Genomic DNA, 57241 nt, shown 5'->3' on the forward strand with positions numbered 1-57241 from the left:
GACCGGCTTTAATAAGGTGGATTGCAGCGATAACAAAACAATCAAAGGCATCTATACCTACGAAGCCGCCAACGACGGATCGGTGGCGCATACCGCGCTATTGGTGCGGGGCACGCTCGACGGCCAGCCCTATAGTAAACGGATCGACCTGATGCAAGACGGTGAGATTATCCCGCTGGTACGCAACACCCGTTACCTGATCACCCTCACCCCGACACCCGACGGCAGTGGCATCGATTGGTCGTTTACGATCGACGACTGGTCGGAAGGCACCCTGATTCCGGTGAACCCCACCTATCAGAAACCGGTGACCAGTAATATGACCTTCGAAGATGCTTCAGGTAAGGCGATACCCGCCAATAGCTGGAATGACGCCACGAAAGCCTGCCTCTTGGGTGCGATCAGTGCCGGCGATAAGATCAAGTTCACGGTCGAGAACCTGCAAGACACCCGCGCGGTTCTCTCCTTTGTCAATGGCGATTGGGAAGACCTGGGCATCACTACCGAAGAGGGCAAGGAAGCTTTTATTCAAAAGACCGACTCCACCGTTGCCACTCGCGCGATGATCCGGGAGCAATACGAAATCACCTTCCCGGCCATGCCTACCACCCACTTTGATATGGAGGTACGTATCGAAAACAGAACCAAACCGGGTTATTACGAAAGCTTCCACCTGATCTTCCTGCCCGAGTTCGACTGTATGGTGGAAGAACCGAAGATGATCAATGCCTCGGGCACCCATATTGTGGCAGGCTGGAGTCAATCAACCAAATCGTTCCTGTTGGAACACCAGCAGGCGAATACCAAGATCACCTTTAAGGTCAAAACCTTCCATAGCTCGCAGGCCACCTTAACCGCCGTGACCGGTAGCCTGGCCGACCTGGGCATTACCGAAAAGGATATCAAAAAGACCGACAGCGTTCCGGAAGGCAATTATGTGGTTGAAACCTATGAGGTGCTCTTCCCAACCATGATTGTTAAAAACGGGAAAGCCAAGGTAACCATTGCCAATACCATTAAACCCGAAAAGGGAGATGAGTTCTACCTGGATGGCATGGGTATATATCCCGGCGTGAATATACGTGCCGTGCGCATCGGTAATCTCCTTTGGGCACCGGTTAATGTAGGTGCCAGCAGTGTGGATAATACCAACCCGACTACCGCTTCGACCGGTTACTATTACCAATGGGGACGGAATACCAAGTTTACACAGAATCCGGCGCCGAGTAAAGCACAAGGGGGACAGCATGGAAATATAGCCTTAAGTACCGCGGATGGGAATTCGATTTTTTACTATGAAGGGGGCTCTGATCAGCCATATTACGACTGGTTACGGAATAATGCCTCCGAGCAGGCTACCCGCAATGCCCGTTGGAGTACCCCGGCCAATACCCCTTGTCCCACCGGCTGGCGCCTGCCGACCAAAGCGGAAGCCGATCAGTTTAAAACGGCAAGGAACGGCTTTGCCGTTCGGGAAGAGAAACAAAAACGCTGGAAGATCACTGGGGATGATGGGCAAGCCTTATACTTTCCACAGACAGGGGATATTGGTTTTAGTGGCGGATCTGTCTCGGCAGCCGCTTCTAATGCGAATTGTTATCTATGGATCTCGGATAATTATGTGCATGCCTCCCACGGTTACGCCTATATGATTCAGATCAACGGTAGCAATGCTGTATCGAGCACCAGTAACTGGAGGGCTTACGGTTATCCTATTCGGTGTGTCAAATCAATCTAAATTAATTGTTAATTATTAATGGTTAATTATTAATTGAAATAACTATCTAAAGATCCCCTTCTTAGCAAAGAAGGGGAGCCAAGATAGTTAAGTAGTATAATACAATAAAGAAACAGTAAACAACAATAAAGCAAAATGAAACATTTCATAACATTTACCACCCTCCTGAGCCTGGTGTTCACGCTGTTTTCATGCAGTGAAGTGATTGACGGGCCGGATGTGATCAAGCCGGCGGGTGAAGGCACCGCCTTACTGACGATGCACGTGGGCGATATCCGCACCCGTGCGGACGGCGACTTTACCGCCGAAGACTCAGAGAAAGAGATTAAGAGCTTAGCCTGCTTTGTGCAGACCTACGGCGTGGGCAATCCCGATGCGCCGGAGTATAAACCGGGTGCGTTTGGCAAATACTTCTCCACCGAGGAGTTGCGATCGCCGATGGGTATGGAGGAGGAATTGAAGGCAGTGGGCAACGGCAGCTATAATGTGACCGTGCGCGTACGTAGCGAAGGCTTTAATACCGAAAAAGGATCGGATGTGATCTTTATCGCCAACTACCAACACAGCGATCCGGCGATCGACCTGACCGACGAGCTCAAAGCGCTCGAGAGCTGGGAGGCGTTGGAGGCGATGTTGACCAAGAAGGTGACGCAGTCGCCGGGCGCCCCTCTGTTGATGTTCGCCCGGAAAAATATCGTATTGACCGAAGGCAAGACGCAGATCTCCACCGCGGAGATGAAACGTATGGCGGTGCGCCTCGATGTGGAATACATCGAAAAATTGTTGGATCCGGACGATACGAAGAAGTTCAACCTCACCTCGGTGCAGTTGATCCACCCGAAAGGCTACTCCTACCTCTTGCCGCATGACGAAGAGGAGGTGGACCAGATCGAGGTGGTCGAATCGTTCCCTGTCGTGGCGCCTGCCACGGCTACGCCCGACGAGATCAAAAAGATCTATCTCTATCCCGCATCGAACCGGGAAGATAGCGAGCCGACGCGCATCCGCATCAAAGGAACCTATTACAATACGAACCTGCCGATCGACAAAACGATCGACTTCGTCGCGCCCGACGGCAGCACGCTGCCATTGGTGAACAACACACGCTACTCCCTGCAGCTCTTCCCGCCCGACGATAATATGGAGCTGACCTGGAAGTTTACCGTGGCCGACTGGAGCGACGGTAGCGTGATCGAGGTAGGCGCGGCACAGGATCCAGTGGAGATCAAAGAGATCGAATTCACACCGGCGCAGACCACGCGCTGGGACGCCGCCAAACGCGCGTTCGACATCACCGGCCTGGAAGCGGGCGCGGAGATGAAGTTCAGTGTCGAAGGCAATAGCCCGACGACCTACGATGTGATGTGTCTATACAACAAAAACGCTTCGTCGGTCGGCATCAGCGACCCGGCGGATCTGCGGTCGATCGTGACGCAGGCAGCCGCCGTATCAAACGTAGACCCCGACACGCAGAAGACCACCTTCACCCAGGACTATACCATCGCCATTCCTTCACAGGAGGGCAACGCACAGGTGCCTGTCGAGATCAAGGTCTATATACGCGACGCGGCCAACTACAACAACGCCGACTCGATTATCTTCACCTCCTTGCCCGACTACAACGGCATCGCCGGCCTCAAACCGGTGAAGTTCGCCGGACAATACTGGGCACCGGTCAATGTGGGAGCCACCACCACAACCTCCGGCGATAACCTCGCCTTTATGGGTTATGTGTTCCAGTGGGGACGAAACGACTACCAGTCGGAAACCCTGACCACCGGAGATCATACGGATATCGAAGAGGGACCGGTGAGTTATACGGATGCGACAACGACCTATGCGGATAAATTTATTATGAATCCGAAGGCAAACTACGACTGGCTGATTGCCGAAGATGCCTATCTGCCGACCCGCAACCTGTTGTGGAGCAAAACGGTAAACGATAGCCCCTGTCCGGCAGGATGGCGCGTGCCGCGTGCGGATGAATGGCAAAAGATTATAGACGCGGCCACACCGGGCGTATATGACGCTTCGGGAAAACAGTTTACCATCGAAGGCGACGAGACTGGCAAAACACTGCTCTTCCCGCTGGCAGGATTCCGGAATACCGAAGGCGTTTCGACCAATCGAGGCGGCGCTGGTGGCTACTGGTCGTCGAGCATCACGGCCAATGGCAAGCCCCGCCGGTTCTATGTCGCGTTAAACGGCACGGCAAGTGTCAATAATGCCAATCCGGTCACAGGCTTCAGCCTGCGTTGCATACAGGAGTAACAAGTCATATCTGAAGCTTTTCGCTATACATATTTTAGTAACAAATGACGTATATGTTTGTAGAAATAAAGTATCTAAAGCTCCCCTTCTTAGAAAAGAAGGGGGGGACCATCGCTTGCGATGGTGGGGTAGTTTGATCTGCATATATACAATTGATGATAGTTGAAAAGGGGAAGACTGAAGGAAATATAGAGTATTCATCTATAAAGAATTCAAACTACCCCACCGCTGCGAGCAGCGGTCCCCCCCTTCTTTTCTAAGAAGGGGAGCTTTAGTTACTCATATCTATCTGTAAACGTGTATTGAGAAGAGCCTGAAGAGAGGATTCTCACAAATTTCAGCCCCCTGAGAAAAAGTTCTCACCTACGTGAGAAAAAATTCTCACCCCTGAAAAAATCGTGAGAAAAAGTTCTCACCGCTGAAAAAAAGGTGAGAAAAATTGGTTTAGTTTTTTTATTTGGAGAGAGTTATAAGAGCATTTTTTGGAATACCGAAGGCGGGAGGGCTTACCGGCCCTGACCGCCGGAGGGATTCCTTCAGATCATGAAAAGAGTGATATACATAGGTGTATACGTATGGGTAATAGGGCTATTATGGCTTTTGCCCACATCATGTACTATCGACACAGAGGTGCCGGTCTGCTCTTATAACGTGCAATTGGAATACTGGTACACGCGCGAATGGACCCGCGAAGAGAATATGGTTTCGAACTATATCTACCGGATCACGGAGTATATATTTGATGAGAACGATATCCTCTATCAGATCGGCGGACTACCCGGTCACGCGGGCAAAGGGGCTTATGTATCGACGATGACGTTGCCGGAGGGTCACTATACCGTGGTGGCCTGGGGAAACCTCTCGCGGCTGGATAACGATTGGGAACCGCAGGTGGGCATCACCACCCTGCGTGAGGCACGGATACGGCTTGCGTCGTCTTACCGGTCGGAACAGCCGGGCTGGACCTCGCGCACCGATGCGGAAGATCCCAATATCGAACCGCTCTATTATGGGTATCAGACCTTCTCGGTCAAAGGAGATAAGGCGCAAACGATTTGCATCGGCATGACCCACGCCCATCTCTTATTGGAGGTGGTGGTGAAATGGGCGAAGAACGCGCCGGTCAATACGCGCGACTTCAACCTCCGCTTGCGCGATGTGCCGGCGGTGTACGGATTCCTTCCGGGGTATACCGAACCGCGGAGTGCGACGTCGACCAACCCGGTGGTTCACCATGTGCCTGAAGTATTGGAAGAGCGCTTCAAGAAAAACTATCGCTTAGAGGCCAAGATGGATATCGCCCGGTCGCTCAAAGGGGAGTTTATCACCAACCGGTTGACGAACGATTCGCACCCCCTGTTGGGAGTCTATGCCGGTGAAACCTTATTGACGAAAGAGATCGACCTGGAGAAGTATTTCCGGACGATGCAGTTCGGGCTGAGCCGCAACCTCCGACAGGAGTTTCGCATCCAGGTGATGATCTATGAGGATCGGGTGGAGGTGTCACCCTTAGTCTTCTCCGATTGGGAGAATGGGGGGACGATTGGGGGGAACCTTTAAAAAAATGATGAATTATGAATTATGAATGATGAATTGGAGCGAAGCGGAAATCGCTTAGCCGAAGGCGTAAAGCAATTTCTCTAATCCACTTCCCCTCCTTAGCTCCCACCACCCCGCCCTGCGGGCACCCCTCTTCAGGCAGGATGGGAATTGGGGGGGCGTTGTTTGCAACGGTGGGGTGTGGGAGATAATAGTCGCTCTGAGAACCCCGAAAGGGGTTGCATGTGGATAACCCCGGGTGCAACCCGGGGTGGAGAGACACTCTCACAACCGAGCCCCGTAGGGGTTCAATATAGTATGATATAGATTAAGTATATAGACAACAAATTAATTTAAAAACAAAAAGAAAATGAAGCAAAAATTTTTATTGGTAGCCTTTATGGGCTTGTTATTGGCTGCTTGCAGCGATGACTCAATCGACCAACCGATCGTTTGGCAGGACGGTGAGAAAGAGGTCGTATTTAACTTTCCCGGCATTGCCAGTGGGCATGTGGTGCCCTACACCCGTGGCATTGCTTCGGAAGAGGAGAACGCACTGACTTCGCTGGATATCTATGTGTTCAAAGGAAACGATGATTCGGCGATCCTGGAACGTATCTATCACAGCAAAGAGGGCGAAGACGGAGGTGACAACACCTTCACGATGTCGCAGGCCGGTGATGTGCAGTCGGCAAAGATCTCTGTACCGATGACCGAAGATAACAAAACAAAGGTATTCTTCTTTGTGGGCAACGGACGCGATATTATCTCGCTGAATACTGCTAAGGCGAATGTGACTACGCTGGGCACGTTTAAGGACTTTTCGGTGAATACTCTGGTGTCGAGCACGCATATCAAGACACCGCTGTTGATGACAGAGGTGACAACGGTTGACGATATCACAACATTGACTACTGCGCAGACAGTGACGCTGACTCGTCGTATGGCACGTTTCGATGTGCGCAACGTTGCCCGTGACTCTAATTTCGAGATCGAAGAGATCCTGATCTTCGGTGCCCGTCCTTCGACTCGTATCTTCAAGAACGCTTCGGCTGTAGACGAAACGCCTACGATCTCGATGAAGGCGATCAACTTCAAGGATTTCAAAGATGCAAACACAAAGGATGTACCCAGTGTGTTCTATATCTACCCGACCTTGAACCTGGGAACTGACGGTGAGAGCGAAACGGAACTCTCCTTGGTCGGTAAGGTGACCGGTACCGATACGCAACAGGTCTATCCGGTGAAGTTTTCCGTTCCTTCGGAAGACAAACCCGATGAACTCACTCACCTGAAGATCGAAGCCAACCACCGCTATATTATCGATATCCAGAAATCGGGTATTGCCGATCTGAAAGCGACGCTTCAGGTAGAAGAATGGTTGGACGGCACAGGCATCACCACACCGGTTGAGCCGGGTACGATCCGTGTGTTGGATGAAAACGGACTGGTGATCACCGACAATAAAGTAGCGGTAGTAGCGGCAGGCAAAACGTTGACGTTGAAAGTAGAAGCTACCAGCCGCTGGATTGTCGACGCGGTACCTATCGGGATCGACTGGCTGACGGTATCAGGTGTTAACGCCACCGAAGTAGGCACCGAATTCACCGTGAAGGTAGAAGAAAACAAAACGGGCAAATCCCGTACCCACATCCTTTATGTACGCAACGCGGCAGAGAAATCAATTCTGCAGCCGGTGATTATTATGCAGGAATAAGGAGATAAATTGACTCACTAACCCTATCTATCTCTCCAGAGGACGGCTGTCCGCGACGTAAGTCCGGACAGCCGTTATATGATCATGCCACTACCTAAACAAAGATGATGATCTTGGTCGTAGACCACACCAAACTGTCCGGGGGCAATGCCTTGTATCTTTTCCAGCGACTCTATGCGGTAGAGGTCGCCGATCCGACGGATCACACCGGGACTAAATTCCGGGGTATGGCGAATCTTGAAGGTGATTTCTTTTTCGTCCGTGAACGCTCCCCAGGGATCTTCCGTAATGAAGTTAAATCCTTGCAGGTTAATAGTTCGACCATATTGTGTTTCCGGGTCATAGCCGTTGGAGACATAAACGATGTTGCGCTGCGTATCCTTCTTGATGACGAACCAGGGACCTCCGCTCAATCCTAACCCTTTGCGTTGACCGATGGTGTGAAACCAATATCCATTGTGCTTGCCCAGTATCTTTCCGGTTTCCAATTCGATGATCTTTCCGGTGCGTTTGCCCAGGTAACGTTCGATAAAGTCGTTGTAGTTGATCTTGCCAAGAAAGCAGATGCCCTGGCTGTCTTTGCGTTTGGCGCTGGGGAGTTTTTCTCGTTCGGCAATTTCACGTACCTCACTTTTCATCAGATGGCCAATGGGAAACATTAGTTTTTGTATCTGCAGGCGAGTGATCTGTCCCAGAAAATCAGTCTGATCCTTCAACGGGTCTTTGGCAGTCGATAGCCATACCTTGCCGTCTATTTCTGTTGTCGTGGCATAATGGCCGGTGGCAATCTTGTCGAAATCTTTTCCCCATTTTTCTTCAAAGCAGCCGAACTTGATATACTTATTGCACATCATGTCCGGGTTGGGTGTTAGTCCCCGTTTGACCGATTCGATGGTGTAGCTCACCACCTTCTCCCAATATTCATCATGCAGGGAGACCACTTCCATGCGACAGCCATACTTGCGGGCTATGTATGAAGTGATTTCTATATCCTCTTCGGCCGGACAATCGATATACCCATCTTTGTCTTCCATGCCTATACGGATATAAAAGATGGTCGGGTCGTAACCGGCCTCTTTCAGCATATGTACGACAACCGAACTGTCTACTCCTCCGGAAACTAATGCAGCTATTTCCATACGTCTATATTTCTTTTTCGTCTGCAAAGGTACTAAATAGTTGACGAACCATGTGCATTATAAAACAGTGGATTCGCATTAACGGAAGATCAGAAGAGTGTTAGAAACAATCGGTTTTGCGAAGAAGTTTGCAACCAATTTGCCTCTTTTGTTGTTTCATATATAAAGAGAGATAGTATTAACAAATAAATGTGAACAATGAAAAAGTACGAATGTAATGTGTGCGGATATGTATATGATCCGGCAGAAGGCGACTCTGAAGCAGGGATAGCGCCAGGTACCCCGTTTGAACAACTACCGGAAGATTGGACGTGTCCGCCCTGTGGTGTAGGCAAAGAGGAGTTTTCTCCGATTGATTAAAAGACATACAAAAAGCCGATGGATCATCTCCATCGGCTTTTTAAATGTATCAACTATTATTTATTCAGTGTCGATTGCTTTCCAGGCAAAAGCGGCTACAGCGGCACCCAATAACGGGGCAACAATAAAGAGCCAAAGCTGAGAAAGGGCAACACCGCCATCAAACAAAGCCGGACCGATGCTGCGCGCCGGGTTTACGGATGTTCCCGTAATAGGAATACAAACGATGTGGATCAACACCAGGGTAAGACCGATAGCCAGACCGGCGAATTTATTGTTGGCTCCTTTGGAGGTCACGCCAAGAATGACCAGTACAAAGATAAAGGTAAACACAGCCTCGGCGATGAATGCCTGAAGCATAGCTCCTTCAGCAAAACTGTTTGAACCGGTTGCTGTTGGGCCGTTATGCACACCGGTCGATACAAGAGCAAACAGGATAGACGAACCAATGATCGCGCCGATCACCTGAAAGATCATATACATCCCGGCCTCTTTTCCCGACATCCGGTTGGAAAGCCACACACCTAACGTTACCGCCGGATTGATATGGCAACCCGATACCTTACCGATGGAATAGGCCATCGCTACAATACTAAGGCCAAAAGCCAATGCTACACCTAATGTTCCAACGCCTGCACCAACAGCTCCCGCTGCGTTTCCGGCAAAAACGGCACTACCACAACCCATCAGAACCAATACCATTGTTCCGATCATTTCTGCAATATACTTCTTCATGTTTCTTGTTATTTAATTAAACATTCGTATTAAAAACAGCGGAAATATACGAATAGTTCTGAATTTGAACGGGCTTCGCGCATTTTTTTTGAATAAAGAAGATGAAAAAGGAACCGTCCCTAAAACAAAGAAGCCGCTCTGAAAGCGGCTTTTCCTGTATCCCGGGAGGGGCTCGAACCCTCGACCCATTGATTAAGAGTCAATTGCTCTACCAACTGAGCTACCGAGACGTTTGCAATTATTGTCATTGCGGGTGCAAAGATAGGGTTTTAATTAGTACAGACAAATAATTTTATTTTTTTTCTTATTTCAAAAAGTAGCTTTTTTTAATCGAATTCGAAGACTTCAGAAGGAGTTGTCCGTTTCAAAGCTGTCAGATTCACATCTTTTCCTACGCGGATTCCTTCGCGAAACAGGCGAATATCGATTGTTTTATAGGCCAGTTCGGGATGGTTATTGTCTTTGCTCAGATGGCATAGCCAGATATCCTTCAGGTCGGGCGTATAATGCGTCGCCAGAAATTCAGCCGCTTCCCGGTTGCTTAAGTGACCGGTCGGGCTGGCTACTCTTTCTTTTAGGAAAGCCGGATAGGAACCGAAGCGAAGCATCTCTTCGTCGTAATTGGCTTCAATGATCAGGTGGTTGGCCATCGACATATATTTACTTACGGTCTCTGTGATATGACCAACGTCGGTGGCGAAGGTGAAACGGTGGTTACCATATTCAATATGGTAGCCTACATTATCGGTGCTATCGTGAGGCACCTCGAAAGAGGTCACCTTAAAGTCTTTGATGAAAAAGGGAACCTCCTTTTCAATGATCCGGCGCGATCCGTAAAGCGTCTCTTCGACATAGCGGCTTTTGTCGATTCCGTTATGTACTCCTTCCGTTGTATAGACAGGTATATTGTATTTCTCTCCCAGGCAACCCACCGTTTTAATATGATCCGCGTGGTCATGGGTTATTAATACAGCCAAAATCTGTTCGAATTCTATACCGAGATCTTTTAATACTTTCTTGATGGTACGAATGCCAATACCTGCATCTATCAGTATCCCATATTGGGAATTCCCCAGGTAATAGCAGTTGCCACTGCTTCCACTCGCCAAACTAACAAACTTTAGTTTCATTTTCTCTATTATCTTACAGACAGATATTCCGGAATGGTTATCTCGCCTATTAATGAACAATTCATACGTTCTTTTACCTCTTCGGGACTCAGGTCATGCCCGAAAAGGAACATCAACTTGGTTACGGCACTTTCCGTCGTGCTGTCGTAGCCGCTTATGACACCGACTTCCAATAGTCTATGCCCGGTCTCATAGCGATGCATCTCCACGGTACCGGCAATACACTGGCTTACGTTGACAATCAGAATGCCTCTTTCTACCGCTTCTTTCAGCATATCCAGAAACCATTTCTGCATAGGTGCATTTCCACTTCCGTACGTCTCCATGACTACGCCTTTCAGGTCGGGAATAGTCAGGATGCTTTCGACCACCTGGGGCGATATGCCGGGGAAGAGCTTTAGGATAGCAATGTTGTTATCCAAACGATAATGTGGCTTCAGTGGCTTGCGCAAGACCGGATGGTAGACCTGCGGCAGATCATATTTAATATGTATACCGGCATGAGCCAGTACCGGATAGTTGTAGGAACGGAAGGCATTGAAATTGTCGGCGCTGACTTTACAGGTACGGTTTCCGCGCAATAGGTTGTTTTCAAAGAAGACACATACTTCCGGAATGAGTGGCATACCGTTTTCTTTGGCGGCGGCAATCTCAATGGCGGTAATCAGGTTCTCTTTTCCATCGGTGCGAAGTATGCCGATCGGCAGTTGAGATCCGGTAAGAATCACCGGTTTACTCAGGTTCTCCAACATAAAGCTCAGAGCCGAAGCCGTGTACGACATAGTATCTGTCCCGTGCAGTATCACAAACCCATCATAGCGCTGGTAGTTATCCGCAACAATTTCGACCAGTTCTTTCCAACATTCGGGACCCATCTCCGAGGAGTCGATCGGCGGATCGAACTGAATACTGGAAACCGTATGACCTAATTTCTTTAACTCCGGCATATTGTCTTCGAGGTGTTGGAAATTGAAAGGTTCCAACACGCCGCTTTCCGGATTTTCCATCATGCCGATGGTTCCGCCGGTGTAAATGAGCAAGATCGATGCTTTTTCGTGTTGATTGTTTTCCTGAATAGTCATAGCGTACAAAGTTAATTATTTTATTCGTCCCCCTTTAATATAGGGACGCTTATATGGTATTTAACGGCGATTAACCGGGCGGCCAATACACTGATGGCTGTGACCACCTGGGTGACTACCGGTGTGACGTTTAAGCGATGGCAAATATAATAGATACATCCTCCCAAAACGCAGGTAAGCGCATAAATATCTTTTCGGAAGATCAGCGGCACCTCATTGATCAGGATATCCCGGATCATACCACCGAAGGAACCCGTAATGGTGCCCATGATGATCGCTACCCAGAAGGGATGCCCTAAGGCCAGTGTCCGGTCGAGTCCAGCCACCACGAAAAGCCCCAGCCCGATGGCGTCGAATATAAAGAATGTATTGTTGAGCTTGATTACATATTTGCGAAACACCAGTACAAACAACAGTGCCAGACCGGAAACAATCAGATAGGAGGCATCTTCGAGCCAGAAGAGTGTTTTGTTAAGCATGATATCGCGAATCGTTCCGCCTCCGATAGCCGTCACAACCCCTACGACGTAAGCACCAAACCAATCAAATTGTTTGGCTGAGGCCAGCCGAATACCACTAATGGCGAAAGCAAACGTCCCGGCATAGTTGCAAAAGGTGATAAAATCTATCATTTTGATTTTTTTTGCAAAAATACATAAATACTTCTCATCTTCTCTCCGAATGTGTAATATTAGCTAAGATTAATTTAAACCAAACCAATGTCGTATTAGTTATTCTTTATAGGTTTGCATCGTTTTAATGAGTGGTTGGTCTCTTTACATACAGACAATGATGAAAAAAGTAATAATAGGGATGTTGTTTCTTCTGTTTACACAGGGGATGTGGAGTCAGCATATACCGGAGGCTTCTCCCCGCCATTATGTGAGCGACAGCATCCGTATTCTTCCCTCCCGTCCCTGGAAAGCGGCTATGGAAACTTTTGGCATCAATATGATTATTTGGGGATTCGACCGCTTTGTGGCACAGGAAGACTGGGCGCGGATCAATGTCCATACGATGAAGGATAACTTCCGAACAGGCCCGATATGGGACACTGATAAGTTTTCCACCAACCTGATTGCTCATCCTTATCATGGCTCTCTCTATTTCAATGCCGCGCGCAGCAACGGCATGAACTTCTGGCAATCCATTCCCTATTCGATCGGTGGCAGCCTGATGTGGGAGTTCTTTATGGAAGCGGAGCCGCCGTCAATCAACGATATACTCGCGACCTCTTTTGGAGGATTCGAATTGGGGGAGATTACCTACCGCCTGTCGGATATTTTTCTGGACGACCGTACTTCCGGCAGCGAGCGCGTCTGGCGCGAAATCTTAGCCGGGATTGTCTCTCCGGTGCGTGGCTTGAATCGGCTTATCTCCGGTGATGCCTGGCGGAAAGCGCCGAACAAAGGGCGTTCGCTCCCTTCTGTTCCCATCACTTTCATTGTCAATAGCGGCGTGCGTTTCCTGGCCGAACAGGAGCAATCGAAGTGGGGAACCACCAGTATGCATCTTTCTTTCCTCTTGAATTATGGTAATCCTTTCAATGACGACTACTACTTGCCGTACGAATGGTTCCGTCTGCGGGCCGGTGTAGACCTTTTCTCTACACAGCCTCTGCTGAGTCAGGTGAATGCCGTTGGGGCTTTGTGGGGTAAACAGATATGGTCGAGCGGTAACAAGGTGTTGACGGCCGGTGTTTTCCAGCATTTCGACTATTACGATTCGGAGCTTCGCGGTCATACTGAAAAGACAGTCGTTCCCTACCGTATCTCGGAGGCAGCAGCAGTAGGAGGGGGGCTTCTTTATTATAAGGAGGGAATAGGTCATGACCCGGTTAATATTTTCGGGGAATTGTATATCAACGGGGTGGCTTTAGGTGCCAGTGTGTCTGATTATCTGCAATTGGAAGAGCGCGATTACAACCTGGGCAGCGGATATAGCATCAAGGCGTACGCCGGATTAAACTATAAGAAAAACTGGAATTTTCTGTTGAACCTGGAGAACTACCATATTTTCACCTGGAAAGGATATGATCCCGGATTGGATTTTGAAACGGTAGACCTGGGAAGATTAAATGTGCAGGGAGAAGAGAGCAACGCCCGGTTGACGATCTTCTCTACCCAGTTGGCTTACGTCTCCGATAAGCGTTGGAACATTGCGCTGTCCAACCGCTACTTTGCCCGCCATACCCGTTACCGCTATTATAACAATGTCCCGACCTCGACGTATGATGTGGTGCTAAGCGTAGGATATCGGTTGTAATTGATAATTGATAATTGATAATTGATAATTGATAATGGATAGGCGGAAACCAATTATCAATTATCCATTATCCATTATCAATTATCTTTCCAGTTCCCTCAGACTCTCCATCTTTTTGCGTTGCATAAACTCATAGATGCCTTCGAGGTGTTCAACTACTTTCTGGTTACCGAACTCATATACCTTGGTCACCAATCCGTCTAAGAAGTCGCGGTCGTGGGATACGACAATCAGGGTGCCGTCGAAGTCCAACAGCGCCTGCTTCAGGATATCCTTTGTTTTCATATCCAGGTGGTTGGTCGGCTCGTCGAGGATCAGTAGGTTGACTGGTTCCAATAACAGGCGGATCATCGCCAACCGCGTACGTTCTCCCCCGGACAATATCTTTACCTTCTTGGTGGAATTCTCTCCGCCGAACATAAAGGCACCCAACAGATCTTTTATCTTATTGCGGATCTCCCCTTTGGCTACGTCATCGATGGTTTGGAACACCGTCAGGTTTTCATCCAAGAGGGAGGCTTGGTTTTGCGCGAAATAGCCAATCATCACATTGTGACCGATCGTCAATAGCCCATCATGCTCTATCTCCTTCATGATACATTTCACTAAGGTCGATTTCCCTTCCCCGTTTTTGCCGACGAAAGCGATCCGGTCACCGCGCTCGATCGTGAGGTGGGCGTTGCGGAATACGGTGTGATCGCCATAGCTTTTCGTTACATTCTCGATGGTCACCGGATAGGAGCCCGAGCGGGGCGATGGAGGGAATTTAAGCCGAAGCGCTGAGGTGTCCTCTTCGTCGACCTCCAGGATATCTAATTTTTCAAGCATCTTCACGCGGCTTTGCACCTGCAGGGTCTTGGAATAGGTCCCTTTGAAACGTTCGATAAACTCTTTGGTCTCGGCAATCATCTTCTGTTGTTCGTCGAATGCCTTCTGCTGTTGTTCGCGCCGTTCTTTGCGCAATTGCAGGTAGGCGCTGTAGTTTACCTTATAATCATAAATGCGTCCCATGGTCACCTCGATGGTACGCGTCGTAATACGGTCGATAAACGCCCGGTCGTGGCTGATCACAACCACCGCCTGTCCGTTGTCGATCAGGAAATCCTCCAACCATTGAATAGATTCGATATCTAAGTGGTTGGTCGGCTCGTCGAGCAACAAGACATCGGGTTTCTTCAGGAGCAATTTGGCCAACTCGATACGCATACGCCATCCCCCGCTAAACTCACTGGTTTGACGTGTGAAATCGCTGCGCTTGAATCCCAACCCCAACAGGGTCTTTTCGATATCCGCGTCGTAGTTGATCTCTTCGATGGAATAGAATTTTTCGCTTAAGGTCGATACCTGTTCTATCAATTGATAATATTCTTCCGAATCATAATCCGTCCGTGTTTCCAATTCTTTGTTGATCGCTTCGATCTCTGCCTCCATCGCATGCAAATGTGCAAAAGCCTGTGCGGTCTCTTCAAATACGGTCCGTCCGTCTTCTGTCATCAGATGCTGTGGCAGATAGGCAATCACGGTATCTTTGGGTGCCGACACCTTGCCACGCGTTGCTTCACGGGCACCGGCCAGTATTTTTAATAAGGTAGACTTACCCGCTCCGTTTTTTCCCATCAGGGCGATGCGGTCTTTTTCATTGATCACAAAGGAGATGTCCGAAAACAAGGCGCTTCCGCCAAATTCTACTGTTAATCCGTCAACTGATATCATACTTGCTTCCTGTTTTTTTATAAAGAACGGCAAAGGTAGTAAAAAGGAAATTCATCCGGAAAATGCGTGTTTAGAAGTTCTGGTAATGTAAGATGGGAAGGGGGCAGGGGGGAGGTGCTCTTTCTCTCTCAAATGTTAAAATCTCGATTGTAAGCAAAATGGGCGTTTTGCTTACAAATCCATACGTTAAAAAGTGTTTCTCCCGGGAGTTTGTCTCCGAAGTCCCGCTTTTTTGCGCGCAAAGTCGGGCGGAAATTACAAATCGTAAATTGGTGGTTTTGTTGGAAATGGATATTTTAACGTTTATTCACGATGTCGTGAGGTGGCTGAATCGTTACATAATGGGTGGATGTGATTTTACTTAATAAACGAAATACCTGAAGGCGAATAGACGTTAAAAACCGGGCGGTTTATACAAAAAAGGAAGAGTTGTCGTTAGTTTAGTAGGCTTTATGTAATTTTGCAGTAAACTTATTCATAAAAAAGATGGTAAGAAAAGACAGAATACTTTGGGCGGACGATGAGATCGATCTCTTGAAGCCGCATATTTTATTTCTTCAGGATAAAGGGTATGACGTCACGCCGGTTATCAGCGGACAGGATGCCATCGACTGCATCCGGGAAGAGAGCTTCGATATCATCTTCTTAGATGAAAATATGCCCGGGCTCTCCGGCTTGGAAACGCTGGCGGTGATCAAAGAGATAAACCCCAATATCCCGGTGGTGATGGTAACCAAAAGTGAGGAGGAGAGCATCATGAACCAGGCGATTGGCAACAAGATAGCCGATTACCTGATCAAGCCGGTGAATCCGAACCAGTTATTGCTTTCCATCAAAAAGAATGTACATAAAAACGATATTATCAGCGAAACAAAAACGACGGGCTACCAACAGGAGTTTGGGCGTATAGGCATGCAAATCAATGACTCGCTGACGACCGACGACTGGATCGAGGTCTATAAAAAGATTGTCTACTGGGAGTTGGAACTCGAAGGCGGACAAACGCAGATGGATGATCTGTTGCGCATGCAAAAGACAGAGGCCAATCAATCGTTTGGGAAATTTATCCGGAAAAACTACGAAGGATGGATCGAACGCCCGGAGAATAGACCGTTGATGAGCCCCGACTTGTTCAAAAAGAAGGTGTTCCCACTTCTGGACAATGACGAAAAGGTCTTTTTTATCCTGATCGACAATTTCCGGTTGGACCAATGGCGGGTGGTAAAAGAGCTGTTGGTTGATTATTATACCTTTGAAGAGGATCTTTATTACAGCATCCTGCCGACAGCCACGCAATACGCCCGGAACGCGATCTTTTCCGGCCTGATGCCGCAACAGATCGAAAAGATGTTTCCTGAACTATGGATCGATGAGGAGAGCGAAGAGGGAAAAAACCTGAACGAAGCGCCGCTGATCCGCACACAACTGGAGCGTTTCCGTAAGAATTACAGCTTCTCTTACCATAAAGTGTACGACTCCGCTTACGGCGAAAAGCTGATCCAGCAGGTCTCTTCCCTGACGCGTCATCCGCTGAATGTGATCGTATTGAACTTTGTCGATATGCTTTCCCATGCCCGCACGGAGAGTAAGATGATCCGTGAGCTGGCACAAAGCGAGGCCGCCTACCGCAGTCTAACGAAGTCCTGGTTTCAACATTCCACCGCCCTGGAGCTGTTTCGCAAAATAGGCGAAAAGGGATACAAGGTGATCCTGACCACCGATCACGGGACGATCCGGGTCGACAACGCGATTAAGGTGATTGGCGATAAGAATACCAATACGAACCTGCGCTATAAACTGGGGAAAAACCTCGGTTACAATCCCAAAGAGGTGTATGATGTGCGCGATCCGTCGAAGATCGGCCTGCCGTCGCCCAATCTGAGCACGAAATATATATTCGCACTCAACAACGACTTTATTGCTTATCCCAACAATTACAATTACTATGTCTCTTACTACAAAGACACCTTCCAGCATGGAGGTATCTCGATGGAAGAGATGATGGTGCCTTTTGTGACCATGACACCGAAATAAAATCAGATTACGAAAAGAAATATGAAGACAATTCAGATAACCCATATAGATACGATTCACGAGAGCGCCCAGGCGTTTATCGAGGCGATGGACGACCGCACCGTGTTTGCTTTCCACGGAGCCATGGGCGCCGGAAAGACCACCCTGATCAAAGCGATCTGTGAGGAGTTGGGCGTTACGGATGTGATCAACAGCCCAACCTTTGCCATTATCAACGAATACCGCAGCGAAACAACGGCAGAGTTGATCTATCATTTCGATTTTTATCGTATCAACAAACTAAGTGAAGCGGAGGATATCGGTACGGAAGACTATTTCTATAGCGGTGCCCTTTGCTTTATCGAATGGCCGGAAAAGATTGAAGAGTTGTTGCCTTCCGATACCGTGCATGTCACGATTCAGGAAAATCCGGATACCACCCGCACGGTAACGATAGAATAAACCGCATATGACGATCCCCGAATACATCCTGTTAGCCCTGTTTCTCTTGATGGGTGTCTTCACCTGTCTGGCTTCCCTGTTGAATTTCAACTGGTTTTTTGAAGCTCGAAAAGCCCGTACGGTGGTTGGTACACTGGGGCGTACCGGCGCACGTGTCTTCTATTTCTGCCTCGGCATAGCGTTGATCGCCTGCTCTGTTATGGGCTATCTGCAATGGTCGGCAAGCACCGCTATACCATCATAAAATCTAATTGTTTCCGTTCCAGATTGGCTTGTACGACTTTGATGGTGATTGGGTCGCCTAAGCGATACTCACGTCCGCGGCGGCGTCCGACTAAGCTGTAATTCTTTTCATCGAATTCGTAGTAGTCGTCGTCGAGATCACGGATAGGCACCAGCCCTTCGCATTTGTTTTCGTTGAGTTCCACGTAAAGTCCCCATTCGGTCACGCCGGAAATCACGCCATCGAACACCATACCCAGCTTGTCGCTCATAAACTCCACCTGCTTGTATTTGATCGATGCGCGTTCGGCATTGGCGGCGGTTTGTTCCATTTCAGAGCTATGATCGCAAAGCTCTTCTATCTTATTCTTTGGCACACTGCGCCCTCCCTCTAAGTAACGTTCCAGCAACCGATGCACCATCATGTCGGGATAGCGGCGGATAGGCGAGGTGAAATGTGAATAATGCGGGAAAGCCAATCCGTAATGCCCCACGTTTTCCGTGGAGTAACGTGCTTTCTGCATGGCGCGAATGGCCAAAGTCTCGATCAGATTCTCTTCCGGACGCCCTTGCGCGCTGTCTAATAGCTTGTTGATGCTTTTGGATATCTCGCTTTCGCTGCCTTCGGTCTTGAGCTTATAGCCGAAACGTCGGATGAAAGCGGCGAAGTTTTCCATTTTCTCGGGATTGGGCGCGTTGTGGATACGGTAAACAAATGTTTTCTTCGGTTTTCCTTTGGCAGGCAGCCCAACATATTCAGCCACCGTGCGATTGGCCAAAAGCATAAACTCTTCGATCAATTTGTTAGACTCTTTGGCCTCTTTGAAGTAGACACGGAGCGGTTTGCCCTGTTCGTCGATTTCGAATTTTACTTCGTAGCGGTCGAAGTTGATCGCGCCATTCTTGAAGCGGCGATCGCGTATGCGCTGAGCCAATTGGTTGAGCATCAAGATCTCCTCCTTGTAGTCGCCTTCGCCTGTTTCGATCACCTCCTGCGCCTCTTCGTAGGTGAATCGGCGATCGCTGCAGATCACTGTCCGGACAATCCGTGAGTTCTTCACGACAGCATTCTCATCCATTTCAAAGATAACCGAGAAGCAAAGTTTTTCTTCATCCGGACGAAGGGAGCAGATCAGGTTGCTCAATCGTTCGGGCAGCATCGGAATGGTGCGATCGACCAGGTAGACTGAGGTGGCACGCTTCTGCGCCTCTTTCTCAATAATGCTTTCCGGTCGGACATAATAGGTCACATCAGCAATATGCACGCCGATCTCCCAATTGCCATTCTCCAGGCGGCGCATCGAGAGGGCATCGTCAAAGTCTTTCGCATCCTTCGGGTCGATGGTGAAGGTGGTGATTTTACGGAAATCCTCCCGCTTCGCGATTTCTTCCTGCGGAATCTCCTCCGGTATGCGGTTGGCCGCCTTTTCTACCGCTTCGGGGTATTTATAAGGCAAGCCGAACTCCGCCAGAATCGCGTGCATCTCGGTGGTGTTATCGCCGGCTTCGCCCAGGATATCAATCACCTGCCCGATCGGGTTCTTATGTTCGTCGGGCCATTCCACGATCTTCACAATCGCTTTATCCCCGTTTTTCCCGCCTTTCAGTTTATCTTTCGGAATAAAGATATCGTTCGCCAGGGTTTTATTCTCCGTCACTAAGAAAGCAAAACCTTTGGCTACCTGCAGTTTTCCAACGTAGGTGGTCTCTTTGCGCTCCAAGACTTCCAATACCTCTGCTTCCGGCTCAGCCCCTTTGCGTTTGGCAAAGAGTTGCACCTTCACCTTGTCACCGTCCATGGCATGCGCCGAATTGCGCTCGGCCACAAAGACCGCGGCACCTCCGTCTTCCGGCATAAAGGAGTTTTTCCCGTTGCTGCGGCGCATAAAAGTGCCTACCGCCTGTGTGCCTAAATTATGTAATTTGTACCGTCCGCGGTCGATCTCCGTGATGAAATTATCGGCCGCCAGGTCATACAGGATATCTACCACCTGCAATTTCTGCACCTGATTCTCTACGCCGATCATTTTGCTGATCTGCTTATAATTGAATGGCTCCTGTGGAGAGGATTGGAAGGCGGCAATAATTGCCGGTATCATCTGCTGCTTTTTCAGGCGTTTACTGCCCTGTTTTTTCTCTTTCTTCTCCGGTTTCTCTTTTCTTTTATGTCTGTTTTTTGCCATAATGTGCTGTTTCTAATCATTTAATACAATAAATATTTCTGTCGCATTTCCCGGTAGGCATCCAGGTCGGCCTGCCAACTGGCGCGTATCTCCTCTTCGGTCATGCCATTGGTTAGCTGCATACGAAGCTCTTTGGATCCGGCCAATAGGTCGAACCAGTCGGGACGGGTGAAGAATTTTGCCCGGTCGTCGCCCGCCTTATTCAGGAAGTCGATCAGGAAACGAAGCGTGAAGCCTCCTTCAAAAGCTGTTTGCTGCAGGTCTACCCCATAACAAACCTTGTCTTTATGCATGGGGTTGGTGTCGAATCCCGGGAGTGAAACGGGCGTGAACTGGAAGTCGCCATAACTCGGATCGGGATACCCCAACACCTGGAACGGGAAATAAGTCCCCCGACCCACGCTGATTCCTGTCCCTTCAAAGAGACAGAGGGAGGGATAAAGGCGGATCGATTGGTCGTTCGGCAGGTTAGGAGAGGGCTTGACCGGCAGCCAATAGGGATCGCCATGCTGCCAGTTTTCCATCTCTATGACCGTGAGTCGGCAGGTGTCGGGCGTCGATTGCAACCATCTTTCGCCATTGATCATCCGGGCCAGTTCGCCCACTGTCAGCCCGTGCAACAAAGGAATCTTATGCATACCGACAAACGACTCGAATCCGTCCCGGCGCATCGGTCCGTCCACGAAGTCATTCGGATTCGGGCGGTCGAATACAATCACCTCTTTTCCGTTTTCCGCACAAGCCTCCATTACATAGTGCATCGTGCTGATATAGGTATAAAAGCGGGTGCCTACATCCTGAATATCGAAAACAATGACATCCAGATCGGCCAGTTGGGCAGCTGTTGGCTTTCGGTTGCGTCCGTATATCGATACGATGGGAATGCCCGTTCGTTGATCACGGCTGTCGTCAATCTCCGCCCCGGCATCTTCCGTCCCCCGGAAGCCGTGTTCAGGTGCAAACACCTTGATTATGTTTATCTTTTCAGCCAGCAATGTGTCTAATACATGTACCTGCGTATTCTCCAGAATAGAGGTTTGGTTGACAACCAGCCCAACCCGCTTCCCCTCTAATAAGGGCAAAATCACCTCCATCCGCTCAGCACCCAGTTGCAATTTGGGTTGTTGCGCGCAGAGACTGCCTGTCGAATACAAAAAAACAAAGACAATACCTATTTTGTTTAAATATTCTATTATACGCATAAATACTTTATTCTAAGCCTTATGCAAACATACGGAAAAATTAATCAATTTCGCTTCTATCGCTCTATTTTCGCTATTTGATATTTTGCTTTGCACTTCGTTTTATTTGCTAAGTGAAATTGACATTTTGTCAAAAGCGCGGGAGAATGTTGGAGAAAACCCGGGACTTTGAAGACAAACTCCCGGGAGTTAGTATTTGTTAACATTTGAAGTGTAAGCAAACAGGGCTGATTTTAACTAAAAACATCCCCCTTCTGCTTACACCTGTGTTTTTCGATTTATCTGCCGAATATCGTTTCGCGGATGCATCGTTTTTCTGAAGAATAGATCGTATATTTGTATGTTGTAAATAAAGTGTAACCCCTTCCTCAACAGTTCTATTGAAGATGAAAAAGATTACCATTGCGATCGACGGACATTCCTCAAGCGGAAAGAGTACCATGGCCAAAGATTTGGCTAAAACCATTGGTTATACCTATATAGATACCGGTGCTATGTATCGGGCAGTCACCTTATACGGCCTGCAGCAAGGCCTGTTTTCCGGTGACACGCTGGATGAAGAGAGACTACGGGAAGAGATGAAAAACATACATATCTCTTTTCGTCCGAATCCAGAAACCGGACGCCCGGATACCCTTTTGAACGGAGTCGATGTGGAAAAGGATATACGGGGCATGGAGGTGTCCAACCATGTAAGTCCGGTGGCTGCGTTGGATTTCGTGCGCTATGAGCTGGTAGAACAGCAAAAAAAAATGGGACGTGGCAAAGGTGTTGTTATGGATGGGCGCGATGTCGGCACGGTGATCTTCCCGGATGCCGAGTTGAAGGTGTTTATAACGGCATCGCCCGAGGTGCGCGCCCGGCGTCGGTTGGACGAATTGCAGGGGAAAGGGCTTGATGTCTCTTACGAAGAGATCCTCGAGAATGTCAAAAAACGCGATTTTATCGATTCGACCCGTGAGGTAGGCCCTCTGAAACAGGCGGAGGATGCGATCCTGTTAGACAACTCCAACATGAGTCTGGAGGAGCAAAAGGCATGGCTGCTGGAGCAATACGAGAAAATTATGAATTATGAATTATGAATTATGTTTTTCATTCTTCACTCTTTATTGCTTTACGCCTTCGGCTAAGCGATTTCCGCTTCGCTCCAATTGCTTTACGCTTCGCTAAGCGATCTTCGATTCATAATTCATAATTAAACTACGGTGGTTCAAGTTGAAATAGATAAAAGTTCCGGTTTTTGTTTTGGTGTCGTAACGGCTATCGAAAGTGCCGAGCGCGAACTGAAAAAGGAGGCTGTGCTTTACTGCCTGGGGGACATTGTGCATAACAACCTGGAGGTTGAACGCCTCAAAATAGAGGGGTTGCGCACCATCGACCATGCAGCGCTTGCCGATCTGCAGGGAGAAAAGGTATTGCTTCGTGCCCATGGTGAACCGCCTTCCACCTATGAACTGGCACGGAAAAACAATATTACGATCATCGATGCTACCTGCCCTGTGGTATTGCGGCTGCAACGGAAAATACACAGTTGCTACCTTCAGTCGAAAACCGATCGCAGTCAACTGGTGATCTACGGTAAAAAAGGACACGCCGAAGTGAACGGACTGGTTGGCCAAACGGAAGGAACGGCCATTGTAATAGAAAGCGTAGAAGACCTGGAAAAACTCGACTTCGAAAGGGATATCATTCTCTTCTCGCAAACGACCAAATCGTTGGATGGATTTCGTGAGATCATTGAGGAAATAAAACGGCGGATCAGCGGCGGGGTCAAATTCGATTACCACGACACGATCTGTCGTCAGGTGGCCAACCGCTTACCGAATATCAAGAAGTTTGCAGCAAGCCATGATTGGATCTACTTTGTGGCAGGGGTGAAGAGTTCCAACGGGCGTGTGTTGTTTGAAGAATGCCTGAAAGCCAATCCAAACACCTTGTTTATCACCGAAGCGCGGGAGATTACCGAAGCCTTGCCGCCGGAGGTAAAGACCGTCGGTGTATGTGGAGCCACCTCAACACCCAAATGGCTGATGGAAGAGGTGGCAAACAGGATAAATGATCTGAATAATTTATAGATTCAACCGAAACGTGAATTGCAGAATTTTCACGTTTACTATCAATTAAAATCCTTAATTTTGCTGCGAACTAATAAACAAAATACGCTATGTCTACAGTGAAGTGTATTGGCATTTTAACCTCCGGAGGTGATGCACCCGGCATGAACGCAGCCATACGTGCCGTAACCCGCACGGCTATTTATCAGGGTATGAGCGTAAAAGGCATATATCGTGGTTACAAAGGATTGATCACAAATGAGATTGAAGATTTTAAAACACAGAACGTAAGTAATATTATTCAACGGGGTGGTACGATTTTGAAGACCGCCCGCTGCGAAGAATTCCGTACACCCGAAGGGCGCAAGCTGGCTTATAAGCGGTTGCAGGAACATGGGATCGAAGCCTTAGTGGCTATCGGTGGCGATGGAACGCTGACGGGTGCCCGTATATTTGCGCAAGAGTTTAATTATCCGATTGTCGGATTACCGGGAACAATCGATAATGACCTGTTTGGAACAGATGTGACCATTGGTTTCGATACGGCTCTCAACACCATTATGGAGTGTGTCGATAAGATCCGCGACACGGCGACTTCGCATGATCGCTTGTTTTTCATTGAGGTAATGGGGCGCGAAGCCGGGTTCCTGGCGCTCAACGGTGCCATTGCTTCCGGAGCGGAGGCGGCGATCATTCCGGAGATCTCTATCGAGAAAGACCAATTGTCGGAAATGATCGACAACGGTTTCCGCAAATCGAAGAACAGCAGTATCGTATTGGTGGCGGAAAGTGAGATTACAGGAGGCGCGATGGGCGTAGCTGAACGTGTAAAGAAAGAGTACCCGCAGTTCGACGTGCGTGTTTCTATCCTGGGTCACTTGCAACGTGGAGGTTCTCCGACAGCACGCGACCGCATCCTGGCAACCCGCATGGGCGTGGCTGCGATCGATGCAATCCTTGAAGACCAGCGCAATGTGATGATCGGGATACAAAACGAAGCAATCACCTATATCCCCTTCTCAAAAGCGATCAAGAACATCAAAGGAATTGACCGCGACCTGGTCAATACCTTGCGAATTTCCTCCATTTAACGAGGGATATATACTATAAAAAAAGACCTTAAAGGATGATATACCTTTAAGGTCTTTTTTTATAAGAGCAAGGCTCCTTATTCTTTTATAAAAACACTGAAGTTGACTGATCCATAGACCCTGCGCTGGTTGTAGTAAGGCAGCTCCGAGAAATCGTATTCTTTGGGATGTTCCATCACAAATATTCCTTCGGGGCGAAGCAGGTTTCTATCGAGTACGATCCGGGGGATTTCTGCCAAGTCTTCCAATTTATAAGGCGGATCAGCAAAGATTATATCGTAACTCTCCGCCTTGGCACGCTCCAGAAAACGGAAAACATCGCCACGGATCAATGAGAGATGCTCCTCTTTTAGCTCCCGGGCCACCTTCTGAATGAAGTTGGCGTGTGCGTTGTTTAGCTCTACTGCCGTTACCCGGCGGCAGCCACGCGACAGCATTTCAAACGAAATACTCCCTGTTCCGGCAAAAAGATCAAGGGCTTCCAGGTCATCAAAGTCGACAAGGTTCGACAAAACATTGAATATATTCTCCCTGGCAAAATCGGTTGTCGGCCGGGCACTGAAGTTAGACGGAACGGAGAAACGCCGTCTTCCGTATTTTCCACTTATGATTCGCATGTACTTAAAGCTATAAGATCGACAGGGGTATGCATTATTTCATCGCCCAATAAATAGGCATCGGCAGGGATTCCGCCCGCTTCTACCCGACGAAGATAAGGGTTGAGGGCTTCGATAATCTCCTGTTTTGTTTGTCCTTTCCCACCTTCTCCATAGATAAAAAGCTGATCTTTATATTGATCCATGCCTGTCGAGCGCCAGATATACAAGAGGTAATACAGTATGTCCTCTGTTGTTCCCACGGAAAAGGAGTTGATAAACACCGGTTTATCCTGCCGGTAGCAGAAAACATCAATGCGCTTCGGGGAGATTACCGCAAACATATTGGCCGAAAAAGAGGCCATACTCTGCTTTTTCCAGAAAGGGATCAATAGAGAAGCCGAATGAACAAACAACGGATCGATAAAGGAACGGGAACAAAACTCATAGGTGTCGTTGTCCATACCATACACAACGACCATATTCTCCTCTTCAAGCGTGTTATGAAGGCATCGGTTTTCCGGCTGTGAGAAGTTGAAAGCCAGAAATTCTTCCTGCTGCTTTTCGTCGAAAACCTGGGCGGGAACCATCGTAAACTGCGGGAAATCCACAACGAAATACACCTTTCGGTAGGACCAGGTCAGGAAATCATGCGCATAAAAGAACTCTTTAAACGCCTCCCCGTACGACAAAGCATGGTCAAACTCCGCCTTTCGGATAAAGAAACTGCCCGGGACAGATGGCATATAGGCGGAAAAAGAAAGTCCATCCGGTTGGAGCCGGATGGACATTATATATTTATCCGATTGATTAATCGTCAACGTATCAGGAACGCTGATAAGCATAAGAAATTAGAGATTTTCCCAGTTACCTGCGCTGTTATTTACCTCATCCAGTGATCCTACGCGAATACCAGCATATTTGCCTTGCTTTTCAGCTTTGTCGATCAGGTTATAACGCAACTGCGGATCCATTTCTGTCAGGTAGTCTTTGAATAACACACCACATTCAAACACTTTGATTTCGTAACCTGTCGGAGAGGTCAGCGTAGCTGTGTCCATGCTGAACTCAATACGGTTGCCCGGTACAGCAGGCACATAACGCATGTTAGCTACGTCATATCCTCTGCCCAAAAGCGTGTCTTTTGCAAGCATCCACAGCGTATCACGACGGATCAAACCTTCTTTTACTGCCTGTTGTTCTGTCATCCCTTTTTCCAATTGTTCGTCAGTCAAAACACCTTCTTTAATAACAAAAGGAAGTTGCTCTTCGTTCAGGAATTTTTCCAAATCTGCAAAAGAGCCGGCATGTGTTTTGTGAATATTCTTGTACTCAATCTGAACCTTACGGATGTCTACCAAACGAGCAATAATTTCCGTATCGCGCGCTTCTTTTTCCTTATTAAATTCAATTGGCCCAGTAATACTCTTTACGCACATGTAAACAAGCAGGAATACTGCTACAGTCAGTAAAATCTTTAATGTAACTTTCATGGTTTGTATTGTTTTTTGAATTTATTTCGTCCGGCAAATATAAAAAGAATATTTAATACCTTACCTTTATCACGAAAATTATTGCTTGTAAAATGATAAATAGTTACTTAGGAAAACTAATCTCTGTTAATTTCCCCCATACCCCGACGCCAAACCAGGCTCACGCGATAGAGATAATTGTTGATTTCCTTCAGTCGACCCAGCCCAACACCCTCCTTCTTCTTAAGGGATATGCCGGGACAGGCAAGACATCCCTGATAGGCGCGCTGGTCAAAACACTGACACAATTAAAGCAAAAAACAGTGCTGTTAGCCCCGACAGGCAGGGCTGCCAAAGTGTTCTCGGGATATGCCAACCACAAAGCCCTGACCATCCACAAGAAGATATACCGCCAAAAGACATTCTCCCCCGAGATGACAGGCTTCCAACTTAGCCAAAACCTGCACCGCGACACCCTTTTTATTGTCGACGAAGCCTCAATGATCACCAACGAAGGGATCGACTCACACCTCTTCGGCGAAGGGCGCCTGTTGGACGACCTGATCCGGTATGTGTACGAGAATGAAAACGGACGCTTGATTTTGATGGGTGATACCGCCCAGCTTCCGCCGGTAAAGCAAACCGAAAGCCCGGCGCTCAGTCGTCAGGTGTTGCGGGGGTACGGATTGGAAGTGAGCGAGATACAACTCACCCAGGTGGTGCGCCAGGCCGATGATTCGGGCATACTTTACAACGCCACCCGCCTGCGTGAAGCCCTTGCTGCACACACCGTGGAGATCTTTCCCCGCCTGCGCCTGGGCTTTGCCGATTTCCGCAAGGTGAACGGAATGGATCTGATTGAAGAAATCTCGTCGGCCTACTACCGCAACGGCAGGGAAGAAACCATCGTTATCACGCGCAGCAATAAACGGGCAACAATCTACAACAACGGTATCCGCAACCGCATCCTCGACCGCGAAGAAGAACTCTCGGCCGGCGATTTCCTGATGATAGCCAAAAACAACTACTACTGGACGGAAAAAGAGAAGATCGAAGCGATGGATTTCATTGCCAACGGTGATATTGTGGAGGTACGCAGAGTACGCAAAACTTATGAAATGTATGGTTTCCGATTCGCCGACGTCGAGGTGCACTTTCCCGACTATGACGTAGAAATGGAGATACGGATCCTATTCGACACGCTTCAGTCGGAGACACCGGCTCTCACCCGGGAGGAAAATGATCGCTTGTTTCAGGCCATATTGGAAGACTACGAAGAGATCACCCGCCAAAGCGATAAGATGAAACAGCTCAAAGCCGATGCCTGGTACAACGCCGTACAGGTGAAATATGCCTATGCGATCACCTGCCACAAAGCGCAGGGCGGACAATGGAGCCATGTTTTTCTTGATATCGGCTACGTGACCGAAGAGATGCTGGGCGAAAACTTCTACCGTTGGCTATACACCGCCTTTACCCGTGCGACCAATAGCCTCTATTTGGTGAACCTACCCAAAGAATTTGAGGAATAATCCGAAAACACAAGTGTAAGCTGAATAGGTCGTTTTTTAGTTAAAACGACAGGGGTTTGCTTACACTTCAAATGTTAACAAATACTAACTCCCGGGGGTTTGTCTTCAAAGTCCCGGGTTTTTGACAAAATTCTCCTGCCGAAATATCATTTTGTCATTTTGCCAAAACAGAAATGATATTTCGTTTTCTTGTCGGAAAAGGCTTGAAATTGATTATTTTTGCCTGCCCATAGAGCAATGAAGAAATACTGGGACATTCTGAAGAAATACAAGGTCGGACTATTGCTTAGTCCTTTTCTTGTTTTGGCAGGGGTTGTGAGCGAAACGATCCAACCTTATTTTATGTCTCAGATCGTAGACCGGGGCGTGATGCAAAACGACCTTTCGGTGATCACCCGAACCGGTACGCTGATGGTCGTCGTCTCCCTGATCGGCTTATGCGCCAGTATCATCAATATCTATGTCTCTTCCAAAACATCCATCGGGTTCGGGACCGATCTGCGTGGCAAGCTGTTCCATAAAATCCAGCAACTGGCTTTTCCTGATATCGACTATTTCAGCTCGGCCTCGCTGATTACGCGCCTGACCAACGACGTGACCCGCATTCAGCAAGTCATTATGATGTCGATGCGCATCATGCTTCGCGCGCCGATGATGCTGGTGATGGCGATCTTTTTCATTATTAATATAAACAAAGAACTGGCGCTTATCCTGACCGCCTCCATCCCGCTATTGGCCGTTAGTGTATTCTTTATATTGAAAAAAGGCTTTCCTTTCTTCCTGATCGTGCAACAGAAAATCGACGCATTGAACGGTGTGGTGCGTGAGAACCTGATCAATATCCGGGTGGTCAAATCCTTCGTCCGGGAAGAATTCGAAACAGAAAAGTTCACCCGCAATAGCGAAGAGTTGCGGGATATTGTGATCCGTGCCTCGAATATCATCGTGTCGCTTTTTCCCGCCATGCAACTGATACTCAACCTGTCGGTATTGGCCATCCTCTGGTTCGGAGGCATCAAGGTGATGAACAGCGACCTGCAAGTGGGCGAATTGATCTCCTTTGTCAACTACCTGATGCAGGTGTTGATGTCGCTGATGATGCTCTCGATGGTGATTATGACCTACGCGCGTGCATCGGCCTCGTCGGACCGCATTGTGGAGGTACTCGACAAAAAGCCTTCCCTCGCCGACACACCCGAAGGAACAACAAACCATCACCGGATCACGGAAGGCAAGGTGGCTTTCGATCATGTCAGCTTCCGGTATAGTGGTGGGGAGACGGATGTGCTTCGCGATATCAACTTCGAGATTCAACCGGGAGAGACCATTGCCGTGGTCGGCATGACCGGCTCGGGGAAAAGCTCGCTCTTGCAACTGATCCCTCGCCTGTATGACGCCACGGAAGGCCGTGTCCGCATTGACGATCGGGATGTAAAAAGCTACTCCCTCGACGAACTGCACCGGAAGATAGGCGTGGTATTGCAGAAAAACGAACTTTTCTCAGGAACGATCATGGAAAACCTCCGCTGGGGCAATCCCGAAGCGACCGAAGAAGAGGTGGAAGAGGCGGCGCGGGCAGCCGAAGCACACGATTTCATCAATTCTTTCCCGGAAGGATACAACACCCAACTGGGAAGAGGCGGCGTCAATGTGTCGGGCGGACAAAAGCAACGCCTCTGCATAGCCCGTGCCCTTTTGCGCAAACCGAAAGTATTGATCTTAGACGATAGCACAAGCGCCGTCGACAGCGAAACGGAACTGAAAATACGCTCCAACCTGGCCACCTACCTGCAGGAGACGACATTGTTTGTGATCACACAACGCATCCACACCATGCAGTCGGCCGACCGGGTGATCATATTGGAAGACGGTGAAATCGATGCCATCGGCCGACCGGAGGAGCTTATGGAGCAATCGACTATCTACCGGGAGATCTATCATTCACAGCAATTGGTAAATTAAATGGCAGACAAGAAAAAACATATCAACGAGGGAAAGCCGAAGGAGAGCAAGAAAACGCTTCGCCGCATGGTCTCCTATCTGCGTGCCGACCGGAAGAGGCTCGTTGGGATTGCCCTGTTGATTGTTGTCGAAGCCGTCTGCAGCCTGATGGGATCCTATATGCTGAGGCCTATCATTAATAAGTATATTATTCCTGCCGATATGGCCGGACTCATCCGGGCGCTCGCTTTCCTGGGAGGCATCTACCTCGCGGGAGTGGTAGCGATGTGGGTGCAGTACCGATTGCTCAATGTGATCGGCCAGCAAACCGTCACCCGCATCCGCGCCGATCTGTTCCACAAAATGGAGCGCTTGCCACTCAACTATTTCGACACCCACCAGCATGGCGACCTGATGAGCCGCTATACCAACGACATCGACCGTATCAGCGATGCCTTGACCGATAGCCTGGCGGAGATCATGACCAGCGTACTCATGCTGACAGGGATCGTGACGATGATGATCTACATTAGCCCGGTATTGACCCTGGTTACGTTTATTACCATTCCGCTTATGATTCTCTTTGCCCGCTACATTGTGAAGAAAAGCCGCAAATACTTCAAGGCGCAACAGGATGCCCTGGGGGAGATCAACGGATACACGGAAGAGATGATCAGCGGACAGAAGGTTATCAAACTCTTCGGTCACGAACAAAAGGTAGAGGCCGACTTCGAAAAACTCAACCAGGATCTCAACGCCAAGTCGCAAAAGGCGCAGTTCTATTCGGGATTGATGATGCCGGTGATGCAAAACCTCAGCACCCTCAATTTTGTTATTATCACCATTGCCGGAGGGCTGTTGGCACTCTTCCGGGGATTCGACATCGGCGGACTGGCGGCTTTCCTGCAATATTCCCGTCAGTTCGGACGGCCTATCAACCAGTTGGCCAGCCTCTACAACAGCATACAGGCTGCTTTGGCCGGAGCCGAACGTATCTTTCAGGTGATCGACGAGGCACCCGAACCGGCAGACGCGCCGGAGGCTGTTGCCCTGACAGAGGTGAAAGGGGATGTCAGGATGCAAGATGTTATTTTCGGATATGAGCCCGAACATACCGTACTTAAAGGAATATCCCTACATGCTTCGCCCGGATGTAAGATCGCCTTGGTTGGAGCAACAGGCGCGGGCAAGACCACCATTATGAACCTCCTGCCCCGCTTCTACGATATCCTCTCGGGCGAAATAACCATCGACAACCATCCGATCGGGCAAATCAAACGGGAGGATCTGCGCAAATCGATGGCGATTGTGTTGCAGGATACCCATCTGTTTACCGGCACCGTCCGGGAAAATATCCGTTTCGGACGCCTGGAAGCGAGCGACGAAGAAGTAGTTCGGGCAGCTAAATTAACCGCTGCTCACTCCTTTATCCGCCGCCTACCACACGGCTATGATACCCTACTCGAGAACGACGGTGCCAACCTGAGCCAGGGACAACGCCAATTGCTCAACATTGCCCGGGCGGCCGTGGCCGATCCCTCTATTCTCCTGCTCGACGAAGCCACCAGCAATATCGATACCCGCAGCGAATTGTTGATACAAAAGGGACTGGATCAGTTGATGGAAGGGCGTACCAGCCTGATCATCGCACACCGCCTGTCGACCGTTCGCAACGCACACCTGATCATGGTGCTCGAAAATGGGGAGATCATCGAACGGGGCAACCACGAACAACTGATGGAACAAAAAGGGAAATACTATACCCTCTACAGGGAACAGTTTAAATAAATACAACAAAAAGCAATCTTTCATTCCTGTTTTATTGATATTTGACAGAAAAAGAGGTAAAAATCTTATAATTTCTTTGCGCGTTTAGATTATTATCCTACATTTGCATCGTCAAAAGAAAAAATGACGCATAATCATGACAACAAACGTATTGCATATTATTCTCGTGGTCGTCCTTCTAGTCATTAGCAGGTAAGTGAGAAAGGTATGCATATAGTTATGTAAGTCATAAATGATAGTTGTAGGCCTTTCTCCGTAGAGAAGGGTCTTTTTTATTTTAATGAAACGAAAACAAACAACGGTAGGATGAAAATAAAATTGCGCAGTTCACAAAGCACAGAAGGTCGACGGATGGCCGGCGCACGCGCCCTATGGCGGGCCAACGGAATGAAAGAAGAACAGTTTGGTAAACCGATTATCGCCATCGTAAACTCGTTTACGCAATTTGTACCGGGTCATGTGCATCTGCACGAGATCGGACAACGGGTGAAGGCGGCCATCGAGGCACAGGGCTGTTTTGCGGCTGAGTTTAATACAATCGCGATCGACGATGGCATTGCTATGGGACACGATGGCATGCTCTATTCGTTGCCCTCCCGGGATATTATCGCGGACAGCGTGGAATATATGGTCAATGCCCATAAAGCGGATGCGATGGTATGTATCAGCAACTGCGATAAGATCACACCGGGTATGCTGATGGCCTCTATGCGATTGAATATTCCTACGGTTTTTGTATCCGGAGGGCCGATGGAAGCTGGAGAACTGGATGGACGCTACCTGGATCTGATCGATGCCATGATCGAAGCGGCCGACGATTCGATCAGTGACGAACAGGTGGAGAAGGTGGAACGCTCGGCTTGTCCTACCTGCGGAAGCTGTTCCGGCATGTTCACCGCCAACTCCATGAATTGCCTGAATGAGGCGATCGGACTGGCGCTTCCGGGCAATGGAACGATCGTGGCAACACATGCCAACCGGACATCGCTCTTCGACCAAGCCGCCCGGCTGATTGTAGAAAATGCTTACAAATACTACCGCGACGGCGACGAATCGGTATTGCCCCGCAATATTGCCACCCGCCAGGCGTTTCTCAACGCTATGTCGCTCGACATCGCGATGGGCGGATCCACCAATACGGTGCTTCATCTACTGGCCGTGGCCCATGAAGCAGAAGTTGATTTCAGCATGCAAGACATCGACCGGCTCTCGCGCCAGACACCGGTGCTGTGCAAAGTGGCACCAAGCTGCGCGTATCATGTGCAGGATGTGAACCGCGCAGGCGGTATACTCGGCATATTGGCGGAACTCGACAAAGGTGGACTGATTGACGGATCGGTGAAACGGGTAGATGGACTGACCCTGTCGGAAGCGATTGATCAGTACGACTTGCTCTCGCCCAACCGAACTGAAGAGGCGGTAAAAATATATAAAAGTGCACCGGCGCACCGGTTCAACCTGGTGATGGGATCACAAGAGATGTATTATAAAGAGGTAGATACCGACCGGGCAACCGGTTGCATCCGCGATATGTCGCATGCCTACGTCAGAGACGGAGGATTGGCTGTATTGTATGGAAACATTGCCGAAGCCGGCTGCGTGGTGAAAACGGCAGGTGTTGACGAAAGTATCTTCCGCTTCTCAGGTCCGGCAAAGGTGTTCGACTCACAAGAGGCTGCCTGTGAAGGAATACTACGGGGCGATGTTGTCTCCGGTGATGTGGTGGTGATTATCTACGAAGGTCCTAAAGGAGGACCGGGTATGCAGGAAATGCTTTATCCCACCTCCTATATCAAGAGCCGCCACCTGGGCAAAGAATGTGCCCTGATCACCGACGGGCGCTTCAGTGGAGGCACTTCCGGACTCTCCATCGGGCATATCTCGCCCGAAGCGGCTGCCGGCGGTGCAATCGGGCTGGTCAAAGACCATGATATCATTGAGATAAACATACCGGAACGCACGATCAACGTAAAAGTAAACACGGAGGAACTGGCCGAACGGCGTGCAGCGGAAGAGGAGAGGGGCGCAAAAGCCTTTACCCCACCAACCCGCCAACGTGAAATAAGTAAGTCGCTGAAAGCCTATGCATCGATGGTCTCTTCGGCAGATAAGGGAGCGGTTCGTTTGATCGATTAATTCATAATTGCTTAACGCTTCGCTAAGCGATCATAATTGCTTAACGCTTCGCTAAGCGATCATAATTGCTTTACGCTTCGCTAAGCGATCATAATTCATAATTGATAATTCATAATTAAAACAATATGAGTTCACAAAAAATAACCGGGTCGGAAGCTTTATTGAAGACCCTGATAGCAGAGGGAGTAGATACGATATTCGGTTATCCGGGTGGGCAGGCTATTCCAATTTTTGATAGTCTGTATGATTATGAAGACCAGTTAAAGCTTGTATTGGTGCGTCACGAACAGGGGGCGACCCATGCGGCACAGGGCTATGCCCGCGTGTCGGGCAAGGTAGGGGTGACGCTTGTTACCTCCGGACCTGGAGCTACTAACACCATCACCGGCATTGCTGACGCGATGATGGATAGCACACCTATTGTTGTTATCACCGGGCAGGTGCCTTCGCCTCTGTTGGGAACCGATGCTTTTCAGGAGATCGATGTGATCGGCATTACGCAACCTATCACCAAATGGGCCTACCAGGTGCGCAAACCGGAAGAGATTGCCTGGGCTATCTCACGAGCATTCTATATCGCTTCTACCGGGCGTCCGGGGCCGGTTGTGATCGACCTGGCGAAAGATGCGCAGGTAGGACTGATCGACTATGCCTACGAAAAGGTGAATACGATACGCAGTTACCAGCCCTATCCGGATATTGATTTTACACAGATCCAGGCGGCTGCCGAGCTGATAAACAATGCCAAGAAGCCATTTGCGTTGGTAGGGCAGGGGGTAATCCTGGGACATGCGGAAGAGGCATTGAAAGCCATGCTGGAGAAAGCGAATATTCCTGCCGGCTTAACTGTATTGGGTCTTTCCGCTTTGCCAAGCGATCATCCGTTGAATAAAGGGATGTTAGGTATGCATGGTAATGTGGGTCCTAACCTGAAAACAATGGAATGTGATGTGTTGATCGCCATCGGTATGCGTTTCGACGACCGGGTAACAGGCAATCTGCAGACCTATGCCAAGCAGGCAAAGGTGATCCATTTCGATATCGACAACAGTGAGATCGGGAAAAATGTAGCCGTTGATGTGCCGGTTTGTGGCGATGCCAAAGAGACGCTTGCCGCCATAACCGAACTGCTTGATACGACCACCCATACGGAATGGATCGCTTCGTTCCGACAAGCGGAAGAAGAAGAGGATCAGAAGGTTATTCAAAAGGAGATTCATCCAACGGAAGGCTACCTGAAAATGGGCGAAGTGATCCGTCGCATATCGGAAGCCACTGGCCATAACGCGGTACTCGTGACCGATGTCGGGCAGAATCAAATGATGGGCGTGCGCTATTTCAAATACAACGAAACGCGAAGTGTAGTCACCTCAGGTGGCTTAGGCACAATGGGCTTCGGGCTTCCGGCAGCCATCGGCGCGAAGATGGGTGCGCCCGACCGCACGGTTTGCCTCTTTATGGGCGACGGTGGACTGCAAATGACTATCCAGGAACTGGGTACTATCATGCAGGAAAACCTAAATATCAAAATGGTGGTACTCAACAATAACTTCCTCGGCATGGTACGCCAGTGGCAGGAACTCTTCTTCAAAGAGAGGTATTCGGGTACAGTGATGGTCAACCCCGATTTTGTGGCCATCGCAAAAGCCTACGGAATAGGCAGCCGGTTGGTGGAGAAACGGGAAGAATTGGATGGGGCGATCGCAGAGATGCTCGATCATGACGGCGCCTATCTATTGGTAGCCAACGTAGAATCGCATGGTATGGTCTACCCGATGGTACCCGCCGGTGCCAGTATAACCCAGATTCTTTTGGGAGAATAACAAACAGGAACGGACAATTAACGCACAGCAAGATGGAAAAGAAATTATATACGGTGATTATTTTCTCGGAAAATACAGTGGGATTATTGAACCAGATCACCATCATATTTACTCGTCGTCAACTGAATATTGAGACTTTATCCGTATCTCCTTCGGCTATAAAAGGGGTTCATAAGTTTACAATTACTACTTTTGCAACCGAAGACATGATGGACAAAGTTGTAAAGCAGATCGATAAACGGGTGGATATCCTGAAAGCCTATTACAATACGGATGAAGATCTGGTGCATCAGGAGATCGCTCTTTACAAACTGAGTACAGATTTGTTTATCAAGATGCCCGGCGTGGAAGCCCTTATCCGCAAATACAATGCGCGGGTACTGGAAATCGATGAAGACATTGTCGTATTGGAAAAGAGCGGCCATTACGCGGAGACGCAGGCTCTCTTCAAGGAACTAAGCGAGACGATTGGTGTCCTGCAGTTTATCCGCTCCGGTCGTATTGCCATCACAAAAAGCAAAGTAGAGCGGTTAAGCGATATGCTGGCCACGATGGAACAGAAAGTTAATGATGAATGTTGAATGATGAATTATGATTGAGACGATATCATAATTCATAATTCACAATTCATAATTCGAAGACAATGAACAAAGTAGGTGAATTTCATTTTGTAACAGAAGAATATCTGTTGGATTTCAGAGGGAGGGTAACGATTCCGATGATCGGGAACTACCTGATCCATGCTGCATCCAATCACGCTTCTACCCGTGGGTTCGGTTATGGTGATATGAATGAGAAAAATACCGCCTGGGTATTATCGCGCCTGGCTATCGAGATTATGGAGTATCCCGAACGATCCGAAAAGATCACCCTATACACCTGGATCGACGAAGTAGGCAAACTGTTCACCAGCCGCTGCTTCGAACTACAAAACGAAGCGGGGAAATCGATCGGTTATGCCCGCTCTATCTGGGCGGCTATCGACATGGAGACACGTCGTCCGACCCTGTTGGATATAGAGGCGCTGGGAGTATATATTACAGATCGCCCCTGTCCTATTGAAAAACCGGGCAAGATTGCTCCCGTAGAGGGGAAAACGGAAGGCATTCCTTACGAGGTCAAGTATAGCGATATCGATATCAACGGCCACCTCAACAGCATCAAATACATGGAGCACCTATTGGATCTGTTCGATCTGGCGCTTTTCCGCGAGCATGAGATCCGCCGTTTTGAGATTGCTTACCAAGCGGAAGGTAAGTACGGCATGCCACTCACCCTACACAAAGGGGAACCGGAAAACGACAAATACGACATGGCTATCTGTCATGAAGGCAAAGCCATTTGCCGGGCAGCGGCAATATGGGAGTAATACACCTCTCCCCCTGCCCCCTCCCCACAAGGGAGGGGGGTAAGAAAGCAAAGAGATTATAATTTACAATTAACAATTAATAATTAACAATTCACAAAATGGCAATTATGAATTTTGGCGGGGTTCAGGAGAACGTAGTAACCCGCGAAGAGTTTCCGTTGGAAAAGGCAAGAGAAGTATTAAAAGACGAGACCATCGCCATCATTGGTTATGGCGTGCAAGGCCCTGGCCAGAGCCTGAACCTGCGCGACAACGGATTCAACGTGATCATTGGTCAGCGTAAAGGAGGTAAAACATGGGACAAGGCAGTAGCCGACGGTTGGGTGCCGGGTGAAACCCTGTTTGAAATAGAAGAGGCATGCGAACGCGCAACCATCATACAATACCTGTTGTCTGACGCGGCACAGATCGAAGTATGGCCACGCATCAAGCCATACCTAACCCCCGGGAAAGCACTTTATTTCTCGCACGGATTCGGTATCACCTACAAAGAACGTACCCACATCATCCCTCCGGCAGATGTGGATGTGATCTTAGTTGCACCGAAAGGTTCGGGTACTTCGCTTCGTCGTATGTTCCTCGAAGGACGTGGTTTGAACTCCAGCTACGCTATTTTCCAGGACGCGACCGGCAAAGCTTGGGATCGCGTAGTAGCATTGGGTATCGGTGTAGGTTCGGGTTATCTGTTTGAAACTACCTTCCAGAAAGAGGTGTATTCAGACCTGACCGGCGAACGTGGCACCCTGATGGGCGCTATCCAGGGTATTCTATTGGCACAATACGAGGTATTGCGCGCCAACGGACACACACCTTCCGAAGCATTCAACGAAACCGTGGAAGAACTGACCCAGTCGTTGATGCCTCTCTTTGCGGAAAACGGTATGGACTGGATGTATGCCAACTGCTCTACCACCGCTCAGCGCGGCGCGTTAGACTGGATGGGACCGTTCCACGATGCCTCTAAACCGGTTTTCGAAAAGCTGTACGCTGAAGTAGCCAACGGCAATGAAGCACAACGCTCCATCGACACCAACAGCAAGCCCGACTACCGCGAAGGATTGGAAAGAGAACTGAAGGCTCTGCGCGAAAGCGAAATGTGGCAGGCAGGCGCGGTGGTGCGCAAATTGCGTCCGGAGAACAACTAAGAAGACAAATGGATAATTGATAATGGGTAATTGATAGTGTGTCAATTACCCATTTCTTTTTTATCAATTATCAATTGTCAATTTGTATACAAACAGCGGATCATCATACAGATAAGACAATTGATAGATCCGTTGATTCTTTTCGTCGACAACAGTCGGCCCCCAATGATCCAGTTTGTATTTCCGAACGGGGTTTCCATGCCAGTCGAATTGCTCTACAAAGATATATCCATCCCCCTCACTATTCTCTTTGGTCACCTGAATAGGCGTCCGTCCGCTATAGGTTAGGTAAATATAATCTGCCGAACAAGAGGCGCCCCAGTAGAAGGTCACATTGTCGGGACCTAAAGTCACAATATCATTAGCCGCAACCACTCCCTCTTTGTTGAAATCAACCGCTTTGGTCACCCCCGTTTCCGTATCATAGAAAAGAATACGTTTGAAATACTTATAGGCATACACCAAGCGCTTGCCTTCGGGATGTGCTAAGAAATCGCCAATATAAGCCGACCAGCTCTTATGTTTTTCACTAAAGGAGATATTATACAACTGCTCCGTCTGCAACGAGTCGCCCACCATCTTAGCCCGAAAGAAGGCTCTTCCGCGCGGCACAATCTCGGTGTAATAATAGGTGTCGTCGTCGGTGGCAAACCCATAAATATCGCTACGAACCGCTTTCGGCACCTTCTCGAACTCCACACCCACAGATGTCAGCTCTCCGGCAAAATTGGCTTCGTAAAGTTCTTTCCGCGATGATTCATACACGTACGACAAGGCATCCTCTTTTCCTGTCGGGAATATGTGCGGATACAGAAACTCATTCGGCCCGTTTCCCCGTATGCCGAAGCTCGTGATATACTGAAAATCAGGCAAACGGAAAAGCATATACATGCCCGGATTCTCTCCACTCACATTCAAATTCTGCATCAGGAAGTAATCGTCTTTGACCAGCATCTCCGGTTCGGATACCTTGAAGGGTTCCGTATCCAACACCAATTGCGAGCCGGTCAGTTCAATGACCGCCCCAAAATCTTTCTCGTCGACCGTAACCATCCCCTCTTCCAGCGACTGCCATGTAGCCTTTTCCACTACGGGCTCTTGCGTCTCCACAACGGTTTCCGCCGATTTGCTGCCTGTTGTTTTATTCTTGTTCGACGTGCAACCTGCCGACAGAACGACCAAATAAAGAACAGCCACTACATAGATCCGTTTCATATTTCTTCTTTATTTTTTTTAATTTTCCTGTATTTGTTGAAGCAACTCAAGTACCAACCCGATCTGGCGCACCCGACTTTCTAATAGGCGGTAGTTTATCTTATCTGCCGTATCGGTCGTTTTATGATAATCCGGATGCAATCCCGAAGTAAAGAATAATGCCGGAACGCCTTTCTGTACAAAATTATAACTATCAGTCATACTATACAATGAAAACATGCCTCCTGTTTGGTTCAATGAATAGTCGATAAAGCAGTCGTCGTAAAGACTATCGGCCTTCAACAATACATCATGCAATTGCGGAAAACGATCCGATCCCAGGCAATAGATATAATTCTCTGCCGTCTCATGCTCGGCATCAACCCGGGAGATCATATCCATATTCAGATTGCAGAACACATTTTCTGCCTTGAAATCCGGATGATTGACATGCCATTTGGAACCAACCAACCCTTCTTCTTCCGCGGCAAACGCCAGAAATAAAAGCGTATAGGGCAAATCCTTCCTTCCGGCAAAGGCCTCGGCCAGTTCCAACATACCGGCCACACCGGAGGCATTATCGTCCGCTCCCGGATAATAATGCGCCTCTTTCTTTCCCAAGTGATCGTAATGGGCGGAAACAACAATCGTTTCTTCGCTCTTTCCGGGAAGCAGACCGACCACATTCGCTGTTGTGACCTCCTTTTGCGCTCTTTCGAACTTGATTTTCACCGGAACAACCGGAACATCCGTTATCTTATTCGTTTTGATATACTGCTCCAACTTGTTCTCCGGCATACCCATCAGCTCTTTTACTACAGCCACCCGAAGCACGTAGCTATTCAGGAACCGCATCGTATCTAACGCGATGGGTTGAACAAATGCATTCGGATCATTCGGCATAAAAAAGCGGTGGCGCAACGTATACTCTTTCATTCTGTCCCTCTCCGCATCAAAACGTGCCGGGCGATCGACCGGCACAACGATAAGCCCTTCCGCCTCTGTCTTCCGCAATAAAGAATATGCTTCTACACCGGTTTTATGATCAACGGAAAAGATCAGAACTATACGCCCTTTCAGATCAATGGATTCCAGCTCTTCCGGTCTGCCATATCCTCCGAAAACGACCTCCTTTTCCACCTCTTCATTATAATAGTTTGTCCCTTGAAACATAATCTCTTCATAGTCTTTGAAGCGTTTTCCGGACGCCGTTTCCAGATAGGTCTCGCCCCGGTAACTCTCCGTCAGGGAAAACTCCTCCAAACGGGTCTCTAGCCCTAAGCGCCTGAACTGTTCAGCTATATATTCAGCGGCAAGTCTTTTCCCTTCCGACCCGGTTCGCCGCCCTTCCAAAGCAGGCGATGCCAGTTTGGAAACATATTGCTTCAGATCCTTACGATCGATCTTTTTCGACAGGGTTTGTCCTTGTATGGAGAAAAGCAAGGAAAATAGAAAAAAGAACAAAAAAATAATCGGAGAATAGTTTGTTTTACGCATCATTTTGTTGGTTTACTTGATCACCCTACAATATTATGGAGAAATTCGCACAACGCATAATGTTTACCCAGCAAATCGGCGGATTTTTTGGATATGATTCGGATATTTAATGGAGGTGTGAATAAATGTTAAACTGGCTATTTCCGCCAAAACCCCCAATTTACGATTTGTAATTTCAGCGGGACTTTGCGCGCAAAAAAACGGGACTTCGGAGACAAACTCCCGGGAGAAACACTTTTTAACGTATGGGATTGTAAGTAAAAAGGGCGTTTTGCTTACAGTCCGTATTTTAACATTTCGAGAGTTAGGAGTGTGAAAATAGGTGGTGAGATCTTCAGATCGGAAAGAAATTGAAGATACAAGGTATATCAGATCAGTATCTAAAAGCTCCCCTTCTTAGAAAAGAAGGGGGGGACCGCTGCTTGCAGCGGTGGGGTAATTTGAATTCTTTATAAATGTTTTTCCTATTTCTTTGATAGTCACAAATACACAAAACAGAACAAATGTGTGATTTTAAATACAGCAAACTACCCCACCATCGCAAGCGATGGTCCCCCCCCTTCTTTTCTAAGAAGGGGAGCTTTGGATAGTGATTCCTATAATCTTCACATATTACATAATTTGAATATCCCTTTCTCCTATTTCCTTCCTCCTTCACATTTTACCCTATTCGACACTCTCCGTAGGCATTCCCAAGGGATACAATCTTTGCAGGCGTCGCGCTACGGCCTTCAGACTTGAAAACAAATTGCAAGATCACGCATCTAAATAGGATTGGCCGTAAAATAGTGAACAAAAGTTTGGTAAGATTAAAAACAATGCGTAATTTTGCTGCCCGTTTTATGGACGTAACTCATTATTAAAATAACATACAAATTTCATTATGATTGTAGTACCATTAAAAGAAGGCGAAAACATCGAAAAAGCGCTTAAGAAGTTTAAAAGAAAGTTCGAAAAGACTGGTATCGTAAAAGAACTGAGAAGTCGCCAGGCCTTTATTAAGCCCTCTGTAACAAAGAGAAAGCAGAACGCACGTGCTGCTTACGTTCAGAAGTTGCAGCAGATGGAAGACTAAAATTCTTCACCAAAACTTGCTTAATATAAATCTTATTGGTATATTCGTTGCATATTAAAGGATGCAACGAATATATGTTTATTGATGATTTTCTTGACTATCTCCAGTATGAACGGAGCTATTCCGAACACACACTTTTGGCATACAGGAAAGACCTGAGTCAATTCAGAGAATACGCGGAAATTCATCAGGAAGGTGTTTTTTCTCCTTCTACCATTGACAAGGATTTGGTGCGAAACTGGATCGTTTACCTATTGGACTCCGGCTTTTCACCTACTACCGTCAATAGGAAGTTAAGTTCTTTGAAATCCTTTTTCAAATACCTCATCAAGCAAAACGTCCTGTCAAGTAATCCGCTACGCTTATTAAACGGTCCGAAAACAAAAAAAGGGCTTCCGTATTTCGTAAAAGAAAAAGAGATGGAATTGTTGCTCGACAGCGATCATTTCGATGAGGACTTTGAAGGAGTAAGAGATCGGTTGATCCTTGAATTATTCTACGATACAGGTGTTCGCCTGTCGGAATTGACCTACCTGAAAGACAGCGACATTGATTTTGGTGCTATGTTGGTGAAGGTAAAAGGTAAACGAAATAAGGAAAGACTTATCCCTTTTGCCGAAGGTTTGAAAAGCTTATTACAGACATATATCGCATTACGCAATAGAGAGATCGGCATTGCTTCTCCGTCGCTTTTTGTAAAAAAGAATGGAGAGCCGGCAAGTACTTCCACTATATATAATATAGTAAAGAGGAATCTGAAGCAGATCCCGGCGTTGGGCAAATGCAGCCCGCACGTATTGCGTCATTCGTTTGCGACAAGCATGTTAAATAATGGAGCAGAGCTAAATGCCGTCAAAGAGATACTTGGTCACAGCAGTTTAGCCTCTACCAGTGTTTATACGCATACTACCTTTGAGGAATTAAAAAAAGTGTATCATGCTCACCCAAGAGCAAAAAAAGAAGGAGGTTCTTATGGAAATTAGAATTCAAGCGATTCATTTCGATGCTTCAGAACAACTGGAAGCATTTATCCAGAAAAAAGTATCTAAGTTACAGAAGTTCTACGATGACATACCATCGGCAGAGGTTAATCTGAAAGTCATTAAACCGGAAACAGCCAACAACAAACAGGCCGGTATATTGCTTAAGATCAAACATGGAGACTGCTTTGCCGAGAAAACAGCGGACTCGTTTGAAGAGGCTGTCGACGAATGCATTGTAGCGCTGGAAAAGCAATTAGCTAAAATAAAAGAAAAAATCCGGGCCAAATAAAAAAAAACAAATAGAAGTTTGGTATTAAAGAAATAATAGCTAAATTTGCAGCCGTTTCGCCCCAATGACGAAGCGGCTTCTCTTTTGGGGAGAGCGGTATCGCCTCTTTAGCTCAGTTGGCCAGAGCACGTGATTTGTAATCTCGGGGTCGTTGGTTCGAATCCGACAAGAGGCTCGAAGGCAAACAAGGTTTGCTAATTGATAATGGAGAATTGATAATTGATAATTAGAAGCTCTCCACTTGCATAGAAAACAAGGTAAAGCATATAAATGTTGACAGAGGTCAACGTTTTTCTTGAAATACTGATATAAACAACGATTAATTATCGATCGTTAATGATCAATTAGAAAAAGGGCAGTTACCAGAGTGGCCAAATGGGGCTGACTGTAACTCAGCTGTCTTTCGACTTCGGTGGTTCGAATCCATCACTGCCCACGTAAACAAATGGATAATTAACAATTGATAATGGATAATTCATTATTAATTTTTGATTATCAATTGTTACTTTGCGGAAGTAGCTCAGTTGATAGAGCATTAGCCTTCCAAGCTGAGGGTCGCGGGTTTGAGCCCCGTCTTCCGCTCTAAATTGCCTGTGTAGCTCAGTGGTAGAGCACTTCCTTGGTAAGGAAGAGGTCCCGAGTTCAAATCTCGGCACCGGCTCAAAAAGAGATTATAGAAAAAACATGATCATTCATCAAATAAAGAACAATTAAAGTTATGGCAAAAGAAAAATTTGAAAGATCGAAACCGCATGTTAACATCGGTACGATTGGTCACGTTGACCATGGTAAAACTACTTTGACAGCTGCTATCACAACAGTATTGGCAAAGAGAGGTCTTTCTGAATTGCGTTCATTCGATTCTATCGACAACGCTCCGGAAGAAAAGGAAAGAGGTATCACTATCAACACTTCACACGTTGAGTACGAGACTGCAAATCGTCACTATGCTCACGTTGACTGTCCGGGTCACGCCGACTATGTAAAGAACATGGTTACGGGTGCTGCTCAGATGGACGGTGCAATCATCGTAGTTGCTGCAACTGATGGTCCTATGCCTCAGACTCGCGAGCACATCCTGTTAGCTCGTCAGGTAAACGTTCCGAGACTGGTTGTATTTATGAACAAATGCGACTCTGTTGACGACGAAGAGATGTTGGAACTGGTAGAAATGGAAATGAGAGAACTTCTTTCTTTCTATAACTTCGACGGTGACGCTACTCCGGTTATCCGTGGATCTGCCTTAGGTGGATTGAACGGTGACGCTCAGTGGGAAGAAAAAATCATGGAGCTGATGGAAGCTTGCGATACTTGGATTCCGCTGCCTCCGCGTGAAGTGGACAAACCTTTCTTGATGCCGGTTGAAGACGTGTTCTCTATCACAGGTCGTGGTACAGTAGCAACAGGTCGTATCGAAACAGGTATCATCAAAGTAGGTGAAGAAGTTCAGATCATCGGTCTGGGAGCTGAAGGCATGAAATCTGTAGTAACAGGTGTTGAAATGTTCCGTAAGCTGTTGGACGAAGGCCAGGCTGGTGACAACGTAGGTTTGTTGCTGCGTGGTATCGACAAAAACGAAATCAAACGTGGTATGGTAATCACCCACCCGAACAAGGTAAAACCGCACTCTAAAGTAAGAGCTGAGGTATATATCCTGAAGAAAGAAGAAGGTGGTCGTCACACGCCGTTCCACAACAAATACCGTCCTCAGTTCTACATCCGTACATTGGACGTAACTGGTGAAATCACTTTGCCGGAAGGAACTGAAATGGTAATGCCTGGTGATAACGTATCTATCACTGTAGAATTGATCTACCCGGTAGCTTGTAGCGAAGGTTTGCGTTTCGCTATCCGTGAAGGTGGACGTACAGTAGGTGCAGGCCAGATCACAGAACTGTTAGACTAATAATTAGTTCAAAAATAAAGCCAGCCTTCGGGCTGGCTTATCTACGGAAGTAGCTCAGTCGGTAGAGCACTGGTCTCCAAAACCAGGTGTCGGGAGTTCGAGCCTCTCCTTCCGTGCAAAAAAAATCTATAGATTCGATGAAAAAGATAATCAACAATATTAAGGAATCTTATAACGAACTTGTTTATAAAGTTTCTTGGCCAACAAAAACAGAGCTCTCCAATAGTGCGGTAGTGGTATTAGTCGCTTCCCTTATCATTGCAGCACTTATCTTTGTTATTGACCTGGCTTTTGAAGGCGTGATGCGTATCGTCTACGAAAGAATCTTTTAATCGGTTTTAAGTATGTCTGATATCCAGAAAAAATTTTATGTTCTTCGCGCCATTAGTGGCAAAGAGAATAAGGTTAGGGAATACTTGGAATCCGAGATGAAAAATTCGGACTTGGGTGAATATGTGTCACAAGTTCTTATTCCCACTGAGAAGACTTTTACAGTACGTAACGGCAAGAAAGTAATGAAAGAAAGAGCTTACTTGCCGGGATATGTATTGGTAGAGGCCGCCTTGGTTGGGGAAGTCGCTCATCAATTACGCAACATCCCGAATGTGATTGGTTTCTTGGGGGGATCTGAAAACCCCATTCCTTTGCGCCCTGCTGAAGTAGCCCGTATCTTAGGTACGGTAGATGAACTGCAGGAACAACAGGAAGAGATGGACATCCAATTCTATGTTGGGGAAACCGTGAAAGTGACCTATGGTCCTTTCAATGGTTTTAGTGGCATAATCGAAGAGGTCAATGCCGAGAAAAAGAAACTCAAAGTGATGGTTAAAATCTTCGGACGTAAGACCCCGCTTGAGTTAGGTTATTTACAAGTAGAGAAAGAATAGTACTTTATTGTTACAAAAGTACTCCCCCTCTTTCTTAAAGTTATTGATGTTATATATTAAATTTAAGAAAAATGGCTAAAGAAGTTGCTGGACAAATCAAATTGCAGATTAAAGGAGGAGCAGCAAACCCTTCTCCCCCAGTAGGACCGGCTTTAGGTTCTAAGGGTATTAATATTATGGAGTTTTGCAAGCAATTCAATGCCAGGACTCAGGACAAGGCTGGAAAAGTATTACCTGTGGTAATTACTTACTATGCCGATAAGTCATTCGACTTTGTTGTTAAAACACCTCCTGTGGCAATCCAATTACTGGAAGTGTCCAAACAGAAGAGTGGCTCTGCAGAACCAAATCGTAAAAAGATTTCGGAAATTACCTGGGAACAGGTAAAAACGATAGCAGAAGACAAAATGGTCGATTTGAACTGCTTTACTGTTGAGTCAGCCATGAGAATGGTTGCCGGAACAGCCAGAAGTATGGGTATCACAGTAAAAGGAGAATTCCCGGGTAATAATTAAAAAAATCAATTGAGATGAGTAAACTTACAAAAAATCAAAAGTTGGCTTTAAGCAAGATTGAACCTGGGAAAATGTATACATTAAAGGAAGCATCTGCCTTAGTAAAAGAAATTACTACGACAAAATTCGATGCCTCAGTTGATGTGGACGTTCGCTTAGGTGTTGACCCCCGTAAAGCAAACCAGATGGTGAGAGGCGTTGTCTCTTTGCCGCACGGAACGGGCAAGCAGATCAGAGTTCTTGCATTATGTACACCTGACAAAGAAGCCGAAGCTACTGCAGCCGGTGCGGAATATGTTGGGTTGGATGAGTATATCGATAAGATCAAAGGCGGTTGGACCGACATTGATGTTATCATTACCATGCCGTCTATCATGGGTAAAATCGGTGCTTTAGGTAGAGTGTTAGGGCCTCGTGGCTTGATGCCTAACCCCAAGAGCGGTACGGTTACCAATGAGATCGGAAACGCTGTTAGAGAGGTTAAACAAGGTAAGATCGACTTTAAAGTAGACAAAACAGGTATTGTACATACATCTGTGGGTAAAGTTTCCTTTACTCCGGATCAGATCCGTGACAATGCCAAAGAGTTTATCGCAACGTTGATCAAACTGAAACCGGTAGCAGCAAAAGGTACATACGTTAAGAGCATTTATCTTTCAAGTACAATGAGTCCGGGTATTAAAATTGACCCTAAATCAGTTGAAGAGAACTAAAAAACAATTGAGCAATGAGAAAGGAAGATAAATACGCTATTATAGAGAAGCTTACGGCAACCGTAAAGGAATATCCTCATTTCTATTTGACTGATATCGAAGCATTGAATGCGGAGAAAACCAGCCAATTAAGAAAAGCTTGCTTCAAACAGGAAATCAAACTGATTGTTGTTAAGAATACGTTGCTGAAAAAAGCATTGGAAAACGTTGAAGGAGACTTCTCTCCGTTAGACGAATCACTGAAGGGTAATACAGCCATTATGTTCTCGCAGCAGGCTAATACCCCGGCCAAACTGATTAAGGATTTTACGAAAGGTGCAAAAAAAGGTGAAGTAGCTAAACCACAATTGAAAGCCGCATACGTGCAGGAAAGCTTCTATATTGGTGCTGAAAACCTCGATGCCCTGGTAAACATCAAGAGCAAGAACGAGCTTATTGCAGATGTTATCGCTCTGTTGGAATCTCCGGTGAAGAATGTTATTTCTTCTCTGCAATCAGGAGGTCAAACTCTTACCGGTATTTTGAAAACACTGGAAGAGAGATAAATTTCATATAACTTATTACTGATAAATAAACATTTAAATTATACAAAAATGGCAGATTTGAAAGCTTTTGCTGAACAATTAGTAAACTTGACTGTAAAAGAAGTGAGCGAACTCGCTACTATCCTGAAAGAAGAGTACGGAATCGAACCTGCTGCTGCAGCTGTTGCTGTTGCAGGTCCTGCAGCTGCTGCTGCACCGGCTGAAGAAGAAAAAACTTCTTTCGACGTAGTATTGAAAGCTGCGGGTGCTAACAAATTAGCAATCGTAAAATTAGTAAAAGAACTGACTGGTCTTGGCTTGAAAGAAGCAAAAGACTTAGTTGACGGTGCTCCAAGCCCTATCAAAGAAGGTATGGCGAAAGCAGACGCAGAAGGATTAAAGAAGAGCTTAGAAGAAGCAGGAGCAGAAGTTGAGCTTAAATAAAATTCATAGCCTGTTAAGCAGGTAGGTGGTTAAGAGTCTGCGATCAAAAGGAGACTCTTAACCTTTTTGCGTCTATATTTTCATTAAGTTCAATAAAATCCTTACAGATGTCTTCAACAACTGACAAACAAAGAGTTAACTTCGCTTCGATCAAGAATCCACTGCCTTATCCGGATTTTCTCGAAGTACAATTGAAGTCATTCCAAGACTTTCTACAACTTGACACAGCTCCCGAAAAACGTAAGAAGGAGGGATTATATAAAGTATTTGCAGAGAATTTCCCGATCGCAGATACACGCAATAATTTCGTGTTAGAGTTTTTAGACTACTACATTGATCCGCCCCGTTATACGATCGAAGAGTGTATTGCGAGAGGATTAACCTATAGTGTTCCCTTAAAAGCTAAGTTAAAGCTGTATTGTACAGACCCGGATCACGAAGATTTCGATACCGTTATCCAGGATGTATATCTGGGACCTATCCCATACATGACCGAAAGAGGAACCTTTGTTATCAATGGAGCTGAACGCGTCGTTGTTTCTCAGTTGCACCGTTCGCCCGGTGTATTCTTCGGACAAAGCACGCATGCAAACGGAACAAAACTCTACTCAGCCCGTATTATCCCGTTTAAAGGATCCTGGATCGAATTTGCTACAGACATCAACAATGTCATGTATGCCTATATCGACCGTAAAAAGAAATTGCCAGTAACTACCCTTTTGAGAGCGATCGGCTTTGAAAGCGATAAAGATATTCTCGAAATATTCAATCTGGCGGAAGAGGTTAAAGTAACGAAGACAAACCTGAAAAAGCTTATCGGACGTAAGTTGGCTGCTCGTGTACTGAAGACCTGGGTAGAAGACTTTGTGGATGAAGATACCGGTGAGGTGGTTTCTATTGAACGTAATGATGTTATCATCGATCGTGAGTCTATTCTGGATCAGGATAACATCGAAGAAATTCTCGAATCGGGAACTCAACATATCTTATTGCATCGGGAAGATCAGAATCTCTCCGACTATGCTATTATATATAACACACTACAAAAAGACCCGAGTAACTCGGAAAAAGAAGCCGTCCTGTACATTTACAGACAGCTGCGTAATGCAGACCCGGCTGATGACGCCAGTGCTCGTGAAGTAATCACAAACCTCTTCTTCTCAGAAAAGCGTTATGACCTGGGAGAAGTTGGGCGTTACAGAATCAATAAAAAATTAGGCCTTTCTACCAGCGACGACGTAAAGGTATTGACTAAGGAGGATATCATCGAGATCATCAAATACTTGATTGAATTGATCAATTCAAAAGCGATTGTGGATGATATCGACCACCTTAGTAACCGTCGTGTGCGTACGGTAGGGGAGCAGTTATATAATCAATTCGGTATCGGATTGGCACGTATGTCCCGTACGGTTCGTGAACGTATGAACGTACGCGATAATGAGGTATTTACACCGATCGATTTGATCAATGCGAAGACAATTTCTTCCGTTGTCAACTCTTTCTTCGGAACAAACGCCTTGTCGCAGTTTATGGATCAGACCAATCCGCTGGCTGAGATCACTCACAAACGTCGTCTGTCGGCATTAGGCCCGGGTGGTCTTTCCCGTGAACGTGCCGGTTTCGAGGTGCGTGACGTACACTATACACATTATGGTCGTCTTTGTCCGATTGAAACACCTGAAGGACCGAATATCGGTTTGATCTCCTCGCTTTGTGTGTATGCCAAGATAAATGACCTCGGCTTTATATCTACGCCTTATCGTAATGTAACCGATGGAAAGGTAGACTTCTCAGAAGAAGGATTACAATATTATACGGCTGAAGAGGAAGAGAAACTGACTATTGCCCAAGGGAATGCTCCTCTGGATGCGAAAGGCCGCTTTATCCGCGACAAGGTGAAATCACGTTTGGAAGCTGACTTCCCGGTTGTGTCACCGGCAGAAGTGGATCTGATGGACGTCTCGCCGACGCAGATTGCCTCTATTGCCGCCTCTTTGATTCCGTTCTTGGAACATGACGATGCCAACCGTGCGTTGATGGGATCTAACATGATGCGCCAGGCAGTTCCTTTGTTGCATGCCGACGCTCCTATTGTTGGTACCGGTATTGAGAAACAAGTTGCACGCGACTCACGTACTCAAATCGTTGCCGAACGTGAAGGAGAGGTGGTTTATGTAGATGCAACGACTATTAAGATTAAATATGATCGTACGGAAGATGAAGACTTCGTGAGCTTCGACGATGCGGTTAAATCTTATATTATTCCTAAGTGGAGAAAGACAAACCAAAGCACCACTGTTGACTTGCATCCTATTTGCAAAGTCGGTCAACGGGTTGTTGCCGGAGATGTGCTCACCGAAGGGTATTCTACTCAAAACGGCGAATTGGCACTTGGACGTAATGTCATGGTGGCTTACATGCCTTGGAAAGGGTACAACTATGAGGATGCGATCGTATTGAACGAACGCATGGTACGTGAAGATTTCTTTACCTCTGTGCATGTAGACGAATACATCCTCGAGGTACGTGAAACCAAACGCGGTATGGAAGAATTGACTTCCGATATCCCGAATGTGAGCGAAGAAGCAACAAAAGACCTGGATGAAAGAGGTATTGTTCGCATCGGAGCGCGTATCGAACCCGGAGATATCCTGATTGGTAAGATCACTCCGAAAGGGGAGTCCGATCCTTCTCCGGAAGAAAAACTGCTTCGTGCTATCTTCGGAGACAAAGCAGGAGATGTGAAAGATGCTTCTTTAAAAGCAACTCCTTCTCTGCGAGGAGTGGTGATCGATACAGCTCTCTTCTCAAAAGCGGTTAAGAAACGCAAGTCTCGTTTGACAGACAAAGCGATTCTTCCCAAATTGGATGAAGAGTATGATACCAAACTGGCTGAACTGAAAGCCAAATTGGTTGAAAAGTTAGTTGTTCTTACCAATGGTAAAACCTCTCAGGGAGTGAAAGACTTTATGAATGTGGAAGTTGTTACCAAAGGGAATAAATTCACCCGTAAAGTATTGGAAGACCTTGACTACAGTGCCGTACAAGTAAGCAAATGGACAGCTGACGAACAAAAGAACGAACTGATCAAACAGGTTATTCTTAACTATTTGAAAAAGTTCAAAGAGTTGGATGCCGAGTTGCGTCGTAAGAAATTCGACCTTACGATCGGTGATGAGCTTCCGACAGGTATTGTTCAGATGGCTAAAGTATATATCGCTAAGAAACGTAAGATCCAGGTGGGAGATAAAATGGCAGGACGCCACGGAAACAAAGGTATTGTTTCTAAAATCGTTCGCCAGGAAGATATGCCGTTCCTCGAAGATGGAACACCGGTTGATATCTGTTTGAACCCGCTGGGTGTACCTTCCCGTATGAACCTCGGACAGATTTTTGAAGCTGTACTGGGTTGGGCCGGACGTAAGCTGGATGCCAAATTCGCTACGCCGATCTTCGACGGTGCCTCATTAGACGATTTGAATGACTGGACTGACAAAGCAGGTATTCCTCGTTACGGAAAGACCTATCTGTATGATGGTGGAACCGGAGAACGATTCGACCAACCGGCAACCGTAGGTGTTACCTACTTCCTGAAACTGGGTCACATGGTTGATGACAAGATGCACGCACGTTCAATCGGTCCGTACTCTTTGATTACTCAGCAGCCATTAGGTGGTAAAGCTCAATTCGGGGGACAACGTTTCGGAGAAATGGAAGTTTGGGCGCTCGAAGCATTCGGCGCTGCTCATATCCTGCAAGAAATTCTTACCATTAAGTCGGACGACGTTGTCGGCCGTTCCAAAGCATACGAAGCCATTGTGAAGGGAGATCCCATGCCACAGCCGGGCATCCCTGAATCATTGAACGTATTGCTCCACGAACTTCGTGGTCTTGGTCTGAGTTTTACGCTGGACTAATTATCAATTATCAACTCTCAATTCTCAATTAGAAGAATATGGCTTTTAGAAAAGAAAATAAAATAAAGAGTAGCTTTTCAAAGATTACAATCGGTTTAGCTTCCCCGGAAGAGATTCTTGAGAACTCAAGCGGTGAAGTATTGAAACCGGAAACGATCAACTATCGTACCTATAAGCCTGAACGTGATGGTTTGTTCTGCGAGCGCATTTTTGGTCCGATCAAGGACTACGAATGCCATTGTGGTAAATACAAACGTATCCGTTACAAAGGAATTGTCTGCGATCGTTGTGGTGTGGAAGTTACGGAAAAGAAAGTGCGTCGTGAACGTATGGGACATATCCATTTGGTTGTGCCGGTGGCACACATCTGGTATTTCCGTTCACTGCCCAATAAGATCGGTTATCTGTTAGGTGTACCTACCAAAAAGCTCGATTCTATTATCTACTACGAACGCTATGTCGTTATCCAGCCGGGAAGTGTTGACTCCGTAGCCGAATTGGATCTCTTGTCGGAAGAAGAATATCTGGATATCCTGGATAGTCTGCCAAAAGAAAACCAACTGCTCGACGATACCGATCCCAATAAGTTCATTGCCAAAATCGGTGCTGAAGCGGTATACGACCTGTTGCAACGTCTTGATCTGGATGCTCTTTCTTATGACCTGCGTCACCGTGCCAGCACGGACTCTTCGCAGCAGCGTAAGAACGAAGCCCTGAAACGTCTTCAGGTGGTTGAGTCATTCCGTGCGTCACGCAACCGGAACAAACCGGAATGGATGATTGTAAAGGTGGTACCGGTTATTCCGCCCGAACTGCGTCCGTTGGTGCCGCTGGATGGTGGACGTTTTGCTACCTCCGACCTGAACGACCTCTACCGTCGTGTGATTATCCGTAACAACCGTCTGAAACGACTGATCGATATCAAAGCGCCGGAAGTGATCCTGCGTAATGAAAAACGTATGTTGCAGGAAGCTGTCGACTCGTTGTTCGACAACTCACGCAAATCGAGCGCTGTGAAAACAGATGCCAACCGTCCGTTGAAATCACTCTCCGACAGTTTGAAAGGGAAACAGGGACGTTTCCGTCAGAACCTACTCGGTAAACGTGTTGACTACTCAGCCCGTTCGGTAATCGTGGTAGGTCCGGAATTAAAAATGCATGAATGCGGTTTGCCTAAAAACATGGCAGCCGAACTTTATAAACCATTCGTTATCCGTAAACTGATCGAACGCGGCATCGTGAAAACGGTGAAATCCGCTAAGAAGATCGTCGACCGGAAAGAACCAGTGGTATGGGATATTCTGGAATATGTAATGAAAGGACATCCGGTGCTTCTGAACCGTGCCCCGACATTGCACCGTTTGGGTATCCAGGCTTTCCAACCCAAATTGATCGAAGGAAAAGCTATTCAGCTACACCCGTTGGCGTGTACGGCGTTCAATGCCGACTTCGACGGTGACCAGATGGCTGTTCACTTGCCATTAGGCAACGAAGCTGTTCTGGAAGCGCAAATGCTGATGCTTGCATCGCATAATATCCTTAACCCGGCCAATGGGGCGCCTATTACCGTACCTTCTCAGGATATGGTTTTGGGACTCTATTATATCACCAAACTGCGTAAAGGAGCTAAAGGTGAAGGCCTTACTTTCTACGGACCGGAAGAGGCAACCATTGCTTACAATGAAGGCAAGGTAGCTATCCATGCCCCGATCAAGGTATATGTACAGAACGTAGACAGCGAAGGTAACCCCGTTCGCGAAATGATCGAAACTTCTGTAGGACGCTTGATGGTGAATGAGTTTGTTCCTGAAGAGGTAGGTTATGTCAACGAGATCCTGGGTAAGAAATCACTGCGTGATATCATTGGTAAAGTGATCAAGACATGTGGTGTGGCTCGTACGGCTCAGTTCCTTGACGATATCAAGAACCTGGGTTACCAGATGGCTTTCAAGGGAGGTTTGTCGTTCAACCTGGCCGACGTATTGATCCCCGAAGAAAAAGAAACATTGGTTGCCGAAGGCGACGAGGAAGTGGCACAGATCCTGGCCAACTACAATATGGGATTCATCACCTTCAACGAACGTTACAACCAGATCATCGATACCTGGACCCACGTTAACAGCAAGCTCTCTAATATCCTTATTAAGAAGCTGGCCGACGACAACGATGGTTTCAACTCGGTTTACATGATGATGGACTCCGGTGCCCGTGGATCGAAAGAACAGATCCGTCAGCTGTCCGGTATGCGTGGATTGATGGCGAAACCGCAAAAGAGTGGTTCTGACGGCGGACAGATCATTGAGAATCCGATTCTTTCTAACTTTAAAGAAGGATTGTCGGTGCTCGAGTACTTTATCTCTACCCACGGTGCCCGTAAAGGGTTGGCCGATACGGCTTTGAAAACGGCTGACGCCGGTTATCTGACCCGTCGTCTGGTGGACGTATCACACGATGTGATCATCAACGAAGAGGACTGCGGTACGCTGCGTGGCCTGGTTTGCACAGAACTGAAAAACAATGAAGAGGTGATCGCCTCTTTATACGAACGTATACTCGGACGTGTCTCTGTACACGACATTCAACATCCGCTGACTGGCGAGATCATTGTCAATGCCGGAGAAGAGATCCGCGAAGATGCGGCCGATAAGATCCAGAACTCTCCGATCGAGAGTGTTGAGATCCGTTCGGTACTTACCTGTGAATCGAAGAAAGGGGTATGTGCCAAATGTTACGGACGTAACCTGGCAACCGGTCAAATGGTTCAGAAAGGTGAAGTGGTTGGTGTTATTGCCGCCCAGTCTATCGGTGAACCGGGAACCCAGTTGACACTGCGTACGTTCCACGTTGGGGGTATTGCCTCCAACATCGCAACGGAAAACAGTATCGTATCCAAATACGACGGTATCCTTGAAATTGAAGAACTTCGTGCCGTTGACGCAGAAGATGCTACCAATAAGAAACATCAGGTAGTCGTTAGCCGTCTGGCTGAAATGCGTATCGTCGATCCGAATACCAACATTGTCCTGTTGACCCACAACATTCCTTACGGTTCTAAACTCTTCTTCAAGAGTGGAGATAAGGTAAAGAAGGGCGACACAATCATCGAATGGGACCCGTTCAATGCCGTTATCGTATCGGAAGTTTCCGGTAAGGTAGAATTTGAAAACGTGATTGAGGGTAACACCTATAAGGTGGAAAGCGATGAGACGACCGGTTTGAAAGAAAAGATCATCATCGAATCGAAAGATAAAACAAAGGCTCCTGCTGCCCACATTGTGGACGAAAACGGCAACCATCTGAAGAATTATTCTTTGCCGCTGGGATCTCACGTAATCATCGAAGAAGGCGATATGATCAAGGCCGGTGAAGTATTGGTGAAAATACCTCGTGCTGTTGGTAAGACTGGTGACATCACCGGAGGTCTTCCGCGTGTAACCGAGTTGTTCGAAGCACGTAACCCGTCTAACCCGGCTGTCGTATCTGAAATCGACGGTGAAGTTGGATTCGGTAAGATCAAACGTGGTAATCGTGAAATCACCGTAACCTCTAAGCTGGGTGAAGTGAAGAAATACATGGTGCCGCTGTCTAAGCAGTTGCTTGTTCAGGAAAACGACTATATCCGTGCGGGTATGCCGTTGTCCGATGGAGCTATCACTCCTTCCGACATTCTGGCAATCAAAGGTCCGACGGCTGTTCAGGAATACATCGTGAACGAAGTTCAGGACGTATATCGCCTGCAGGGTGTGAAGATCAACGACAAACACTTCGAAGTAATTGTACGTCAGATGATGCGCAAGGTAGAAGTTGTCGATCCGGGAGATACCCGCTTCCTCGAACAACAGGTGGTTGACAAACTGGAAGTTATGGAAGAAAACGACCGTATCTGGGGCAAGAAAGTGGTGCTCGACGCGGGCGATTCACAGACCATGCACGCCGGACAGATCGTTACCGCCCGTAAGCTGCGCGATGAAAACAGTATGTTGAAACGCCGTGACCTGAAACTGGTAGATGTGCGCGATGCTGTTCCGGCAACCGCCAACCAGATCCTGCAGGGTATCACCCGTGCCGCACTGCAAACCACCAGCTTTATGTCGGCTGCTTCCTTCCAGGAGACAACGAAAGTATTGAATGAAGCAGCTATCAACGGTAAAGTAGACCGCTTGGAAGGCCTGAAAGAAAACGTAATCTGTGGTCACCTGATCCCGGCAGGAACCGGACAGCGTGAATTCGACAAATTAGTTGTCGGAGCCAAAGACGAATTCGATCGCATCTTTGCCAACCGCAAAAATGTCGTAGACTTCAGCGCAATCGAAGACGAAGACTAATCATACGAAGCGAATCCTATCTTATATAAAAGCTACCGGAAGTTTTTCCGGTAGCTCTTTTTTTGTTTAAAAGAGGAGATATCTTGCGTATCCGGTGAATCCTGATTCAGACACCTACGAAAACGTAAACAAACGTTAATTTACCAGTTTTCGACAAAACCCCCAATTTACGATTTGTAATTTCCGCCCGACTTTGCGCGCAAAAAAGCGGGACTTCGGAGACAAACTCCCGGGAGAAACACTTTTTAACG

45 protein-coding genes and 6 tRNA genes (1 of these 51 only partly in view) are annotated in these 57241 nt (G+C 47.4%); 37 read left to right on the forward strand and 14 right to left on the reverse strand.

The genetic code is table 11. From position 1 onward, the window contains the following. The 4 genes from M2137_RS07405 to M2137_RS07420 form a co-directional block, all read left to right on the forward strand. Positions 1–1738: the 3' portion of an FISUMP domain-containing protein gene (locus M2137_RS07405; protein WP_280765825.1), read on the forward strand. It extends 719 nt beyond the left edge of the window; the window shows 1738 of its 2457 coding nt (coding positions 720–2457); the start codon falls outside the window, past its left edge; its stop codon occupies positions 1736–1738. Between the two features lie 135 nt (positions 1739–1873). Next, positions 1874–4009, forward strand: coding sequence for an FISUMP domain-containing protein (locus tag M2137_RS07410; RefSeq protein WP_280765826.1), 2136 nt, complete (start codon positions 1874–1876; stop codon positions 4007–4009). Between the two features lie 543 nt (positions 4010–4552). Then, on the forward strand, positions 4553–5569 hold the full coding sequence (locus M2137_RS07415; RefSeq protein WP_280765827.1) for a FimB/Mfa2 family fimbrial subunit: 1017 nt from the start codon (positions 4553–4555) through the stop codon (positions 5567–5569). Between the two features lie 349 nt (positions 5570–5918). After that, entirely contained in the window at positions 5919–7265 is a 1347-nt protein-coding gene (locus tag M2137_RS07420) for a hypothetical protein (protein WP_280765828.1), read from the forward strand. A 74-nt stretch (positions 7266–7339) separates the two neighbouring features. Here M2137_RS07420 and mnmA read toward each other — a convergent pair whose 3' ends face one another. Next, a complete protein-coding gene (gene mnmA, locus M2137_RS07425) occupies positions 7340–8404 on the reverse strand; it encodes a tRNA 2-thiouridine(34) synthase MnmA (RefSeq protein ID WP_280765829.1) in 1065 nt (354 codons plus the stop codon). A 198-nt stretch (positions 8405–8602) separates the two neighbouring features. Between mnmA and rd the strand changes: the two genes are divergently transcribed. After that, positions 8603–8764 carry a rubredoxin gene (gene rd, locus M2137_RS07430; RefSeq protein WP_280765830.1) on the forward strand — a complete coding sequence of 54 codons (162 nt, stop codon included), beginning with the start codon at positions 8603–8605 and terminating at the stop codon, positions 8762–8764. Positions 8765–8824: 60 nt separating this feature from the next. On the opposite strand, the gene M2137_RS07435 is transcribed toward rd, so the two are convergent. The 5 genes from M2137_RS07435 to M2137_RS07455 form a co-directional block, all read right to left on the reverse strand. Beyond that, complete coding sequence (locus tag M2137_RS07435) at positions 8825–9499, reverse strand: MIP family channel protein (protein WP_280765831.1); 675 nt, start codon at positions 9497–9499, stop codon at positions 8825–8827. 157 nt (positions 9500–9656) lie between these two features. Then, positions 9657–9729 (reverse strand) — tRNA-Lys (locus tag M2137_RS07440). A gap of 96 nt (positions 9730–9825) precedes the next feature. Then, entirely contained in the window at positions 9826–10629 is an 804-nt protein-coding gene (locus M2137_RS07445; RefSeq protein ID WP_280765832.1) for an MBL fold metallo-hydrolase, read from the reverse strand. A gap of 8 nt (positions 10630–10637) precedes the next feature. Then, a complete protein-coding gene (locus M2137_RS07450; RefSeq protein WP_280765833.1) occupies positions 10638–11711 on the reverse strand; it encodes a type I asparaginase in 1074 nt (357 codons plus the stop codon). Positions 11712–11731: 20 nt separating this feature from the next. Next, entirely contained in the window at positions 11732–12343 is a 612-nt protein-coding gene (locus M2137_RS07455; RefSeq protein ID WP_280765834.1) for a trimeric intracellular cation channel family protein, read from the reverse strand. A gap of 160 nt (positions 12344–12503) precedes the next feature. On the opposite strand from M2137_RS07455, the gene M2137_RS07460 reads away from it, so the two are divergent. After that, positions 12504–13976 (forward strand): DUF3943 domain-containing protein, encoded by a 1473-nt coding sequence (locus M2137_RS07460; protein WP_280765871.1) that lies wholly within the window; start codon positions 12504–12506, stop codon positions 13974–13976. A gap of 81 nt (positions 13977–14057) precedes the next feature. On the opposite strand, the gene M2137_RS07465 is transcribed toward M2137_RS07460, so the two are convergent. Continuing rightward, positions 14058–15689: an ABC-F family ATP-binding cassette domain-containing protein gene (locus tag M2137_RS07465; protein WP_280765835.1), complete on the reverse strand. Its 1632-nt coding sequence runs from the start codon at positions 15687–15689 to the stop codon at positions 14058–14060. A 486-nt stretch (positions 15690–16175) separates the two neighbouring features. Between M2137_RS07465 and M2137_RS07470 the strand changes: the two genes are divergently transcribed. The 3 genes from M2137_RS07470 to M2137_RS07480 are packed head-to-tail and all read left to right on the forward strand — an operon-like array spanning position 16176 to position 18408. Next, a complete protein-coding gene (locus M2137_RS07470) occupies positions 16176–17723 on the forward strand; it encodes a PglZ domain-containing protein (protein WP_280765836.1) in 1548 nt (515 codons plus the stop codon). 21 nt (positions 17724–17744) lie between these two features. Then, entirely contained in the window at positions 17745–18164 is a 420-nt protein-coding gene (gene tsaE / locus M2137_RS07475) for a tRNA (adenosine(37)-N6)-threonylcarbamoyltransferase complex ATPase subunit type 1 TsaE (protein ID WP_280765837.1), read from the forward strand. A gap of 7 nt (positions 18165–18171) precedes the next feature. Beyond that, complete coding sequence (locus M2137_RS07480) at positions 18172–18408, forward strand: immunity 17 family protein (protein WP_280765838.1); 237 nt, start codon at positions 18172–18174, stop codon at positions 18406–18408. Here the strand turns inward: M2137_RS07480 and rnr are convergent. Beyond that, positions 18395–20569: a ribonuclease R gene (rnr, locus tag M2137_RS07485; protein WP_280765839.1), complete on the reverse strand. Its 2175-nt coding sequence runs from the start codon at positions 20567–20569 to the stop codon at positions 18395–18397. The two genes, M2137_RS07480 and rnr, sit on opposite strands and share 14 nt — an antisense overlap. 20 nt (positions 20570–20589) lie before the next feature. Continuing rightward, entirely contained in the window at positions 20590–21771 is a 1182-nt protein-coding gene (locus M2137_RS07490; protein ID WP_280765840.1) for a DUF1343 domain-containing protein, read from the reverse strand. 386 nt (positions 21772–22157) lie between these two features. On the opposite strand from M2137_RS07490, the gene cmk reads away from it, so the two are divergent. The 3 genes from cmk to pfkA all read left to right on the forward strand — a co-directional run bounded on the left by cmk (position 22158) and on the right by pfkA (position 24916). After that, a complete protein-coding gene (gene cmk, locus M2137_RS07495) occupies positions 22158–22853 on the forward strand; it encodes a (d)CMP kinase (RefSeq protein ID WP_280765841.1) in 696 nt (231 codons plus the stop codon). Between the two features lie 123 nt (positions 22854–22976). Further along, the gene (locus M2137_RS07500; protein ID WP_280765842.1) at positions 22977–23846 is read left to right on the forward strand and encodes a 4-hydroxy-3-methylbut-2-enyl diphosphate reductase; all 870 of its coding nucleotides are present in this window, start codon (positions 22977–22979) and stop codon (positions 23844–23846) included. An 89-nt stretch (positions 23847–23935) separates the two neighbouring features. Then, the gene (pfkA, locus tag M2137_RS07505; protein ID WP_280765843.1) at positions 23936–24916 is read left to right on the forward strand and encodes a 6-phosphofructokinase; all 981 of its coding nucleotides are present in this window, start codon (positions 23936–23938) and stop codon (positions 24914–24916) included. A gap of 77 nt (positions 24917–24993) precedes the next feature. On the opposite strand, the gene rsmD is transcribed toward pfkA, so the two are convergent. The 3 genes from rsmD to M2137_RS07520 are packed head-to-tail and all read right to left on the reverse strand — an operon-like array spanning position 24994 to position 27005. Then, positions 24994–25533: a 16S rRNA (guanine(966)-N(2))-methyltransferase RsmD gene (gene rsmD / locus M2137_RS07510; RefSeq protein ID WP_280765844.1), complete on the reverse strand. Its 540-nt coding sequence runs from the start codon at positions 25531–25533 to the stop codon at positions 24994–24996. Further along, a complete protein-coding gene (locus M2137_RS07515; protein ID WP_280765845.1) occupies positions 25521–26357 on the reverse strand; it encodes a DUF3822 family protein in 837 nt (278 codons plus the stop codon). The genes rsmD and M2137_RS07515 overlap by 13 nt, the downstream gene beginning before the upstream one ends. A 6-nt stretch (positions 26358–26363) precedes the next feature. Further along, the gene (locus M2137_RS07520; RefSeq protein WP_280765846.1) at positions 26364–27005 is read right to left on the reverse strand and encodes a hypothetical protein; all 642 of its coding nucleotides are present in this window, start codon (positions 27003–27005) and stop codon (positions 26364–26366) included. 92 nt (positions 27006–27097) lie between these two features. Between M2137_RS07520 and M2137_RS07525 the strand changes: the two genes are divergently transcribed. The 8 genes from M2137_RS07525 (at position 27098) to ilvC (ending at position 38718) form a co-directional block, all read left to right on the forward strand. Next, positions 27098–28516, forward strand: a complete 1419-nt coding sequence (locus tag M2137_RS07525) for an AAA family ATPase (RefSeq protein ID WP_280765847.1) — start codon at positions 27098–27100, stop codon at positions 28514–28516. 237 nt (positions 28517–28753) lie between these two features. Continuing rightward, positions 28754–30478: an ABC transporter ATP-binding protein gene (locus M2137_RS07530; RefSeq protein ID WP_280765848.1), complete on the forward strand. Its 1725-nt coding sequence runs from the start codon at positions 28754–28756 to the stop codon at positions 30476–30478. Further along, positions 30479–32245 carry an ABC transporter ATP-binding protein gene (locus M2137_RS07535; protein ID WP_280765849.1) on the forward strand — a complete coding sequence of 589 codons (1767 nt, stop codon included), beginning with the start codon at positions 30479–30481 and terminating at the stop codon, positions 32243–32245. 306 nt (positions 32246–32551) lie between these two features. Beyond that, positions 32552–34381, forward strand: a complete 1830-nt coding sequence (ilvD, locus tag M2137_RS07540) for a dihydroxy-acid dehydratase (RefSeq protein ID WP_280765850.1) — start codon at positions 32552–32554, stop codon at positions 34379–34381. 125 nt (positions 34382–34506) lie between these two features. After that, complete coding sequence (gene ilvB / locus M2137_RS07545) at positions 34507–36204, forward strand: biosynthetic-type acetolactate synthase large subunit (RefSeq protein WP_280765851.1); 1698 nt, start codon at positions 34507–34509, stop codon at positions 36202–36204. A gap of 32 nt (positions 36205–36236) precedes the next feature. Continuing rightward, positions 36237–36785, forward strand: a complete 549-nt coding sequence (ilvN, locus tag M2137_RS07550; RefSeq protein ID WP_280765852.1) for an acetolactate synthase small subunit — start codon at positions 36237–36239, stop codon at positions 36783–36785. Positions 36786–36847: 62 nt separating this feature from the next. Continuing rightward, a complete protein-coding gene (locus M2137_RS07555) occupies positions 36848–37573 on the forward strand; it encodes an acyl-ACP thioesterase domain-containing protein (RefSeq protein WP_280765853.1) in 726 nt (241 codons plus the stop codon). Positions 37574–37671: 98 nt separating this feature from the next. After that, positions 37672–38718 (forward strand): ketol-acid reductoisomerase, encoded by a 1047-nt coding sequence (gene ilvC, locus M2137_RS07560; RefSeq protein WP_280765854.1) that lies wholly within the window; start codon positions 37672–37674, stop codon positions 38716–38718. Between the two features lie 63 nt (positions 38719–38781). On the opposite strand, the gene M2137_RS07565 is transcribed toward ilvC, so the two are convergent. Beyond that, positions 38782–39933: a BF3164 family lipoprotein gene (locus M2137_RS07565; protein WP_280765855.1), complete on the reverse strand. Its 1152-nt coding sequence runs from the start codon at positions 39931–39933 to the stop codon at positions 38782–38784. 18 nt (positions 39934–39951) lie between these two features. After that, on the reverse strand, positions 39952–41412 hold the full coding sequence (locus M2137_RS07570) for a M20/M25/M40 family metallo-hydrolase (RefSeq protein WP_280765856.1): 1461 nt from the start codon (positions 41410–41412) through the stop codon (positions 39952–39954). An 880-nt stretch (positions 41413–42292) separates the two neighbouring features. Between M2137_RS07570 and rpsU the strand changes: the two genes are divergently transcribed. From rpsU to rpoC, 17 genes are all read left to right on the forward strand, one after another. Further along, positions 42293–42484: a 30S ribosomal protein S21 gene (gene rpsU, locus M2137_RS07575; RefSeq protein WP_280765857.1), complete on the forward strand. Its 192-nt coding sequence runs from the start codon at positions 42293–42295 to the stop codon at positions 42482–42484. A gap of 74 nt (positions 42485–42558) precedes the next feature. Beyond that, on the forward strand, positions 42559–43467 hold the full coding sequence (locus M2137_RS07580; RefSeq protein WP_280765858.1) for a tyrosine recombinase XerC: 909 nt from the start codon (positions 42559–42561) through the stop codon (positions 43465–43467). Continuing rightward, positions 43457–43756 carry a ribosome-associated translation inhibitor RaiA gene (gene raiA, locus M2137_RS07585; protein WP_280765859.1) on the forward strand — a complete coding sequence of 100 codons (300 nt, stop codon included), beginning with the start codon at positions 43457–43459 and terminating at the stop codon, positions 43754–43756. Before M2137_RS07580 ends, raiA begins: the two co-directional genes overlap by 11 nt. A 101-nt stretch (positions 43757–43857) precedes the next feature. Next, positions 43858–43931, forward strand: a tRNA-Thr gene (locus M2137_RS07590). 178 nt (positions 43932–44109) lie between these two features. Then, positions 44110–44192: transfer RNA gene (locus M2137_RS07595), tRNA-Tyr, on the forward strand. A gap of 73 nt (positions 44193–44265) precedes the next feature. After that, positions 44266–44338, forward strand: a tRNA-Gly gene (locus M2137_RS07600). A 7-nt stretch (positions 44339–44345) separates the two neighbouring features. After that, positions 44346–44417, forward strand: a tRNA-Thr gene (locus tag M2137_RS07605). Positions 44418–44474: 57 nt separating this feature from the next. Further along, positions 44475–45662 carry an elongation factor Tu gene (gene tuf, locus M2137_RS07610; protein WP_280765860.1) on the forward strand — a complete coding sequence of 396 codons (1188 nt, stop codon included), beginning with the start codon at positions 44475–44477 and terminating at the stop codon, positions 45660–45662. Between the two features lie 43 nt (positions 45663–45705). Further along, positions 45706–45778, forward strand: a tRNA-Trp gene (locus M2137_RS07615). Positions 45779–45799: 21 nt separating this feature from the next. Further along, positions 45800–45994, forward strand: coding sequence for a preprotein translocase subunit SecE (gene secE / locus M2137_RS07620; protein WP_280765861.1), 195 nt, complete (start codon positions 45800–45802; stop codon positions 45992–45994). A gap of 12 nt (positions 45995–46006) precedes the next feature. Continuing rightward, on the forward strand, positions 46007–46549 hold the full coding sequence (gene nusG / locus M2137_RS07625) for a transcription termination/antitermination protein NusG (protein ID WP_280765862.1): 543 nt from the start codon (positions 46007–46009) through the stop codon (positions 46547–46549). A 71-nt stretch (positions 46550–46620) separates the two neighbouring features. Next, positions 46621–47064 carry a 50S ribosomal protein L11 gene (gene rplK / locus M2137_RS07630; RefSeq protein ID WP_280765863.1) on the forward strand — a complete coding sequence of 148 codons (444 nt, stop codon included), beginning with the start codon at positions 46621–46623 and terminating at the stop codon, positions 47062–47064. Between the two features lie 14 nt (positions 47065–47078). Then, entirely contained in the window at positions 47079–47777 is a 699-nt protein-coding gene (rplA, locus tag M2137_RS07635; protein WP_280765864.1) for a 50S ribosomal protein L1, read from the forward strand. A 14-nt stretch (positions 47778–47791) separates the two neighbouring features. Further along, the gene (gene rplJ, locus M2137_RS07640) at positions 47792–48322 is read left to right on the forward strand and encodes a 50S ribosomal protein L10 (RefSeq protein WP_280765865.1); all 531 of its coding nucleotides are present in this window, start codon (positions 47792–47794) and stop codon (positions 48320–48322) included. Positions 48323–48370: 48 nt separating this feature from the next. Then, positions 48371–48745: a 50S ribosomal protein L7/L12 gene (rplL, locus tag M2137_RS07645; RefSeq protein ID WP_280751029.1), complete on the forward strand. Its 375-nt coding sequence runs from the start codon at positions 48371–48373 to the stop codon at positions 48743–48745. Positions 48746–48852: 107 nt separating this feature from the next. Beyond that, on the forward strand, positions 48853–52665 hold the full coding sequence (gene rpoB, locus M2137_RS07650) for a DNA-directed RNA polymerase subunit beta (protein WP_280765866.1): 3813 nt from the start codon (positions 48853–48855) through the stop codon (positions 52663–52665). 38 nt (positions 52666–52703) lie between these two features. Further along, positions 52704–56990: a DNA-directed RNA polymerase subunit beta' gene (rpoC, locus tag M2137_RS07655; protein WP_280765867.1), complete on the forward strand. Its 4287-nt coding sequence runs from the start codon at positions 52704–52706 to the stop codon at positions 56988–56990. Positions 56991–57241 lie beyond the last annotated feature (251 nt).

This window comes from Parabacteroides sp. PFB2-10 (genome assembly GCF_029893085.1).
GTDB lineage: Bacteria > Bacteroidota > Bacteroidia > Bacteroidales > Tannerellaceae > QVMG01.

What these genes read in the sequence shown, in the direction of transcription:
- M2137_RS07410 (WP_280765826.1), top strand. Translation starts at nt 1,874, where the DNA reads ATGAAACATTTCATAACATTTACCACCCTCCTGAGCCTGGTGTTCACG.
- M2137_RS07415 (WP_280765827.1), top strand. Translation starts at nt 4,553, where the DNA reads ATGAAAAGAGTGATATACATAGGTGTATACGTATGGGTAATAGGGCTA.
- M2137_RS07420 (WP_280765828.1), top strand. Translation starts at nt 5,919, where the DNA reads ATGAAGCAAAAATTTTTATTGGTAGCCTTTATGGGCTTGTTATTGGCT.
- mnmA (WP_280765829.1), bottom strand. Translation starts at nt 8,404, where the DNA reads ATGGAAATAGCTGCATTAGTTTCCGGAGGAGTAGACAGTTCGGTTGTC.
- rd (WP_280765830.1), top strand. Translation starts at nt 8,603, where the DNA reads ATGAAAAAGTACGAATGTAATGTGTGCGGATATGTATATGATCCGGCA.
- M2137_RS07435 (WP_280765831.1), bottom strand. Translation starts at nt 9,499, where the DNA reads ATGAAGAAGTATATTGCAGAAATGATCGGAACAATGGTATTGGTTCTG.
- M2137_RS07445 (WP_280765832.1), bottom strand. Translation starts at nt 10,629, where the DNA reads ATGAAACTAAAGTTTGTTAGTTTGGCGAGTGGAAGCAGTGGCAACTGC.
- M2137_RS07450 (WP_280765833.1), bottom strand. Translation starts at nt 11,711, where the DNA reads ATGACTATTCAGGAAAACAATCAACACGAAAAAGCATCGATCTTGCTC.
- M2137_RS07455 (WP_280765834.1), bottom strand. Translation starts at nt 12,343, where the DNA reads ATGATAGATTTTATCACCTTTTGCAACTATGCCGGGACGTTTGCTTTC.
- M2137_RS07460 (WP_280765871.1), top strand. Translation starts at nt 12,504, where the DNA reads ATGAAAAAAGTAATAATAGGGATGTTGTTTCTTCTGTTTACACAGGGG.
- M2137_RS07465 (WP_280765835.1), bottom strand. Translation starts at nt 15,689, where the DNA reads ATGATATCAGTTGACGGATTAACAGTAGAATTTGGCGGAAGCGCCTTG.
- M2137_RS07470 (WP_280765836.1), top strand. Translation starts at nt 16,176, where the DNA reads ATGGTAAGAAAAGACAGAATACTTTGGGCGGACGATGAGATCGATCTC.
- tsaE (WP_280765837.1), top strand. Translation starts at nt 17,745, where the DNA reads ATGAAGACAATTCAGATAACCCATATAGATACGATTCACGAGAGCGCC.
- M2137_RS07480 (WP_280765838.1), top strand. Translation starts at nt 18,172, where the DNA reads ATGACGATCCCCGAATACATCCTGTTAGCCCTGTTTCTCTTGATGGGT.
- rnr (WP_280765839.1), bottom strand. Translation starts at nt 20,569, where the DNA reads ATGGCAAAAAACAGACATAAAAGAAAAGAGAAACCGGAGAAGAAAGAG.
- M2137_RS07490 (WP_280765840.1), bottom strand. Translation starts at nt 21,771, where the DNA reads ATGCGTATAATAGAATATTTAAACAAAATAGGTATTGTCTTTGTTTTT.
- cmk (WP_280765841.1), top strand. Translation starts at nt 22,158, where the DNA reads ATGAAAAAGATTACCATTGCGATCGACGGACATTCCTCAAGCGGAAAG.
- pfkA (WP_280765843.1), top strand. Translation starts at nt 23,936, where the DNA reads ATGTCTACAGTGAAGTGTATTGGCATTTTAACCTCCGGAGGTGATGCA.
- rsmD (WP_280765844.1), bottom strand. Translation starts at nt 25,533, where the DNA reads ATGCGAATCATAAGTGGAAAATACGGAAGACGGCGTTTCTCCGTTCCG.
- M2137_RS07515 (WP_280765845.1), bottom strand. Translation starts at nt 26,357, where the DNA reads ATGCTTATCAGCGTTCCTGATACGTTGACGATTAATCAATCGGATAAA.
- M2137_RS07520 (WP_280765846.1), bottom strand. Translation starts at nt 27,005, where the DNA reads ATGAAAGTTACATTAAAGATTTTACTGACTGTAGCAGTATTCCTGCTT.
- M2137_RS07525 (WP_280765847.1), top strand. Translation starts at nt 27,098, where the DNA reads ATGATAAATAGTTACTTAGGAAAACTAATCTCTGTTAATTTCCCCCAT.
- M2137_RS07530 (WP_280765848.1), top strand. Translation starts at nt 28,754, where the DNA reads ATGAAGAAATACTGGGACATTCTGAAGAAATACAAGGTCGGACTATTG.
- M2137_RS07535 (WP_280765849.1), top strand. Translation starts at nt 30,479, where the DNA reads ATGGCAGACAAGAAAAAACATATCAACGAGGGAAAGCCGAAGGAGAGC.
- ilvD (WP_280765850.1), top strand. Translation starts at nt 32,552, where the DNA reads ATGAAAATAAAATTGCGCAGTTCACAAAGCACAGAAGGTCGACGGATG.
- ilvB (WP_280765851.1), top strand. Translation starts at nt 34,507, where the DNA reads ATGAGTTCACAAAAAATAACCGGGTCGGAAGCTTTATTGAAGACCCTG.
- ilvN (WP_280765852.1), top strand. Translation starts at nt 36,237, where the DNA reads ATGGAAAAGAAATTATATACGGTGATTATTTTCTCGGAAAATACAGTG.
- M2137_RS07555 (WP_280765853.1), top strand. Translation starts at nt 36,848, where the DNA reads ATGAACAAAGTAGGTGAATTTCATTTTGTAACAGAAGAATATCTGTTG.
- ilvC (WP_280765854.1), top strand. Translation starts at nt 37,672, where the DNA reads ATGGCAATTATGAATTTTGGCGGGGTTCAGGAGAACGTAGTAACCCGC.
- M2137_RS07565 (WP_280765855.1), bottom strand. Translation starts at nt 39,933, where the DNA reads ATGAAACGGATCTATGTAGTGGCTGTTCTTTATTTGGTCGTTCTGTCG.
- M2137_RS07570 (WP_280765856.1), bottom strand. Translation starts at nt 41,412, where the DNA reads ATGATGCGTAAAACAAACTATTCTCCGATTATTTTTTTGTTCTTTTTT.
- rpsU (WP_280765857.1), top strand. Translation starts at nt 42,293, where the DNA reads ATGATTGTAGTACCATTAAAAGAAGGCGAAAACATCGAAAAAGCGCTT.
- M2137_RS07580 (WP_280765858.1), top strand. Translation starts at nt 42,559, where the DNA reads ATGTTTATTGATGATTTTCTTGACTATCTCCAGTATGAACGGAGCTAT.
- raiA (WP_280765859.1), top strand. Translation starts at nt 43,457, where the DNA reads ATGGAAATTAGAATTCAAGCGATTCATTTCGATGCTTCAGAACAACTG.
- tuf (WP_280765860.1), top strand. Translation starts at nt 44,475, where the DNA reads ATGGCAAAAGAAAAATTTGAAAGATCGAAACCGCATGTTAACATCGGT.
- secE (WP_280765861.1), top strand. Translation starts at nt 45,800, where the DNA reads ATGAAAAAGATAATCAACAATATTAAGGAATCTTATAACGAACTTGTT.
- nusG (WP_280765862.1), top strand. Translation starts at nt 46,007, where the DNA reads ATGTCTGATATCCAGAAAAAATTTTATGTTCTTCGCGCCATTAGTGGC.
- rplK (WP_280765863.1), top strand. Translation starts at nt 46,621, where the DNA reads ATGGCTAAAGAAGTTGCTGGACAAATCAAATTGCAGATTAAAGGAGGA.
- rplA (WP_280765864.1), top strand. Translation starts at nt 47,079, where the DNA reads ATGAGTAAACTTACAAAAAATCAAAAGTTGGCTTTAAGCAAGATTGAA.
- rplJ (WP_280765865.1), top strand. Translation starts at nt 47,792, where the DNA reads ATGAGAAAGGAAGATAAATACGCTATTATAGAGAAGCTTACGGCAACC.
- rplL (WP_280751029.1), top strand. Translation starts at nt 48,371, where the DNA reads ATGGCAGATTTGAAAGCTTTTGCTGAACAATTAGTAAACTTGACTGTA.
- rpoB (WP_280765866.1), top strand. Translation starts at nt 48,853, where the DNA reads ATGTCTTCAACAACTGACAAACAAAGAGTTAACTTCGCTTCGATCAAG.
- rpoC (WP_280765867.1), top strand. Translation starts at nt 52,704, where the DNA reads ATGGCTTTTAGAAAAGAAAATAAAATAAAGAGTAGCTTTTCAAAGATT.